Annotated in this window: 57 protein-coding genes and 1 tRNA gene (2 of these 58 running past the window's edge); 27 read left to right on the top strand and 31 right to left on the bottom strand. The window is 60.3% G+C overall.

Annotated features, from left to right (window positions below):
- Both guaD and FP026_RS11145 read left to right on the top strand, forming a co-directional pair.
- A protein-coding gene (gene guaD, locus FP026_RS11150; protein ID WP_149634679.1) for a guanine deaminase crosses the window boundary here: on the top strand, window positions 1-649 show its final stretch. 659 nt of this gene lie to the left of the window's left edge; 649 of the gene's 1,308 nt are visible here — the last part of the coding sequence; its start codon lies beyond the left edge, outside the window; it ends in the stop codon at window positions 647-649.
- Between the two features lie 46 nt (window positions 650-695).
- Complete coding sequence (locus FP026_RS11145; protein WP_149634678.1) at window positions 696-1,835, top strand: alpha-hydroxy acid oxidase; 1,140 nt, start codon at window positions 696-698, stop codon at window positions 1,833-1,835.
- On the opposite strand, the gene FP026_RS11140 is transcribed toward FP026_RS11145, so the two are convergent.
- From FP026_RS11140 to FP026_RS11105, 8 genes are all read right to left on the bottom strand, one after another.
- On the bottom strand, window positions 1,832-2,572 hold the full coding sequence (locus tag FP026_RS11140; protein ID WP_149634677.1) for a metallophosphoesterase family protein: 741 nt from the start codon (window positions 2,570-2,572) through the stop codon (window positions 1,832-1,834). The two genes, FP026_RS11145 and FP026_RS11140, sit on opposite strands and share 4 nt — an antisense overlap.
- A 3-nt stretch (window positions 2,573-2,575) precedes the next feature.
- A complete protein-coding gene (gene uraH / locus FP026_RS11135) occupies window positions 2,576-2,932 on the bottom strand; it encodes a hydroxyisourate hydrolase (protein WP_149634676.1) in 357 nt (118 codons plus the stop codon).
- Window positions 2,929-3,429, bottom strand: a complete 501-nt coding sequence (locus tag FP026_RS11130) for an ureidoglycolate lyase (RefSeq protein WP_149634675.1) — start codon at window positions 3,427-3,429, stop codon at window positions 2,929-2,931. Before FP026_RS11130 ends, uraH begins: the two co-directional genes overlap by 4 nt.
- 7 nt (window positions 3,430-3,436) lie before the next feature.
- The gene (locus tag FP026_RS11125; RefSeq protein WP_149634674.1) at window positions 3,437-3,799 is read right to left on the bottom strand and encodes a HepT-like ribonuclease domain-containing protein; all 363 of its coding nucleotides are present in this window, start codon (window positions 3,797-3,799) and stop codon (window positions 3,437-3,439) included.
- 60 nt (window positions 3,800-3,859) lie between these two features.
- Window positions 3,860-4,357: a 2-oxo-4-hydroxy-4-carboxy-5-ureidoimidazoline decarboxylase gene (uraD, locus tag FP026_RS11120; RefSeq protein ID WP_149634673.1), complete on the bottom strand. Its 498-nt coding sequence runs from the start codon at window positions 4,355-4,357 to the stop codon at window positions 3,860-3,862.
- Window position 4,358: 1 nt separating this feature from the next.
- Window positions 4,359-5,282 (bottom strand): allantoinase PuuE, encoded by a 924-nt coding sequence (puuE, locus tag FP026_RS11115; RefSeq protein ID WP_149634672.1) that lies wholly within the window; start codon window positions 5,280-5,282, stop codon window positions 4,359-4,361.
- Between the two features lie 105 nt (window positions 5,283-5,387).
- Window positions 5,388-6,095 carry a DUF1045 domain-containing protein gene (locus FP026_RS11110; protein ID WP_149634671.1) on the bottom strand — a complete coding sequence of 236 codons (708 nt, stop codon included), beginning with the start codon at window positions 6,093-6,095 and terminating at the stop codon, window positions 5,388-5,390.
- A gap of 103 nt (window positions 6,096-6,198) precedes the next feature.
- Entirely contained in the window at window positions 6,199-7,383 is a 1,185-nt protein-coding gene (locus FP026_RS11105) for an NAD(P)/FAD-dependent oxidoreductase (protein ID WP_149634670.1), read from the bottom strand.
- Here FP026_RS11105 and mnmD point away from each other — a divergent pair.
- Window positions 7,382-8,116, top strand: a complete 735-nt coding sequence (gene mnmD / locus FP026_RS11100; RefSeq protein ID WP_149634669.1) for a tRNA (5-methylaminomethyl-2-thiouridine)(34)-methyltransferase MnmD — start codon at window positions 7,382-7,384, stop codon at window positions 8,114-8,116. The two genes, FP026_RS11105 and mnmD, sit on opposite strands and share 2 nt — an antisense overlap.
- A gap of 44 nt (window positions 8,117-8,160) precedes the next feature.
- Here mnmD and FP026_RS11095 read toward each other — a convergent pair whose 3' ends face one another.
- On the bottom strand, window positions 8,161-9,096 hold the full coding sequence (locus tag FP026_RS11095) for an AraC family transcriptional regulator (RefSeq protein ID WP_149634668.1): 936 nt from the start codon (window positions 9,094-9,096) through the stop codon (window positions 8,161-8,163).
- A gap of 77 nt (window positions 9,097-9,173) precedes the next feature.
- Between FP026_RS11095 and FP026_RS11090 the strand changes: the two genes are divergently transcribed.
- Window positions 9,174-10,001 (top strand): oxidoreductase, encoded by an 828-nt coding sequence (locus tag FP026_RS11090; RefSeq protein WP_149634667.1) that lies wholly within the window; start codon window positions 9,174-9,176, stop codon window positions 9,999-10,001.
- Between the two features lie 53 nt (window positions 10,002-10,054).
- Here FP026_RS11090 and FP026_RS11085 read toward each other — a convergent pair whose 3' ends face one another.
- The gene (locus FP026_RS11085) at window positions 10,055-13,303 is read right to left on the bottom strand and encodes a response regulator (RefSeq protein WP_149634666.1); all 3,249 of its coding nucleotides are present in this window, start codon (window positions 13,301-13,303) and stop codon (window positions 10,055-10,057) included.
- 216 nt (window positions 13,304-13,519) lie between these two features.
- Between FP026_RS11085 and FP026_RS11080 the strand changes: the two genes are divergently transcribed.
- The 4 genes from FP026_RS11080 to FP026_RS11065 all read left to right on the top strand — a co-directional run bounded on the left by FP026_RS11080 (window position 13,520) and on the right by FP026_RS11065 (window position 18,755).
- Complete coding sequence (locus tag FP026_RS11080; RefSeq protein ID WP_149634665.1) at window positions 13,520-15,106, top strand: trimethylamine methyltransferase family protein; 1,587 nt, start codon at window positions 13,520-13,522, stop codon at window positions 15,104-15,106.
- Between the two features lie 147 nt (window positions 15,107-15,253).
- Window positions 15,254-15,568 (top strand): hypothetical protein, encoded by a 315-nt coding sequence (locus FP026_RS11075; RefSeq protein WP_149634664.1) that lies wholly within the window; start codon window positions 15,254-15,256, stop codon window positions 15,566-15,568.
- Between the two features lie 337 nt (window positions 15,569-15,905).
- A complete protein-coding gene (locus tag FP026_RS11070; protein WP_149634663.1) occupies window positions 15,906-17,597 on the top strand; it encodes a DEAD/DEAH box helicase in 1,692 nt (563 codons plus the stop codon).
- Window positions 17,598-17,846: 249 nt separating this feature from the next.
- Window positions 17,847-18,755, top strand: a complete 909-nt coding sequence (locus tag FP026_RS11065) for a DMT family transporter (RefSeq protein WP_149634662.1) — start codon at window positions 17,847-17,849, stop codon at window positions 18,753-18,755.
- 1 nt (window position 18,756) lies between these two features.
- Here the strand turns inward: FP026_RS11065 and FP026_RS11060 are convergent, their stop codons facing one another.
- Complete coding sequence (locus FP026_RS11060) at window positions 18,757-19,650, bottom strand: DMT family transporter (RefSeq protein ID WP_149634661.1); 894 nt, start codon at window positions 19,648-19,650, stop codon at window positions 18,757-18,759.
- A gap of 397 nt (window positions 19,651-20,047) precedes the next feature.
- Here FP026_RS11060 and FP026_RS11055 point away from each other — a divergent pair, with 397 nt between their 5' ends.
- The 3 genes from FP026_RS11055 to FP026_RS11045 are packed head-to-tail and all read left to right on the top strand — an operon-like array spanning window position 20,048 to window position 23,236.
- Complete coding sequence (locus FP026_RS11055; protein ID WP_149634660.1) at window positions 20,048-21,457, top strand: circularly permuted type 2 ATP-grasp protein; 1,410 nt, start codon at window positions 20,048-20,050, stop codon at window positions 21,455-21,457.
- 6 nt (window positions 21,458-21,463) lie between these two features.
- Window positions 21,464-22,405: an alpha-E domain-containing protein gene (locus FP026_RS11050; protein WP_149634659.1), complete on the top strand. Its 942-nt coding sequence runs from the start codon at window positions 21,464-21,466 to the stop codon at window positions 22,403-22,405.
- Between the two features lie 12 nt (window positions 22,406-22,417).
- Window positions 22,418-23,236 (top strand): transglutaminase family protein, encoded by an 819-nt coding sequence (locus FP026_RS11045; protein WP_149634658.1) that lies wholly within the window; start codon window positions 22,418-22,420, stop codon window positions 23,234-23,236.
- A gap of 10 nt (window positions 23,237-23,246) precedes the next feature.
- Here the strand turns inward: FP026_RS11045 and FP026_RS11040 are convergent, their stop codons facing one another.
- The 8 genes from FP026_RS11040 to chvE form a co-directional block, all read right to left on the bottom strand.
- Window positions 23,247-23,657 (bottom strand): type II toxin-antitoxin system VapC family toxin, encoded by a 411-nt coding sequence (locus FP026_RS11040; RefSeq protein WP_149634657.1) that lies wholly within the window; start codon window positions 23,655-23,657, stop codon window positions 23,247-23,249.
- Window positions 23,654-23,899, bottom strand: a complete 246-nt coding sequence (locus tag FP026_RS11035) for a type II toxin-antitoxin system Phd/YefM family antitoxin (protein WP_149634656.1) — start codon at window positions 23,897-23,899, stop codon at window positions 23,654-23,656. The genes FP026_RS11040 and FP026_RS11035 overlap by 4 nt, the downstream gene beginning before the upstream one ends.
- 134 nt (window positions 23,900-24,033) lie before the next feature.
- Entirely contained in the window at window positions 24,034-25,779 is a 1,746-nt protein-coding gene (araD, locus tag FP026_RS11030) for an L-arabinonate dehydratase (RefSeq protein WP_149634655.1), read from the bottom strand.
- Between the two features lie 62 nt (window positions 25,780-25,841).
- The gene (locus FP026_RS11025) at window positions 25,842-27,275 is read right to left on the bottom strand and encodes an aldehyde dehydrogenase family protein (RefSeq protein ID WP_149634654.1); all 1,434 of its coding nucleotides are present in this window, start codon (window positions 27,273-27,275) and stop codon (window positions 25,842-25,844) included.
- A 65-nt stretch (window positions 27,276-27,340) separates the two neighbouring features.
- Window positions 27,341-28,339 carry an AraD1 family protein gene (gene araD1 / locus FP026_RS11020; protein ID WP_149634653.1) on the bottom strand — a complete coding sequence of 333 codons (999 nt, stop codon included), beginning with the start codon at window positions 28,337-28,339 and terminating at the stop codon, window positions 27,341-27,343.
- Window positions 28,340-28,457: 118 nt separating this feature from the next.
- On the bottom strand, window positions 28,458-29,666 hold the full coding sequence (mmsB, locus tag FP026_RS11015; protein WP_149634652.1) for a multiple monosaccharide ABC transporter permease: 1,209 nt from the start codon (window positions 29,664-29,666) through the stop codon (window positions 28,458-28,460).
- On the bottom strand, window positions 29,663-31,201 hold the full coding sequence (mmsA, locus tag FP026_RS11010) for a multiple monosaccharide ABC transporter ATP-binding protein (RefSeq protein WP_149634651.1): 1,539 nt from the start codon (window positions 31,199-31,201) through the stop codon (window positions 29,663-29,665). Before mmsA ends, mmsB begins: the two co-directional genes overlap by 4 nt.
- A 105-nt stretch (window positions 31,202-31,306) precedes the next feature.
- Window positions 31,307-32,371, bottom strand: a complete 1,065-nt coding sequence (chvE, locus tag FP026_RS11005; RefSeq protein WP_149634650.1) for a multiple monosaccharide ABC transporter substrate-binding protein — start codon at window positions 32,369-32,371, stop codon at window positions 31,307-31,309.
- 273 nt (window positions 32,372-32,644) lie between these two features.
- On the opposite strand from chvE, the gene FP026_RS11000 reads away from it, so the two are divergent.
- Together FP026_RS11000 and FP026_RS10995 are read left to right on the top strand one after the other, a co-directional pair.
- On the top strand, window positions 32,645-33,652 hold the full coding sequence (locus FP026_RS11000) for a LysR family transcriptional regulator (protein WP_149634649.1): 1,008 nt from the start codon (window positions 32,645-32,647) through the stop codon (window positions 33,650-33,652).
- Between the two features lie 75 nt (window positions 33,653-33,727).
- Window positions 33,728-34,189, top strand: coding sequence for a hypothetical protein (locus tag FP026_RS10995; protein ID WP_149634648.1), 462 nt, complete (start codon window positions 33,728-33,730; stop codon window positions 34,187-34,189).
- On the opposite strand, the gene FP026_RS10990 is transcribed toward FP026_RS10995, so the two are convergent.
- Window positions 34,190-34,453, bottom strand: coding sequence for a hypothetical protein (locus tag FP026_RS10990; RefSeq protein WP_149634647.1), 264 nt, complete (start codon window positions 34,451-34,453; stop codon window positions 34,190-34,192).
- 232 nt (window positions 34,454-34,685) lie between these two features.
- On the opposite strand from FP026_RS10990, the gene iolG reads away from it, so the two are divergent.
- From iolG to FP026_RS10970, 4 genes are all read left to right on the top strand, one after another.
- Window positions 34,686-35,678 carry an inositol 2-dehydrogenase gene (gene iolG / locus FP026_RS10985; protein ID WP_149634646.1) on the top strand — a complete coding sequence of 331 codons (993 nt, stop codon included), beginning with the start codon at window positions 34,686-34,688 and terminating at the stop codon, window positions 35,676-35,678.
- 173 nt (window positions 35,679-35,851) lie between these two features.
- Window positions 35,852-36,166 (top strand): ArsR/SmtB family transcription factor, encoded by a 315-nt coding sequence (locus FP026_RS10980; protein WP_149634645.1) that lies wholly within the window; start codon window positions 35,852-35,854, stop codon window positions 36,164-36,166.
- Complete coding sequence (locus FP026_RS10975; protein ID WP_149634644.1) at window positions 36,163-36,522, top strand: SRPBCC family protein; 360 nt, start codon at window positions 36,163-36,165, stop codon at window positions 36,520-36,522. The genes FP026_RS10980 and FP026_RS10975 overlap by 4 nt, the downstream gene beginning before the upstream one ends.
- Before the next feature lie 44 nt (window positions 36,523-36,566).
- Window positions 36,567-37,190: an ATP-dependent Clp protease proteolytic subunit gene (locus tag FP026_RS10970; protein ID WP_149634643.1), complete on the top strand. Its 624-nt coding sequence runs from the start codon at window positions 36,567-36,569 to the stop codon at window positions 37,188-37,190.
- A 45-nt stretch (window positions 37,191-37,235) separates the two neighbouring features.
- On the opposite strand, the gene FP026_RS10965 is transcribed toward FP026_RS10970, so the two are convergent.
- Window positions 37,236-38,477 carry an ROK family transcriptional regulator gene (locus FP026_RS10965; protein ID WP_149634642.1) on the bottom strand — a complete coding sequence of 414 codons (1,242 nt, stop codon included), beginning with the start codon at window positions 38,475-38,477 and terminating at the stop codon, window positions 37,236-37,238.
- A 221-nt stretch (window positions 38,478-38,698) separates the two neighbouring features.
- Here FP026_RS10965 and xylF point away from each other — a divergent pair, with 221 nt between their 5' ends.
- The 4 genes from xylF (at window position 38,699) to FP026_RS10945 (ending at window position 42,393) form a co-directional block, all read left to right on the top strand.
- A complete protein-coding gene (gene xylF, locus FP026_RS10960; RefSeq protein ID WP_149634641.1) occupies window positions 38,699-39,739 on the top strand; it encodes a D-xylose ABC transporter substrate-binding protein in 1,041 nt (346 codons plus the stop codon).
- A 288-nt stretch (window positions 39,740-40,027) separates the two neighbouring features.
- Complete coding sequence (locus tag FP026_RS10955) at window positions 40,028-41,356, top strand: sugar ABC transporter permease (protein WP_149634640.1); 1,329 nt, start codon at window positions 40,028-40,030, stop codon at window positions 41,354-41,356.
- A 15-nt stretch (window positions 41,357-41,371) separates the two neighbouring features.
- Window positions 41,372-42,154, top strand: coding sequence for an ATP-binding cassette domain-containing protein (locus FP026_RS10950; RefSeq protein WP_149634639.1), 783 nt, complete (start codon window positions 41,372-41,374; stop codon window positions 42,152-42,154).
- A 162-nt stretch (window positions 42,155-42,316) separates the two neighbouring features.
- Window positions 42,317-42,393 (top strand) — tRNA-Arg (locus FP026_RS10945).
- A gap of 165 nt (window positions 42,394-42,558) precedes the next feature.
- Here FP026_RS10945 and FP026_RS10940 read toward each other — a convergent pair.
- Both FP026_RS10940 and FP026_RS10935 read right to left on the bottom strand, forming a co-directional pair.
- Entirely contained in the window at window positions 42,559-43,338 is a 780-nt protein-coding gene (locus FP026_RS10940) for an SDR family oxidoreductase (RefSeq protein ID WP_149634638.1), read from the bottom strand.
- A complete protein-coding gene (locus tag FP026_RS10935) occupies window positions 43,335-43,664 on the bottom strand; it encodes a nuclear transport factor 2 family protein (protein ID WP_149634637.1) in 330 nt (109 codons plus the stop codon). Before FP026_RS10935 ends, FP026_RS10940 begins: the two co-directional genes overlap by 4 nt.
- A gap of 142 nt (window positions 43,665-43,806) precedes the next feature.
- On the opposite strand from FP026_RS10935, the gene FP026_RS10930 reads away from it, so the two are divergent.
- Entirely contained in the window at window positions 43,807-44,709 is a 903-nt protein-coding gene (locus tag FP026_RS10930; RefSeq protein ID WP_149634636.1) for a LysR family transcriptional regulator, read from the top strand.
- Between the two features lie 111 nt (window positions 44,710-44,820).
- Here FP026_RS10930 and FP026_RS10925 read toward each other — a convergent pair whose 3' ends face one another.
- The 3 genes from FP026_RS10925 to FP026_RS10915 all read right to left on the bottom strand — a co-directional run bounded on the left by FP026_RS10925 (window position 44,821) and on the right by FP026_RS10915 (window position 47,679).
- Complete coding sequence (locus tag FP026_RS10925; protein ID WP_348642312.1) at window positions 44,821-45,687, bottom strand: GNAT family N-acetyltransferase; 867 nt, start codon at window positions 45,685-45,687, stop codon at window positions 44,821-44,823.
- A gap of 292 nt (window positions 45,688-45,979) precedes the next feature.
- Window positions 45,980-46,291, bottom strand: a complete 312-nt coding sequence (locus tag FP026_RS10920) for a hypothetical protein (protein WP_149634634.1) — start codon at window positions 46,289-46,291, stop codon at window positions 45,980-45,982.
- Window positions 46,292-46,578: 287 nt separating this feature from the next.
- Window positions 46,579-47,679 carry a porin gene (locus tag FP026_RS10915; RefSeq protein WP_149634633.1) on the bottom strand — a complete coding sequence of 367 codons (1,101 nt, stop codon included), beginning with the start codon at window positions 47,677-47,679 and terminating at the stop codon, window positions 46,579-46,581.
- Window positions 47,680-48,043: 364 nt separating this feature from the next.
- Between FP026_RS10915 and FP026_RS10910 the strand changes: the two genes are divergently transcribed.
- A complete protein-coding gene (locus FP026_RS10910) occupies window positions 48,044-48,505 on the top strand; it encodes a cupin domain-containing protein (protein WP_149634632.1) in 462 nt (153 codons plus the stop codon).
- A gap of 22 nt (window positions 48,506-48,527) precedes the next feature.
- Here the strand turns inward: FP026_RS10910 and FP026_RS10905 are convergent, their stop codons facing one another.
- Together FP026_RS10905 and FP026_RS10900 are read right to left on the bottom strand one after the other, a co-directional pair.
- Window positions 48,528-49,031, bottom strand: coding sequence for a GNAT family N-acetyltransferase (locus FP026_RS10905; RefSeq protein ID WP_149634631.1), 504 nt, complete (start codon window positions 49,029-49,031; stop codon window positions 48,528-48,530).
- 20 nt (window positions 49,032-49,051) lie between these two features.
- Window positions 49,052-50,047, bottom strand: coding sequence for a LysR family transcriptional regulator (locus FP026_RS10900; RefSeq protein ID WP_149634630.1), 996 nt, complete (start codon window positions 50,045-50,047; stop codon window positions 49,052-49,054).
- 120 nt (window positions 50,048-50,167) lie between these two features.
- Between FP026_RS10900 and FP026_RS10895 the strand changes: the two genes are divergently transcribed.
- Window positions 50,168-51,568, top strand: a complete 1,401-nt coding sequence (locus FP026_RS10895; protein ID WP_149634629.1) for an MFS transporter — start codon at window positions 50,168-50,170, stop codon at window positions 51,566-51,568.
- Between the two features lie 31 nt (window positions 51,569-51,599).
- On the opposite strand, the gene FP026_RS10890 is transcribed toward FP026_RS10895, so the two are convergent.
- Entirely contained in the window at window positions 51,600-52,871 is a 1,272-nt protein-coding gene (locus FP026_RS10890) for an RNA polymerase sigma factor (protein ID WP_149634965.1), read from the bottom strand.
- 31 nt (window positions 52,872-52,902) lie between these two features.
- The gene (locus FP026_RS10885) at window positions 52,903-53,295 is read right to left on the bottom strand and encodes a YciI family protein (protein WP_149634628.1); all 393 of its coding nucleotides are present in this window, start codon (window positions 53,293-53,295) and stop codon (window positions 52,903-52,905) included.
- A gap of 352 nt (window positions 53,296-53,647) precedes the next feature.
- Between FP026_RS10885 and FP026_RS10880 the strand changes: the two genes are divergently transcribed.
- Window positions 53,648-54,025 (top strand): VOC family protein, encoded by a 378-nt coding sequence (locus tag FP026_RS10880; protein WP_149634627.1) that lies wholly within the window; start codon window positions 53,648-53,650, stop codon window positions 54,023-54,025.
- 212 nt (window positions 54,026-54,237) lie between these two features.
- Window positions 54,238-55,005 carry a phosphatase PAP2 family protein gene (locus FP026_RS10875; protein WP_149634626.1) on the top strand — a complete coding sequence of 256 codons (768 nt, stop codon included), beginning with the start codon at window positions 54,238-54,240 and terminating at the stop codon, window positions 55,003-55,005.
- 12 nt (window positions 55,006-55,017) lie between these two features.
- Here the strand turns inward: FP026_RS10875 and FP026_RS10870 are convergent, their stop codons facing one another.
- On the bottom strand, window positions 55,018-55,404 hold the full coding sequence (locus FP026_RS10870; RefSeq protein ID WP_149634625.1) for a response regulator: 387 nt from the start codon (window positions 55,402-55,404) through the stop codon (window positions 55,018-55,020).
- Window positions 55,405-55,648: 244 nt separating this feature from the next.
- On the opposite strand from FP026_RS10870, the gene FP026_RS10865 reads away from it, so the two are divergent.
- Window positions 55,649-56,033, top strand: partial view of a phosphoethanolamine transferase gene (locus tag FP026_RS10865; protein WP_149634624.1) — the beginning only. 1,277 nt of this gene lie beyond the right edge of the window; the window shows 385 of its 1,662 coding nt (coding positions 1-385); it begins with the start codon at window positions 55,649-55,651; its stop codon lies off the right edge, out of view.

The following is a 56,033-nucleotide window of genomic DNA, read 5'->3' as shown; positions in this document are numbered from 1 at the left end:
CGAATTCCCGGATCTGCATATTCAGACGCATCTTTCCGAGAACCACGATGAGATCAAGTTCACCTGCGAACTCTATCCGGACGCGATCGACTATACCGATATCTACGCCCACTATGGGTTGCTCGGTCCCAAAAGCCTGTTCGGTCACGCGATCCACCTTTCCGAGCGCGAAGCCGATGCGATGAGCGAGGCAGGTGCGGTCGCCGTCCACTGCCCGACTTCGAACCTCTTTCTTGGTTCCGGGCTCTTCCCACTCAAAGCGCTGGCCCGCCGCGAAAAGCCCGTTCGCATCGGTGTCGCCACCGATATCGGCGGCGGTTCCAGCTATTCCATGCTGCGCACCATGGATGAGGCCTACAAGATCCAGCAGTTGCTCGGCGAACGGCTGAACCCGTTGGAAAGCTATTACTACATGACCCGCGGGAATGCCGAGTCCCTCTCTCTTGTCGACAAAATCGGCACGCTTGACACCGGCACAGAAGCCGACCTCATCGTCCTCAACGCTGCCGCGACGCCGGCCATGGCTTTGAAGATGGAGGTCACGAAGAGCCTCACCGAAGAGCTGTTCCTGCTGCAGACCATGGGCGACGACCGCGCCGTGGTCGAAACCTATGTCGCTGGAAAGCCGATGAAATCGACCCTTCAATAAGGCAACTCGAACCCGCCAGCACGTAACCATCCAGAAGGCAGAGACCATGGCCGCGCCGCTTACCATCGCCGAACTGAAGACGCTTGCGCAGCGGCGCGTGCCGAAAATGTTCTTCCAATATGCCGATTCCGGTTCATGGACGGAGTCGACCTATGAGGCGAATGAGGCGGATTTCGCGAGGATCAAGCTACGCCAGCGCGTCCTCGTCGACATATCCGACCGGTCGCTGGAAACCAGTATGGTCGGCCAGAAGGTGTCCATGCCGGTAGCGCTGGCGCCGACCGGCCTCACCGGCATGCAGCATGCCGATGGCGAAATGCTGGCGGCGCGCGCGGCCGAGGAATTCGGCATTCCCTTCACGCTCTCGACCATGAGCATCTGCTCGATCGAGGATGTCGCCGCGGTGACGAAACAGCCTTTCTGGTTCCAGCTCTACGTGATGAAGGATCGCGACTTCGTCCTCGACCTCATCCATCGCGCCAAGGCGGCGAGATGCTCGGCGCTGGTGCTGACCGCCGATCTGCAGATCCTCGGCCAGCGCCATAACGACATCCGCAACGGATTGTCGGCACCGCCCAAAATGACGGTGAAAAACCTCTGGCAGATGGCTACGCGGCCTGCCTGGTGCATGGAGATGCTGAAGACCAAGCGTCGTTCCTTCGGCAACATCATCGGCCATGCCAAGAATATTTCCGACATGACGACGCTGTCGCACTGGACGCACTCGCAGTTCGACCCCAAGCTTTCCTGGAGCGATGTCGGCTGGATCAAGGAGCAATGGGGCGGCCCGCTGATCATCAAGGGCATTCTTGACGTCGAGGATGCGAAAGCGGCCGCCGATACCGGCGCCGACGCCATCATCGTCTCCAACCATGGCGGCCGGCAGCTCGACGGCGCCCACTCCTCCATCAGCATGCTGCCGAGAATTGTCGACGCCGTCGGCGACAAGATCGAGGTGCATATGGATGGCGGCATCCGCTCCGGCCAGGACGTGCTCAAGGCCATAGCACTCGGCGCCAAGGGCACCTTCATCGGCCGCCCTTTCCTCTATGGTCTTGGCGCCATGGGCAAGGAAGGCGTGACGCTCGCGCTCGAGATCATCCGCAAGGAACTGGATATCTCGATGGCGCTCTGCGGCAAGCGGGATATTAAGGCCGTGGATCGATCGATCTTGGCTGATTTCTAACGCAGCCAGCCCGTTGCCAGACCGCTCGCCCATTCCGGACGGCCATTCTGCGCCGCCAGCTTCGCCATCGCCATGTGGTCGTAGGCGACCTGCCTGAAGACCGGCAGCCAGTTATCGCCGGCCTTTTCCAGAATGGCATAGGAGGCGAACGGGTTTCCGGCTTCCACCTTGTGATAATGAGGCAGGTCATCGTCATAGGCGGGGCAGCCGACGCTGCCGGGATTGACGATCAGGCGGCCATCGCGGAGCCGGACGACACGCGGAATATGAGTATGCCCGCACAGGATCAGCGGAAAATCGATATCGGCCGCCAGTGCCTCGATCTCCTCGATCGGTTTCAAATGGACGTGACCGTCCGCAGAGACGGATTCCTGCCAGTAGACATTATCGGATGCCGGCGTGGCGTGGCAGAGATAGACCTCATCCAGATAGATCGCGCTGGTGGGCAGGCCGCGCAGCCAATCGAGATGAGGCTTGGTGAGCTCAGAATAGGCAGCGCGGTCTGAGATATGCATCGTTTCCGGTACCTGTTCGATCAAATACCGGTCGTGATTGCCGCGCACCGTCAGCGCATTCAGCTCCAGCAGCATATCCGCCGTCTTGCCAGCCGTCAGCGGCCCGCTGAAGCAGTCGCCGAGATTGACGATCTCGGTGATGCCCTGCTTGCGGATATCTGCAAGCACTGCTTCGAGCGCCAGATGATTGCCGTGAATGTCCGCGATCGCAGCAAAACGCAAATCTCAGCTCCCGCGATAGGTGGAATAGCCGTAGGGCGAGATCAGCAACGGCACATGGTAATGCGCCGTCGTATCGGCGATGCCAAAACGGATCGGCACGAGATCGAGAAAAGCCGGCTCCGGCAGCTTGGCGCCGCTGGCACGCAGATAATCTCCGGCCCGAAACAGCAGTTCGTAGGTGCCCGCAACGAAGCTGTCGCCGATCAGGATGGGGCCGCCATCCACACGGCCGTCGGCATTGGTCGTGACCGTCTTCAGATGCGTGCGGAGATCGCCCTCGATCCTGAAAAGATCGATCACCAGGCCTTCGGCCGGTTTGCCGAGGGTGGTATCGAGTACATGCGTGGTCAGTCCGGTCATAGCGTCGGCGCTCCGATGATGTAGGGCGTTTCGAAGAAATATTCCTCCAGATTGTTTCCCGGCCCGTCGCGATCGACAACGAGGAAATCGCTCTGCTCTCCGAGCGCCATCAGGGGATAATGCCAGGCATTGATCCGATAGTTGACGCCTTGGTCGCCCCGCGCCAGGAAGACCTGCGGCTTGCCGGGCCTGCCGCCCTCATCCTGCGCAACGACCACGAGGAACGGCCGGCCATTCAGCGGCACGAAACACTGGTTGCCGAAAGGATGGCGCTCCATCATCTCGATCGTAAAAGGAAAGGCGCGCGGCTGGCCGCGAAACAGGTTCAGGATGACCCGCGCGCCGTCGCCGATGGCCTCGGCGCTGGACAACGCATGGAAGCGCTCCGTCGTACCGCCATTGATGAGCCGCATCGTTGCCGGATCGGCCTCGATCACATCGCCGAAATGTGCGAACGCGGCCTTCGTTAACGGGTGAATTTCAAGATGCTGTGTCATTCGATGATCATTCGCCTTCCGCTCGCCAATGGCGAATGGAATCCAGTTGGGAGAACAACTCAGGAAGAGATTTTTGCGCGATGTCCCACAGGGCCGTCACCTCGATGTCGAAATAGCCCTGCGCAATTCTGCTCCTGAAGTCGTGCATCTCATGCCAAGGCAGCTCCGGATGGTCAACGACAAACTCCGGATATTCCTCCGCAATGCGCGCGGCCGCCTCGCCGATCATCAGGAGAGTCATCCCGACGGCGCGCTGCTTCTCGACATTCTTGAAAAACGCGCTTTGATCAGTTCCGCGAAGGAACTGATCTGCCTCGGACACGGCCCGCTGCATGTAATCAAGGTGGGCGATTAGCCGATCCAGGCTCATATGACACAGCCCCAGTTTGTGAAATACCAAGTCATGAGCAGCTCGGGAGACAGCTCGCTATCAGCCCTCCGGAAGCATGGATTGCAGGCGCAGCAAAGCGATCTTTTCAACCTGGGCCGTTGCCGTTGCAAATTCCGTATCCCGGTCATTATCGATCCGCGTTTCGAAGGCAGCCAGGATATCCTCCTTGCCGAGCCCCTTGACCGCGATAATGAAGGGAAAGCCGAACTTGCTCACATAGGCTGCATTGAGTTCGGTGAACCGCGCATGTTCTGCAGGGCTCAGCCGATCGAGGCCCACGCCGGCCTGCTCCTTGCGGCTGTCTTCCGTCAACTCGCCAGCAATCGCCAACCGGCCCGCCAAATCCGGATGGGCCTGCAGCACGCCAAGTCGCTCCGCCTCGCTGGCGGCACGGAAGAACCGCACCAAAGCAGCATGCACCCCGCCCGAGGTCAGCGGCTCGGTAATAGCTCCAGCATCGTAAGCCCGCTCGGCAATGAAGGGAGAATGCTCGAAGACGCCGCCGAAGCGGCCGATAAAATCGGCCCGCGATATCATGTCAGCGCTCGCCCCCGGGCATATGATTCTCATACCAGTGGTTGGCGATCTCGATACGCTTCGGGATCCAGACCTTGTCGTGCTTCTGCACATATTCGATGAACCGTCGCAAAGCCGCAGCGCGGCCGGGGCGACCGACCAGGCGGCAATGCAAGCCCACCGACATCATCTTCGGGCTGCCATGCTTGCCCTCTTCATAGAGCGTGTCGAAGGCGTCCTTGAGATAGGTGAAGAACTGATCGCCCGAATTGAAGCCCTGCGGCGTGGCGAAGCGCATATCGTTGGTTTCGAGCGTATAGGGGATGATCAGGAACGGCTTGCCGTTCAGGCCATCGACCCAGAAGGGCAGATCGTCGGCATAGGAATCGGAGGAATAGAGGAAGCCGCCCTCCTCCATGACGAGCCGCAGCGTATTGTCCGACGGCTTGCCCTGATACATGCCGTAAGGCCGGTCGCCGGTGAGTTCGGTGTGCAGCCGGACAGCCTCGAGAATATGTTTGCGCTCCAGATCCTCCGAAAAATCCTTGTATTCCAGCCAGCGGTAGCCGTGGCTCGCAATCTCCCAGCCAGCTTCCTTCATCGCCGCAACCGCCTCCGGATTGCGTGCCATGGCGAGCGTCACGCCATAGACGGTCGCCTGCACCTTGAGCTCTGTGAACATGCGCCACAGCCGCCAGAAGCCGGCGCGTGCGCCGTATTCGTAGATCGATTCCATGTTGAGATTGCGCTGGTTCGGCCAGGGTGCCGCACCAACGATCTCGGAGAGCAGGTTTTCGGAAGCTGGATCGCCATCGAGAATGCAGCTTTCTCCGCCCTCTTCGTAGTTGATCACGAACTGCACCGCGATGCGGGCGTCACCGGGCCATTTTGGATCCGGCGTGTTGCGGCCGTAGCCGATGAGATTGCGGGAATAGTTTTCCGACATTGAAGCACCTTCTCTGATCAGAGGACGGTAGCATCCATGCCGGGAAAGTCGAGACGGAAAGTGGGAAAATCACTTTCTCTTCAATGGTAAGCCCGCCGCGCTATCCTACGCGATTTTCCGGGCGCTGATCTTTCCCATCGGATGCAGCGAATGCACGCGGAAGGGACCGCCGGAACCGTCTTCCATCATCAACGCGATATTGGATACGGGAACCGGTGCGGCAAGCGCCGGCTCGAAGAAGTCGCGCAATGCGCGCTCCATGCGCTGCAGATCAGCCGGGCCGACAGTGCCCGTCAGCATCATCTGGAATCGGAACTCGTCCATGACGTGCGGATGGCCCCAACGGTGCAGGTTGGCGAATTGCGTCGCCGAAAGGCCGTCCGGATCGATGCGCTCGATTTCCGCTTCGGTCAATGGCGCGCGATACTGGTCGAAGGCCTGAACCAGGGATGCCGCCAGGAAATGCATCTGCTGGCTGGGTGCAGACGGAACGAGGCCCAGCGCTCCGCCAAGCCGTGCGACCTCCAGCCGAGGGATTTCAAAAGGCGCGACCGAACCGGAAAACCGCATGAGATCGCGCAACATCGCCGCCTCGGACATATCTTCCGCCAGCCGGAAAGGCGCCTTCAGCAGGCCCATGAAACCATAGCGGCGGGGAACGGCCGTGTAGAAGGCAATTTCGTGTATGCCGAGCCCGCGAATGGCAGGCGGATCGACCATCTCGCCGGAATAGACATTGCGGCCGAGCCAATTTGCCGCCACAAGCGTCAGCGGATCGCTCGCGGACGGCGTGAAGCAAATGGCGTAACGCATAAAATTCCTCCAAGGCACGATAGACCGGCTGACCGGCAAGGGCTAACGGCCAAGGAGATAGGTGATTTGCGTGACAGATTGACGACCCGAAAGGGGCGCGAATTCACGTTTTATGTGATATGACTGAAATATGACTTACTAAAGTGAAACTCTGCGGCAATTTGAAACGACAAGCCATATCCGCCGCCTCCCGCACCGCGGCTTCGGCCAGCCGATGCGCCAGTCCGAAACTCACCTTGAAGCCACCGGTCAATGCAATCAAGGACGGATGGTCGGGATGCGCACCCACCATCGGATCGCGATCGACCGCCTTCGGCCGCAGGCCGGCCCAGCGCTCCACCACCTCCGCGCCGACCAGAACCGGCGCCATGGCGCGCGCTGCGGCCAGAAGATCGTCGAGCTGTCCATCAGTCGACAGCGGGTCGTCGAAACGATTCTCGCTCGTGCTGCCGACCGCGACCAATCCATTCTCATGCGGAACGATGTAAAGGCCATCGCGGAAGATCACCGGAAGACGGCCGTCGACATCCGCCTTCAGCATGGCCGCCTGTCCCTTCACCGGTTGGCCAAGCGAGGACTTGCGGCCTTCCGTCAACCCGTCGAGGATTGGAAACGACCGATGACCGGCAGCAAGCATGCAGCGTCCGAAGCGGATATCGCCCTCATTCGTACGCGCCAGCCCTCTATCCGGATCGATGCTTTCGACGGCAACGCCCTCGGCGAGCTGGACATGTGTTGCTCCGGTAAGACTTTGACGCAGTACGTTCAACAACGCACGCGGCGCAACGCGCGCCGCCAAAGTATCGAAGACAAATCCGCTTTCGGCAGCAGAAGGCTCAATCCAGCCTGGAACGGGCGCCGCATCGAGCACATGCCAGTGAAATTCATGTTTATCCAGCCGCCAATGCGTTTCCGCATCTCGGGAATGCCCAAGCGCAATCTGCCTTAGATGCGGCTTCGGCAGCGGGATCAGACGGCCGGCGCGACGGTAGCCCGCCGAAAGTCCCGTCTCTGCCTCCAATGCTGCGATTTCCTCTTCCAGAGACACCAGCGCATCGAACTGAAACTGCTTCTTGTCAGACCATTTGTCCGGCATATGCGGCATCAGCGCCCCGAGCAGGCCGCCGCTCGCCCCCTGCCCGAAATGGCCAGCTTCGACGAGCAAGGCTTGAATGCCGAGACGCTCGGCATGAACGGCCGCCCACAGGCCCATGATCCCGCCGCCAACGATCAACAGATCGACAGATGATTGACCGGCGGGTCGTGTGGGATTATCGGCTCTTTCCATGACAGATCCAGTTTCCGATCGGACTGAGGCGTCCGAAACCAATGCGGCAAGCCCGGAGCTCGAATGGCGCGACGGCGATATGCCCTATTCAGCGGCTTTTGGCGACCATTTTTATTGCCAGACCGACGGCCGGCTGGAATGCGGTCACGTCTTCCTGGCCGGCAACGGCCTGCCCACCCGCTGGCAGGGGCGGCAGGATTTCCTCATCGGTGAGCTCGGCTTCGGCACCGGCCTGAACTTCTGCGAGACCTGGCGCCAGTGGCGACAGCAGGCAGCACCGGGTTCGCAACTGCACTTCATGTCGTTCGAACTCTATCCCATGCATGCGAATGAGATCGACCGGGCTCTGTCGCACTGGCCGGAAATTGATCGCGAACGTCAGGCCCTTGTCGCTGCTTGGCCTGACGATCCGCAAGGCATCGTATCGCTGGCGCTCGATCAAAACACGCGCCTCAGCGTCGTCTGCGGCCCGGCGCTGAACGGCGTGAGCTTTGCTCAACCGGGCTTCGACGCCTGGTATCTCGACGGCTTCGCACCGTCACGCAATGCCGACATGTGGTCGCCCGAGCTGATGCAGGTACTCTGCGACAAGACCGTTCCCGGCGGCACCTTCGCCACCTACGCAGCCGCGGGCTTCGTGCGCCGAAACCTGCAGGCGGCTGGTTTTATCGTCGAGCGGCGCAAAGGCTTCGCCGGCAAGCGGGAAATGCTGTGCGGCGTCAAGCCGGCCTGAGGTCGGGGCTCATCGATCAAGCTAGAAACAATTGTCGCGAGCGTTCAGGCCAGCTCACCAAGATGCCGGCGAACCCAATTGGCCTCTTCCGATGCCGTACGCCGAAAGTGTCGCTTGAAGTCACGGCTGAACTGGGCGGGACTGGCGTAGCCAACCAATGTCGCGACCTCGGCGATTGTCTTGTCCTGGCGCGCGAGCATCAACCGCGCCTCGTGGAGCCGCATCGCCTTCAAGTACTGTATCGGACTGCTGCCCGTCAGGGCCTTGAAATGAACGTGATAGGAGGGAACGCTCATGCCTGCCTCATGCGCCAGCGCCGCGACCGAAATTTCGGAACCGTAGGTTTCGCGCAACCGGGCCAGGCTTCGCACGATCCTCCCGGACGTGCCCCGCTGCTGCAGGGCTGAGATCATCGCGCCGCCCTGCGGGCCGACGAGCACCCGGTAATGCAGCTCGCGTAGGATGCCTGCACCGAGAACCGCGAGCTCGACGGGATCACACAGCGCCCGCAGCAAACGCAGCACGACATCCTCGATAGCTGCCTCCATTCTGCTCGATACCAGACTTCGCACCTTGCCGGCTTTCGGCTCGGAACGTCTCATCCCCACTTCCGAGGCGATCTCCGCAGCCAGAAGCATGTCGAACTCGACGTAAACAGCAAGCAGGGGACGTTCTGCGCTGGCCGAGGATTCCATCCGAAACGGAACGGGTACCGATACGGCCAGATAGTGCTCCTCATCATAGAGATAAACCTCGCCGTCAAGCATGCCCTGCTTTCGGCCCTGCAACACGAATACCGCACCCGGCTTGTAGAGCACGGGAACATCGTGAAGGACCGTCTCGGTCCTGAGAAGGCGTACACCAGCGAGCGCGGTCGGATTGTATCCCTGGCGAGGAGCAAGAAGCCCCGCCAGTTCCACCAACGCCCCGCGCTTCGACACCCGACACTCCATCTTCATAGGATTTGGCAAGCTATTCATAGTTTTCACGATCGCTGGCAGCAGTTTCGAAGATTATCAGTCAGTGGCACTCACCAATCAAGAAGAGAACACCAATCATGTCACGAAAAACCTTCTTCATCACCGGCGCGAACTCCGGCTTCGGCTTCGCGATCGCAGCGGCCGCGAGCAGCCAAGGCCATAACGTTATCGGCACCGTCCGCTCGGAACAGTCGAGGACAGCCTTTGCGGAGCGCCTGCCGGCGGCGCGGTCCATCCTGTGCGATGTGACGGAGTTCGACCGGATAGCTGACATCGTTCGACAGGCCGAGGAGGATCATGGGCCGGTCGACGTGCTGATCAACAATGCCGGCTACGGCCACGAGGGAATCCTCGAAGAGTCGTCCATCGAGGAGATGCGGCGCCAGTTCGATGTGAACGTCTTTGGCGCCGTCGCTATTGCCAAAGCCTTCCTGCCGCGCTTCCGCGAAAGGCGGAGCGGCTTCATCGTCAACGTGACCTCGATGGGCGGCATGATCACCATGCCCGGCATCGCCTATTACTGCGGTAGCAAGTTCGCCCTTCAAGGCATTTCGGAAGTCATGCGTGCAGAAATGGCTCCGTTCGGCGTTCGCGTCACCGCCCTATGCCCTGGCTCCTTCCGGACAGACTGGGCGGGGCGCTCGATGATCCGGACCGAGCGCTCGATCGCGGACTACGACGCGTTGTTCGATCCGATCCGCCAGGCGCGGCAGGCCAAAAGCGGCAAGCAGCTCGGCGATCCAGACAAGCTCGCTGCCGCCGTATTGGATCTGATCGAATCCGACGCGCCTCCGCCGCAACTCCTACTCGGTAGCGACGCCCTTGGACTTGTGACTGATAGAATTGAGCGCCTCAAACAGGAGGTCGAAGCATGGAGATCTGTTACCGTTTCGACCGATGGCTGAGAATGCCGATCAGCGCGATGGCCGAAAGCCGCTATTCGGCCTTGCGCCCAACCCTAGCTGTTGGAACGATCCGCCTGGAAAACGGCTTCGCCGAGATAGCGCTGGATCTTCGCCTCGAGAAGTTCGGGGCTGATCGGTTTAGATAGGCAGTCGTCCATGCCAGCCTGCATGCATGCGATGCGATCGACGTCCAATGCCTGTGCCGTAACCCCGATGATGGGGACGTGCCATCCCTGCTCGATTTGCGCCTCGAATTGCCGGATCATGCGCGTCGCCTGATGGCCGTTCATGACCGGCATGGAAACGTCCATCAGGATTAGCGAGGGCCGCAATTGACGCCATGCGTCCACCGCCGCCTGGCCGTTCTCCACGACAAGAAAGCGAAGTCCGGTCGCCTGCAAGATCTGTGTGAAGACGATCTGGTTCACCTCGTTGTCCTCGGCCACGAGAACGTCGATGGTGTTGCCAGGTCTGACAGGTGCCATCCGGTCGGTGGCTTCGATCGCGGCTGCGGCCTCCGCCTCTATCGGCAACGGCTGGGAGGCAAAGCCAGACTGCTCGCCCGCGTTTTTCCGCCGCGACGCGCGCACGACATCGATGATCGTGTTGCGCAGCACATTGGCGCGCACGGGTTTCATGAGATGCGCCTGACCATTGACCGCGGTAAAATCCTTGTCGCGACCGGCGACGCCCATCGATGTCAGAAATACGATCGGCAGCGCTTCGAAGCGCGGGTCGGCGCGCACCGCACTCGCGATCTGATAGCCGCTCATGCCGGGCATACTATAGTCGACGATGATCGCGTCGACCGACACGCCCATATCGAACGCGGCATCCAGAATGGCAAGCGCGGTCTTACCGTCCTCGGCCGCGTGGCTGTCAAAACCCCATTGCGTCAATTGCTCAGTCAATATGCGCCGATGAATCTCATCATCTTCCACGATCAGGATCCCGGCACGCTTCACGTTGGCCGGCAGCTCCGGAACCTTGCCGCGTGCGGCGACCAGCGGCATGGGCAAATGGACCGTGAAAACCGATCCTTTGCCCCATTCGCTCTCGACCGAGAGTGAGCCACCGAAAAGATCGACGAGGCCTGCCGTAATGGCAAGGCCCAAACCTGATCCTTCGAGGCGCCGTGCAAAGGAAGAATCCGCCAGCGAAAATTTGTCGAAGATCGTATCGAGCTTCTCGGCGGGAATGCCGATCCCGGTATCTTCGATGCGGAGCACGAGCAATATGTTGTCGTCCGGCGCGGACTGGCTGTCCAGCTCCACCAGCACATGGCCGCGTTCGGTGAACTTGATCGCATTGCCGACGAGATTGGTCACGATCTGGCGGAAGCGGCCGGCGTCGCCAAGCATTGCCGCCGGCACGCCGGGAGCGATGCGCACCATCAGCTCGACATTCTTTTCCGATGCGGCGGCGGCCAGCAGCGTCGCTATGTCTTCGACAGCTTCGGCGGGGTCGAATGCCATCTTGCGCAGATGCATATCGCCGGTGTCGATGCGCGAAAAATCGAGAATGTCATTGATGATGGTCAGCAATGCATTGCCCGACTTGACGATGATATCGACAAAGGTCTTCTGCCGCGGATCGAGATCCGTTTTGCCGAGCAGCTCTGCCATGCCGAGCACGCCGTTCATCGGCGTACGGATTTCATGGCTCATATGGGTCAGGAATTCGGATTTCGCGCGATCCGCCGCATTGCTGCGCGCCAGCAGCAGCTGCAGATCCGCCTCGCGTTCCTTCATCTCGGTGACATCGGTGAACACCACGGTCCAGCGGCGATGCTCGCCGATCGCGGCGCCGAGCTGTATCCAGCGGTCGCCGACGACCTGGAATACGCAGGAGATCGGCTTGCCCGCCGCAACGCTCTGCGCCCATGATTCCCGCAGCCCCTCGGAACCATTGCCAAAGTCACCGCGTTCCGCGCAATAGTCGAACGCCGCGGACCAGTCCGTCCCCACCTCGGTGAGTTCGGCCGGCAGTTTCAGCATGTCCTTCAGCCGATCGTTGGCCAGCAGGATCGCGCCGTCCTGGACGATCAGCAGGCCTTGCGACATCGCCTGCATGGCATCAGCCATCAACTCGCCGAGATGCTCCAGCGCCAGTCGGGTCTCGGTGATCTCCCTGGATTGCTGCTTCACGGAAGAAATATCCGTGTAGGACATCAATGTCCGGCCATTGGAAATCTTGCGCGCATCGATGATGACGGATTTGCCGTCGGCAAAGTTCACTTCCGTCTGCAGATGCTCGCCGCCCTTGTGCAGCGTGGCCAGCCACCCCTGATATATGTCGTCGATGCTGCGGCCATCGGCGCCGAAGCGTGCCAGCTCGTAGTGCTTTGCGATGATATCGCGATAGGGGCGACCTCCAAAACGCTCGTCCTTCGAATATTTCCAAATGTCATAGAAGGCATCGTTGACGTATTCGACGATATGGTCGCCATTATGGATGAGGACGCCGATCGGCATCGAGCGGAGGATGTTGTCGAGATCCTGATGCAACGCTTCGGCGCGGGCCTGCGCCTCGATGAGCTGCATCTCACGCTGCTTCAGCGCCGAAGTATCGGTGACCGAACCCACAGCGTAATGCTTGCCCTCCGCCGTCGTCGCGCGGTTGAGGCAAATTTTCACCGGATGCGTCACCTGCTGTCGGTCGACGATTTCGCTTTCGAATTCATGCCTCTGTCCCTCGTGCAGCACGGCTTCGTTTTCCACGAAAAAGTCGTCGGCGCCGACGTCAAACATTTCATGCTCGGTCTTACCGAGCATTTCGTGGCGATCGAGCCCGGTAATTTCGGAATGGGCCGCATTGGCATAAATCAAGCGATGGCTGGAATCGCGCACGAAGGTGGCAACCGGCAGACCTTCCAGCACGCAGCGGAAAAAGTCAGGCTCATCGGCCTCCCTTTGCACCGCCTCGGCAGAGTAGGCGTCGCGCGCAACAGCCGGTACGGCGAAGAACACTCCGAATATGTAGACGCGGTCTTCCGACGGGGAAAAGCTCTCGATTTCCACGCGCGAACGCTGGCGGCCCGACGCATCGAAGCACAGTGCAACCTCCTCCGAACCGAAGACGAGGGCGCGGCGCTCCTTGTCCTCCCTGTCGGCGCTCTCGCCGGCATCGAGAAGATCCTGGCTGCGGTTGCCGATGAAATCGGAAATATCCCGGCCGAAAAAACGCGCATAGGCATCATTGACGGCGACGTACCGAAGCTCGCTGTTCTTGATGTAGGCGGGCCTGTCCAGATTGGCGATCCGGCGGCACACTATGTCAAGCAGTTCACCGTCCAGGGTCAAACGGAGCCCCTCTTCTCACCGCGCATGATAGTTCATGAAACAAGGCTCTAGCACATCCCGCTTTAACAAAGCCTTAACCATGTTTGATCGCTGCGGCAACGTCGCGTTCAGACTATGCACTATCCTATAACGGCCATCCCCTGGTCGCAAACGACAACGGCACGCCGAGGCAAACTCTGCCAAGAATCCGTCAACGGATCATTGGGAGCGAGCGATATGAGCGACGAAGCAAGCCTGACCTTGAACGAAGCGCAGGTCGCAGCAGCGACGGGCGAACGGCGGCGGCGGGCCGGCGGTCGCGGGGCCGAGCGCAGCCGCAAGCCGAGCGGCACCAAGTATCTCAATCTGGTCAACAATCTCGCTCGTACGGAACTCCTGTCGCCCGAGGCACTGGGCGATATTCACGAGGCATCGCTGACCATCCTCGAAGAAATCGGCATGGATATCATCTTGCCCGAAGCGCGTGAGCGCATGAAGGCCACCGGCGCCGATGTCACGCCGGGGAAGGAACGGGTCCGCTTCGACCGCAACATGATCATGGAGCTGATCGCCTCCGTTCCATCGACCTTCACTCTTCACGCCCGCAATCCGCTGAGAAATGTCCAAATCGGTGGGCGCAATCTCGTCTTCGCTCAGGTCGCCTCCGCCCCCTTCGTCGCGGACCGTGAAGGCGGCAGGAGAGCCGGAAATCAGGAGGATTTCCGCAAGCTCATCAAGCTCGCCCAGTCCTACGATATCATTCACATGACGGGCGGCTATCCGGTCGAGCCCATCGATATCCATCCCTCGGTGCGTCATCTCGACTGCCTCTCCGATATCGTGAAACTCACCGACAAGGCCTTCCACTGCTATTCGCTCGGCCAGCAGCGCAATCTCGACGCGATCGAGATTGCCCGCATCGGCCGCGGCGTCAGCATGGAACAGATGGAGCGCGAACCCTCGCTCTTCACCGTCATCAACTCCTCGTCGCCGCTGCGTCTCGACGGGCCGATGCTGCAGGGTATCATCGAAATGTCGTCGCGCGGTCAGGTGGTGGTGGTCACTCCGTTCACACTGGCAGGCGCCATGGCGCCGGTGACGATTGCCGGCGCGCTGGTGCAGCAGAATGCCGAGGCACTGTGCGGCATCGCCTTCACGCAGATGGTGCGGAAAGGCGCGCCGGTCATGTATGGCGGCTTTACCTCGAATGTCGACATGAAGACGGGTGCGCCCGCTTTCGGCACGCCGGAATATATGAAGGCCGTTATCTGCGGCGGCCAGCTTGCCCGCCGCTACGGCATCCCCTATCGCACCTCCAACACGAACGCGTCGAATACGCTGGATGCCCAAGCCGCCTACGAATCGGCACTGTCGCTATGGGCGCTGACCCAGGGCGGCGGCAATTTCGTGCTGCATGCGGCCGGCTGGAGCGAGGGCGGGCTTACCGCCTCCTTCGAGAAGTTCATCCTTGACGTCGACATGCTGCAGATGGTCGCCGAATTCCTGACGCCGCTCGATGTCAGCCCCGACGCGCTGGCGCTGGATGCCGTACGCGATGTCGGCCCAGGCGGCCACTATTTCGGCACGGCGCACACGCTCGCCCGCTATGAAACCGCATTCTATTCGCCGATCCTGTCGGACTGGCGAAACAATGAAACCTGGGCGGAAGCCGGGCGGCCCACAACTTACGATCACGCCAACCGCGTCTATAAGGAAACGCTGGCGCGCTACGAACAGCCGCCACTCGATCCGGCCATCGAGGAAGAGCTCGACGCCTTCGTCGCCAGGCGCAAGGCAGAGGGTGGCGTTCCCACCGATTTCTAGTTGAAAATCAAGGGCTTTTACGCCCCGTATCATGAACGAAATTTAATATAGCGGCCCATTTTCTGGCCGCGACTTCGCCCCCTTTCCCACGCAACTTCAAACCCGGCTTCGGCTGGGAGCCACGTGTTCTTTGGAAAGGGAATGTCAATGTCTGTGCTTCGCACATTAACGACAGCCGGTCTGATCGCGCTGACGCTTGGCAGCGCCTCCGCCGTGACCACCACCACTGCCAGCGCGTCGGATCGCGGCGCCTTCTTTGGCGGTCTTGCCGCGGGCGTCGTCGGCGGCGCCTTGGCGGCCGGAGCCATGCGGCCGGCCTATCCGGCTTATTATCCGGCCTATCCTGCCTACTACGACGGCCCGGTCTACGAACGGGTCTACGTGCGTCCCTATCCCCGCTGCTACTGGGCATGGCGTCACGACGGCTGGGGCCGGCCCTACCGCGTCGAAGTCTGCCGCTGACGCCTGACGTGCCGCAGGGCGCCTTTAAAGCTCCCTGCCAGTCGTCGCAGCTCTCGAATGCCGCCGGATTCCGGCGGCATTTTCGTCCGTCTGTTGAAAAGCTTTCGCTCACACCCCTTGACATTGGCGGGATTTAAGACCAAATGCGCCTCAGCTTTCACCTTCCGGCCGCCGCGTGAGCGTGCCCTGCGGGACAATCTGTACGCAAGAGAAGGACAAAAGCGCTTTTGATAATGAGGCCGCGCGGAGCGCTGGCCGAATGCGCTGGAAAGCTATTTCCAACTTACAAGTTCCCACTTCACGCGGGGTTCTTGACGCCAGAGACAGACCGGACCGCATGGTGCGACCCGGCCTATTTGCTTTGGCGCCCCCGAAAGGTATTGAATTGACCGATTTTCACTCGCTTGGTCTCTCCAAGCAGATCGTCGATACGCTGTCGCAGAACAACTTCGCTACGCCGACGCCGATCCAGGCACAGGCGATCCCGCTCGTCCTCCAGGGCCGCGATCTCATCGGCCTCGCCCAGACCGGCACCGGCAAGACGGCCGCTTTCGGCCTGCCGATCATCGAAATGCTGCTGAAGGAGGCCAAGCGCCCGGACAACCGCACCGTCCGCACACTGATCCTCGCTCCGACCCGCGAGCTGGTAAACCAGATCGCCGACAATCTCAGGCTCTTCATGCGCAAGACGCAGCTGCGGATCAACCTCGTGGTCGGCGGCGCGTCGATCAATAAGCAGCAGCTTCAGCTCGAGCGCGGCACCGACATTCTCGTCGCTACCCCTGGTCGTCTCCTCGACCTCATCAATCGCCGTGCCCTCTCGCTCGGCCATGTCACCCACCTCGTCCTCGACGAAGCCGACCAGATGCTCGATCTCGGCTTCATCCACGACCTGCGCAAGATCGCCAAGATGGTTCCGGCCAAGCGCCAGACCCTGCTATTTTCGGCCACCATGCCGAAGGCAATCGCCGATCTCGCCTCCGACTACCTGACCAACCCGGTCAAGGTCGAAGTCTCGCCTCCGGGCAAGGCAGCCGACAAGGTGGAACAGTATGTCCACTTCGTTGCCGGCCAGAACCACAAGACCGAAATCCTCAAGGAAACGATCTCGGCCAATCCGGACGGCCGCGCCATCGTCTTCCTGCGCACCAAGCATGGCGCCGAAAAGCTGATGAAGCATCTCGACCATGTCGGCTTCGCCGCTGCTTCCATCCACGGCAACAAGAGCCAGGGCCAGCGCGAGCGCGCCCTCAAGGGCTTCCGTGACGGCGACGTCCGCGTTCTCGTCGCAACCGACGTTGCGGCTCGTGGCATCGACATCCCCGGCGTTTCGCATGTCTATAATTACGACCTGCCGGAAGTTCCCGACGCCTATGTTCACCGCATCGGCCGCACAGCGCGCGCCGGCCGCGACGGCATCGCCATCGCCTTCTGCGCCCCGGATGAAATCCGCCTGTTGCGCGACATCGAGCGCCTGATGGGCATCGAGATTGCCGTTGCCAGCGGCGAGGCTCCGGCCGACCGCGGCCGTCCCGTTCGCGGCAAGGGCCGCAGCGGTCAAGGTCAGGGCCAAGGCCGTGGCGCAGGCCAGGGCCGCGCCGAAGGTCGCCCGGCTCGTCCTGCCCGTCGTCCCTTCTTCGACAAGGAAAATGGCGAAGCCCGTGGTCAGAACGGCGAGCGTCAGGAACGCCACCAACGCGACGATCGCCCGCAGCGCGACAACAATCGCAATGCCGATTTCCGCGGCCAGCGCCGCAACGAGCCAACGCCGCGTCCGGAAGCCGACAACGATCTCGTCTCCACCTCGGACTTCCGTCCCGCTCGCAAGCAGCACAACGGCCAGTCCAACGGCAATGGCGCCTCGCATGAGGGCGGCGCCCATCGCGGACAGCGCCACGCCCACGGCCGTCCTACGGGCCGCCACAACGAAGAACGCGGCGCCCAGGGCGAACAGCAGCGCAATGGCGGCAACGGCCGCATGAAGCGCCGTGGTCCCGGCAACGGTGGCCAGCGCCGCGAACGCGCCTGATAGAGTTCAAGGGGGCCGATTGGGGCCCCCTTTTGCTATCGACAGCTCCGTAGTCAACAAGCCTGTACGCATGACTGCCGACGCGGTCATGAGAGTAAATTCGAAACTTCCTCGCCGCCTGACATTTCGATTTCGCTTAGCGAGCAATGTTTGGACGACTGTTTCCTCCAACCAGGCTCTTCCCGGCATAGGTTAAAGCATGCTTGGAGGTTGAGGGGACGAACGTTGCAGACGAAGGCGACACAGCCGATGACCGTAAGCGACTGGGGCCAGCTCTTGCTTCTCGGCGCGCTGTGGGGCGGATCATTCTTCTTTGCGCGCATAGCGGTGGCGGAAATTCCGCCGCTGGCGCTGGTCCTCTATCGAGTTTCGATTGCCGCGCTGGTTCTGCATCTCTGGTTGCGCCTGCGTCATATTTCCTTTGCCCCCGCCATAGCCAGATCAGCCTCGTTTCTGACTCTCGCACTGCTCAACAATGTTATCCCGTTTTCTTTGATATTCAGCGGCCAAACGAAGATCGGAGCGGGCCTTGCTTCGGTCCTTTACGCGACGACGCCCCTCTGGACGGTCCTGGTCGCAAATCTGCTGACGGCAGATGAAAAGCTTTCCACCAGCAAGCTTATGGGCGTGGCTCTCGGGATTGGCGGTGCTGCCGCCATGATTGGCCCTGGCTTCTTCTCCAATTTCGGTGGACCGACATGGGCGAAACTTGCTGTCATCGGAGCGGCGGTTTCCTATGCTTTCGCAGCCGTCTTTGCCAAACGATTTCGGGATATGAAGCCGGTCGTTGTTGCCACCGGCCAGCTGACCGCATCTACCATCCTGATGACGCCGATCGTCTTTCTTCTCTACGATTCGAGCGACATCCTAAGCGCGAATATCTCGATCTGGCTGGCCATTGGCTCTCTCGCAATCGTGACGACTGCCTTCGCCTTCATTCTCTATTTCAATCTCATCGCCTCTGCCGGGGCGACAAATGCGTCGCTGGTGACGCTGCTCGTGCCGGCGAGCGCAATCATCTTGAGTACCGCATTCCTTGGAGAGCGTCTGGAACCTTACGAATTCCTCGGATTGGCCTTGATCGCTTCCAGCCTGGTGGTTGTCGATGGCAGACTTCTGCGATGGCGGCGACGGATCGACATCGGCAAGAGAACATAGCCTATTCCGGCACTACATCCGCCGCGCGCCGGTTGGTGAGGTAAACACCGATCACCACAATCACCGTGCCGATGATGATCGGCAGCGTCAGTGGTTCGCCAAAGGCGATTGCCGCTTCGATGGCGACGGCTGGCGGCATCAAGTAGATCAGCGATGCTGCCCGCGACACTTGCCCGCGGCGAATGAGATAGAGCAGCAGGCCGACGGCGCCCATCGACAGGCCGAAGACCGACCATAGCATCGCGAGAATGGCTTCATGCGTGCCGTCGAAACGCAAACCTTCGAACAGGAAGGCAAGTGGCACGGTGACGATCAGCGCGCCGACATATTGCAAGGTCGCAATGGTTCTGAGGTCGCCGGTCTGCAGGTGCCGCTTCTGGTAGAGCGTGCCGTAGGTCACCGAGACCATACCCAACAGATTGACGACAAGCGGAACGGCAGATTGCCAGAGATTGGCCGTGTCCGTCGCCAAGAGTTTCGGCGAGATCGCGATGGCGATGCCGAGAAAGCCGAGCAGCAGTCCGGCCTTCTGGATCGGCTGCAGCCGTTCGCCGACGAGAAACGGCGCGGCCATAGCGGTCATCAGCGGCTGCAGCGCCGCGATGATGCCGGAGATACCGGCCGGCACGCCTTCGGCGATCGCCCACCAGAGGCCGCCCAGGTAGATGCCGTGCAGGAAAATGCCGGAATAGATGGCCCGGAACACGCTCGACCAATCGCGCGGCCACCGGGCGCCGACGATCGAACAGAGCAGCACGAAGGCGAGCGCCGACAGGCTGTAGCGGATCATCAGAAAGGTGAAAGGACCGGCATGCTGCGAGGCATATTTGGCGACGATCCAGCCGGTAGACCAGAGAAAGACGAAAATCGCCGGCGCGAGTTTATCGAGGGACATAGAAATCGGACCGATATGTTTGGCGCTTCGGAGCCGGAATCCTGGTCGAACTCGGGTTTCGCGCGGAGAGGTTGAAGGCTGATAGCCGATGACAGCGGAGTGGTCAAAATCGATCTGCTGAAAACAGCAATCAATTTTTCTTCACGCCCGGCGAGCCATCGCTCTGGTTTCAGGAATTTCCGTCACTACCCAAGCGTTCAGTCCGCAAAAGAAGCAAATGCTCAAATTTTGATCCGAGTATTGCGGCGAAACTCGGCAGGTGACGATCAGATTATTCTTAAATGCCTGTAAATCCGGCATTTTTCGATGTTGCGAAATTCGCAACGGCAACTGCGCATAGTTCTTGCATTGTAAAAACCGTTGTATTCAAATGGGTAAAAACACGGGGACCGCACCTTTGGCATTTGATGAAATGATAACTGCGGATGAAAGTCCGCGCGCGCCTTACGAGAAATACTTCGAGTGGTACTCGGGACAGGACAGGGGCCACCTCATTGCCAAATCCCGCGATGCGGAAACCATCTTCCGGAAGACGGGCATTACCTTCGCGGTCTACGGACACGCAGACTCCTCCGAAAAGCTCATCCCCTTCGACATCATCCCCCGCATCATATCAGGCCGCGAATGGCGCAAGCTCGCCCAGGGCATCGAGCAGCGGGTCATTGCCCTCAACGCTTTCCTTGACGACATCTACCATAAGCAGGAAATCATTCGCGCCGGCCGCATTCCGCGCGAGCTGATCGAGAAGAACGACGCCTTCCTGCCCGAGATGATCGGCTTCCGTCCGCCGGGCGGCGTCTACACCCACATCGTCGGCACCGACATCGTCCGCACCGGCGAAGACCAGTTCTACGTGCTCGAGGACAATGCCCGGACGCCGTCCGGCGTCAGCTACATGCTGGAAAACCGCGAAACGATGATGCAGATGTTCCCCGAGCTGTTTCATCAGAACAAGGTGCAGCGGGTCGAGGACTATCCACTGCTGCTGCGCCAGAGCCTTGCCTCGCTCGCGCCTCCCGGTTGCAGCAGCAAGCCGCGCGTCGCCGTGCTGACGCCGGGCATCTACAACTCTGCCTATTACGAGCATTCTTTCCTCGCCGACATGATGGGCGTGGAGCTGGTGGAGGGCTCGGATCTGCGCGTCATCGACGGCAAGGTGAAGATGCGCACGACGCGCGGCTATGAGGCCATCGACGTGCTCTATCGCCGCGTCGACGACGATTTCCTCGATCCCCTCACCTTCCGCCCGGATTCCGCGCTCGGTATTCCCGGCATCATGGACGTCTACCGCGCCGGCAATATCACCATCGCCAATGCGCCCGGCACCGGCATTTCCGACGATAAGGCGATCTATTCCTACATGCCTGAAATCGTCGAATTCTACACCGGCCGCAAGCCGATCCTCGAGAACGTGCCGACCTGGCGCTGTTCGGAGCCCGACAGCTTGCAATATGTGCTCGATAACCTCGCCGATCTCGTCGTCAAGGAAGTCCATGGCTCCGGTGGCTACGGCATGCTTGTCGGACCAACGGCGACGAAGAAGGAGCGGACGGCCTTTGCCGAGAAGCTCAAGAGCAAGCCGAACAACTATATCGCGCAGCCAACCCTTTCGCTGTCGACCGTGCCGATCCTGGTCAACAAGGGCATTGCGCCGCGGCATGTCGATCTGCGGCCCTACGTCCTCGTCTCCGACAAGGTGCGGATCATCCCCGGCGGGTTGACCCGCGTGGCGCTGAAGGAAGGCTCGCTGGTGGTCAACTCCAGCCAGGGCGGCGGCACCAAAGACACCTGGGTTCTGGAGGACTGAACGGACATGCTGGGAAGAACCGCGAATGGCCTCTACTGGATGTTCCGTTACATCGAGCGCGCCGAAAACATAGCCCGCCTGGTCGACGCCGGCCAGCGTATGTCGCTGACCCGCAGCGACGCCGTCGATGACGATTGGGACGGCGTCCTGCAAAGCGCCGGTGTGCGCGAAGCCTATAACGAAGTGCATGGCAAGCTGACCGGAACCGATGCGATTGATTATCTGATGCGCGACCGCTCCAATCCGTCGAGTGTCATGTCCTGCATCGAATACGGCCGCAACAATGCCCGTATGGTGCGCACGGCATTGACCCGCGACACCTGGGAAGCGACCAACGAATGCTGGATCGAGCTGAAGTCGATGCTCGGCCGGCGGCTGAAGACGGCGGAACTGCCCGAGATGATCGACGTCATCAAGCAGCGCGCCGGCTTGATCCGCGGTGCCTTCCACGGCTCGATGCTGCGCAACGAGCTCTATAATTTCGCCCGCATCGGCACCTTCATCGAGCGTGCCGATAATACCGCCCGCATCCTCGACGTGAAATACTACGTCCTGCTGCCATCCGTCTCGCATGTCGGCTCATCGCTCGACAACGCGCAATGGGAATCGATCCTGCGATCCGTTTCGGCGCACCGGGCCTATAAATGGGCCTATGACCCCGAATACAAGCCGGCCAACATTGCCGACTTCCTGATCCTGAACGGCCAGATGCCGCGTTCGCTCGCCTATTGCTATGACAAGATCGTCAGCAATATCGGCTATCTCAGCGCCGAACATGAAAAACGGCTGCCGGCGCACGATACCGCGGAAGCCATCCGCCAATCGCTGCAACGGCTTTCGGTCAAGAATATTATGGACCAGGGCCTGCATGAGTTCCTCGAGGATTTCGTCGCCCACAACAACAAGCTGGGCGCCGAGATCTCCGACGGCTACCGGTTCTACGAATAGGCGGGCGATATCATGAGACTGACGATCAGCCATATCACGGAATATCGCTACGACGAGCCGGCGCAGTTTTCCCTGCAACGGCTTCACCTGACGCCGCTGACGGGCGTGGGACAGACGGTTATCGACTGGAAGCTTTCGGTCGAAGGCGCCAAGCCGGAAGTGGAATATGACGACCAGTTCGGCAATCGCGCCACACTGGTTTCCCTCGACGGCCAACAGGATTCCACCAGGATCATTGCGTCGGGCGAAGTCGAGACAAAGGATCTGAACGGCGTGATCGGCCCACACGTGGGGTTCAGCCCGCTCTGGCTCTTCCTGCGGGATTCGCCGCGCACCAAGGCGGGCAGGCTGACGAAGGAGCTGTTGCGCGGCGTTTTAGGCGACAACGAGCTCGGCAAGATGCACGCGCTGATGAAGGCAATCCACGAGACCGTGGAATACAAGCCGGGCACCAGTGACACCGAGACAACGGCGGAACAGTCACTGGAGGCAAAGAGCGGCGTCTGCCAGGACCATGCGCACATCTTTCTAGCCGGCGCCCGTGCATTGCAGATCCCTGCCCGTTACGTCTCCGGCTACCTGATGATGGAAGGCAAGAACGAGCAGGCTGCTACCCATGCCTGGGCAGAGGCGCATATTGCCGGCCTCGGCTGGGTCGGCTTCGATCCGGCTAACGACGTCTGCCCCGACGCCCGCTACGTCCGCATCGCGACCGGCCTCTGCTATCGCGACGCCGCTCCCGTCTCCGGCATGCGCATCGGCACGCCGGGCGAAACCCTTATGGTCAAGGTATCGGTGGCAAGCCAGGGGCAGAGTCAGAGCCAGAGCTGATAGGCATAATTCATCCTGCCGGGACAACCTCGACATGACCTTTGTCGCCATAGCTGAGGATTGCGTTATCGGCTGTCAGTAGCGGGATACGGTGGAAGCGTGCCGTCGCCACAATAATCCGGTCAGCCGGATCGTCATGGAACTCTCCCGGCAGGCGCACGCTATCCACCACAATCTGTGGCTCTATGGGAGCAAGCTGCAAACCAGGTAAGGCGAGTGCCGTGTCGAGCCAACGACCAACGTCGTAACCAAGTGCGATGCGTCCCTTCTGTGCGAGCATAGCGATTTCCCAGGGCGTGATCGCCGAGATCAGAATGCGACTGCGCGCCGTAGTTTCATCGATAAGCTGCCGAGCCCCTGCGCTCAGCCGCGGATCGTCATGCATGGCCCAGATGAGAATATGCGTATCGATGACGATCAACGCATCGCATCCCATTCTTCCACATCGATAACAGGCAGGAACGGATGGTCATATTGGAGAACAGTACCCTTCATCGCGCCAATGATACTGGAGCGATCTGATTTCTCCGGCGCGGGTGTCAGCAGAGCAACAGGCTTTCCGCGCTTCGTAATGATAATTGGCTCGCCGTCGTCGCCCATTTGATCGATCAGATGAAGGCATTTTGCCTTGAATTCGGCTGCACCGACAGATTTGATAGACATGACCACTATTCCCGTACAGATGTACATAAAATATGGTCACCTAACGCGAGTTAGTCAATGGCCGCCTCAAAGTGCCAGCAATGAAAAGGGCGGAGCTTTCGCTCCGCCCTTTTCCAATTCCAGGCGCACCAATTTTAATGGCTGTCGCGATTATTCGGGATTTCCGACCCACGCGGACCGACGAGGAAGTCGAGGTCGGCACCAGTGTCGGCCTGCATGACCGACTTCACGTAAAGACCGCCGTAGCCGCCGGTGAGCGGCTTGACCGGGGAAACCCAGGCGGCGCGGCGCTTTGCCAGTTCCTCATCCGACACTTCGAGCTGGATGGTGCGGGCGGGAACGTCGACGGCGATGATGTCGCCGTTCTGAACCAGCGCCAGCGGTCCGCCATCGGCGGCTTCCGGAGCGGTGTGCAGGATGACGGTGCCGTAGGCGGTGCCGGACATGCGCGCATCGGAGATACGGATCATGTCGGTGATGCCCTTCTTCAGCACCTTGGGCGGCAGGCCCATGTTGCCGACTTCTGCCATGCCCGGATAACCCTTCGGGCCGCAATATTTCAGCACCATGACGCAGTTCTCGTCGATGTCGAGATCGTCGCGGTTGATGCGGGCGTGATAGTCCTCGATGCTTTCGAAGACCACGGCGCGGCCCTTGTGCTGCATCAGGTGCGGCGAAGCGGCTGACGGCTTGAGGACCGCGCCCTTCGGCGCGAGGTTGCCGCGCAGAACGGCGATGCCGCCCGACTGCGTCAGTGCCTTTTCGCGCGGGACGATGACGTCGTCATTGTAGTTGACCACATCCTTGACGCCGGCCCAGATCGTATCGCCGGTGACGGTGATTGCATCCTTGTGCAGCAGGCCCATGTCGCCGACCGCCTTGATGACGACGGGCAGGCCGCCGGCATAGTAGAACTCTTCCATCAGGTGCTTGCCCGACGGCTGCAGGTTGACGATGGTCGGCACTTCGCGGCCGAGACGATCCCAATCGTCCAGCGACAGGTCGACACCGATGCGGCCGGCGAGCGCCAAAAGGTGCAGAACGGCATTGGTCGAACCACCGACGGCACCGTTGACGCGAATCGCATTCTCAAACGCTTCCTTGGTCAGGATATCGGAAGGCTTCAGGTCTTCCTTGACCATATCAACGATGCGGCGGCCGGAAAGCTGCGAGATGACGCGGCGGCGCGCATCGACAGCCGGGATGGCGGCATTGCCGGGCAAGGTCATGCCGAGCGCTTCGGCCATCGACGCCATGGTCGAGGCCGTGCCCATGGTCATACAGCTACCGGCCGAGCGGGCCATGCCCTGCTCCGCATCCATGAATTCATCCAGCGACATCTCGCCGGACTTCACCATTTCCGAGAACTGCCAGATCGCCGTGCCGGAACCGACATCCTTGCCGCGCCACTTGCCGTTCAGCATCGGGCCGCCGGAAACGAGGATGACCGGGATGTCGACTGAAGCAGCGCCCATCAGCAGGCTCGGCGTGGTCTTGTCGCAGCCGCCGAGCAACACGACACCATCGACCGGATTGCCGCGGATCGCTTCTTCCACATCCATGGCCGCCAGGTTGCGGAACATCATCGCCGTCGGACGCAGTGTGCTTTCGCCGACGGAAAAGACCGGGAATTCGACCGGGAAACCGCCGGCCTCGTAGACGCCGCGCTTCACGCGCTCCGCGAGATCGCGCAGATGCGCGTTGCAGGGCGTCAGCTCCGACCAGGTGTTACAGATGCCGATGATCGGACGGCCATCGAACGTATCGGCCGGCAGACCCTGGTTCTTCATCCAGGAGCGATGCATGATCGCGTTCTTGCCGGTGCCGCCGAACCAGTCGTAGGAGCGCAGCTTGCGCGGCCATTCAGCTTTCTTTTTCATGTCTCAGTACCCTTTGCATCGCCCAGGCCGCCTCGTTCGCGCCTGGGCTTTGAAATCAATGATCAGGCGAGCGTGTAAGCCGTCTTGACGGTGGTGAAGAATTCGGCGGCATATTTGCCCTGCTCGCGCGAACCGAAGGACGAGCCCTTGCGGCCGCCGAACGGCACGTGGAAGTCGACGCCCGCGGTCGGCAGGTTGACCATCACCATGCCGGCTTCCGCATTGCGCTTGAAATGCGTCGCATGCTTCAGGCTCGTCGTGGCAATGCCCGAGGACAGGCCGAACGGCGTATCGTTGGCCGTTGCCAGCGCTTCCTCGTAATCCTTGACGCGGATAACGGAAGCAACCGGTCCGAAGATCTCCTCGCGGCTGATGCGCATCTGGTTCGTCGCCTCGGTAAACAGCGTCGGCTGCAGGTAGAAGCCGGGTGTGTCGCGATTGACGAGCTCGCCGCCGAAGGCAAGCTTGGCCCCCTCCTGCTTGCCGATCTCGATATAGTCGGTATCCGTCTTCAGCTGCTTGGCATCGACGACCGGGCCGATATGCGTGCCTGATTTCATGGCATTGTCGATGTTCAGCGTCTTCAGCTTCTCCGTCAGCGCCGCCACGAACCGGTCATGGATGCCCTCGGTGACGATGAGACGCGACGAGGCCGTGCAGCGCTGGCCGGTCGAGAAGAAGGCGGAATTGGCGGCCGCTTCGACCGCAACCGTCAGATCGGCATCGTCAAGCACGACCATCGGGTTCTTGCCGCCCATTTCCAGCTGGTACTTGCGGCCATGCTCGACCGAGGAAAGCGCCACGCGCTTGCCGGTGCCGACCGAGCCGGTGAAGGTGACACCCGAAAGAACCGGGCTGTCGAGCATCGCCTGGCCGACGACCGAGCCCTTGCCCATCACGAGGTTCAACACGCCCTTGGGCAGGCCGGCGCGGTTCAGGATATCGACGATCGCCCAAGAACAGCCGGGCACGAGATCGGCCGGCTTGAAGACGACGGTGTTGCCGTAGCAAAGCGCCGGCGCGATCTTCCAGGCGGGAATGGCGATCGGGAAGTTCCAGGGCGTGATGACGCCGATGACACCAAGCGGCTCTCGGGTGATCTCGACGCCGATGTTCGGGCGCACGGAAGGCACCACCTCGCCTGAAAGGCGCAGCGCCTCGCCGGCGAAGAATTCAAAGATCTGAGCGGCACGGATCGTCTCGCCAATGGCTTCCGGCAACGTCTTGCCTTCCTCGCGCGCAAGCAGCGCGCCGAGCTCGTCCTTACGAGCCAGGATCTCTTCGCCGGCCTTCTTCAGGATCGTATGACGCTCCAGAATGCCGGAGCGCGACCATGCCGGAAAGGCCGCCTTGGCCGCCGCGATCGCGTCAGTGACATCCTGCGTGCTGGCGCTCGCATAGAGGCCGACGACCTCGTTCGTATCCGACGGGTTGATGTTCTCGGTGCCGTTCGTCCCGGTCCACTCGCCGGCGATCAAGTTCTGATGAATGGTCATGGCGTCATGCCTTCCTGGATCGTATTGAAAATGCCCGGCCGACCCTTGCGGCCGGGCTCGACGAATTACAGCTGACGAACAGCCACATTTTCCTCTGCGTCAACCGCCAGCGGATTGCGCAGCGGCAGGCCGAATTCGGCAACTTCGATCTCAAAGACGTCACCTGCTTCCGGCTTAATGCCTTCCGCGAACGAAAGTGTCGCCGTGCCGAACATGTGCACGTGCACATCGCCCGCAACACGGAAGAGGCCGTACTTGAAGTGATGATATTCAAGGTTGGCGAAAGTGTGCGACATGTTCGCCTCCCCGGAAAGGAACGGCTTTTCGAAGATCACCTTGTCGCCGCGCTTGATGCGGGACGTGCCACGGATATCCTCGGGCGCCGCACCGATACGGATTTCCGGGCCAAAGCTTGCCGGGCGCAGCTTGGAATGGGCAAGATAGAGATAGTTGATCCGCTCGGTGACGTGATCGGAAAATTCGTTCGAGAGCGCGAAGCCGATGCGGAACGGCGTGCCGTCCTTGGCGATGACGTAGATGCCGGCCATCTCCGGCTCCTCGCCGCCGTCGAGCGCGAAGGAAGGCGACACGAGTGCTGCACCGGGGGCCGCGGCGCCGTAGCCGTTGCCCTTGTAGAACCATTCCGGTTGAACGCCCTTCTCGCCGGCTTTCGGCTTACCGCCCTCGATACCCATCTTGAACATCTTCATGGAGTCGGTCAGCGTCTCTTCAGCCGCTTCCGTTGTCTTCTTGTGCATGGAATCGCGCGTGGCGGCCGAGCCGAGATGCGTCAGGCCCGTACCGGTCAGATGCAGGTGGGCGGCATCCGGATGGGTGATCGGCGGAAGGAAACGACCTTCGGCATAGACCTTTTCAAGGTCGACCGTTTCGCCGAGCCCATGTGCCTCGATGACCGATGCCAGCGATTTGCCGCTGTCGGCCGCTTCCATCGCAAGCTTATAGACGCTGCCGGCATTGACGACAGCCTTGGCAACTTCGCCAGGCCCGTTGCGCACGGCAACGACGATATCGCCGTTCGAGCCCTTGATCTGCGAGATGAGCATGTCTTTCATCCTTTCCTAACAGACAGAGATCGGATGCAGTTTACCGTTCCGGCTCTCAGCGAGAGCCGGACTCTGTCATGGATTTGGTTTTTAAAGTCTCGGCTGGCCGCTTAAGCGATCAGCCCTTGTTCTTGTTGTAGACGTCGATGAACACGGCAGCGAGCAGGACCGCACCCTTGATCATCTTCTGCGAGTCCGTCTGATACCCGAGGATCGACATGCCCTGGTTCAGCACGCCCATGATCAAGGCGCCGATAACCGCGCCCGTCACTTTGCCGACGCCGCCGGAGGCCGAAGCGCCGCCGATGAAGCAGGCCGCGATCACGTCAAGCTCGAGACCGTCGCCGCCCTTGGCCGTTGCCGAATTCAGGCGCGTGGCGATGATGATGCCGGCGATGCTGGCAAGAATGCCCATGTTGATGAAGGTGTAGAAGGTCAGCCGGCGGGTATCGATACCCGAAAGCTTCGTCGCCTTCTCATTGCCGCCCATGGCATAGATGCGGCGGCCGATCGTGGTGCGCTGGGTGGCGAAACCGTAGAGGGCGATCAACAGCAGCATGAGAACCAGAACGTTCGGCAATCCTCTGTACGAGGAGATCTGGTAGCCGATGAAGATGGTCGCGGCGGCGATTACCAGGTTCTGGCCGATAAAGAAACTGAAAGGCTCGACATCGATGCCATGCTTCTCGTTCACGCTGCGACCGCGCCACGCGAGGAGGAACATCACAATCGGGATGGCAATGGTCAGGAAGATCGATGTCGAATGGATGCCGCCCATGTCGACGAAATCGGGAATGAAGCCAGTGGCGACGATCTGGAACGCCGGCGGGAACGGACCGATGCTGCTGCCGTTGCCGGTCGTGTTGATGATCGTATAGGTCAAGCCGCGGAAGACGAGCATGCCGGAAAGCGTGACGATGAACGACGGAATGCGGTGGTAGGCGATGAAATATCCATGCCAGGCACCGACCGCGGCCCCCATCAGAAGACAAATGACCGTCGCAAGCGCCAGGTTCATATGCATCTGCACGACCAGCACGCCTGCAACTGCGCCGACGAAACCGACCACGGAACCGACCGACAGGTCGATATGGCCGGCCACGATGACCAGCAGCATGCCAAGCGCCATGATGACGATGAACGAGTTCTGCAGCACGATGTTGGTCAGGTTCTGCGGCCTGAACAGAACGCCGTTGGTGAGGTACTGGAACAACAGCATGATGACGACGAGCGCAATCAGCATGCCGTATTCGCGGATGTTGTTGCGGATGTGGTCGCCGATCGAAACGACGTGGCTGCTTTCCGTGGCTGGGTTGGCCGAACTCATTGATGCTTCTCCCCTGAGCGCATGATAGCGCGCATGATACTCTCCTGGCTTGCCTCTGCCTTCGGCAGCTCGGCAACGATTCGACCCTCATTCATGACGTAGATGCGGTCGCAGGTACCGAGAAGCTCAGGCATTTCCGATGAGATCATCAGAACGCCCTTTCCGTCGGCGGCAAGCTGGTTGATGATGGAATAAATTTCGTATTTGGCGCCGACATCGATGCCGCGCGTCGGCTCGTCGAGGATCAGGACATCCGGATCCGAGAACAGCCACTTCGACAGCACCACCTTCTGCTGGTTGCCGCCGGACAGGTTGCCTGCTTCCTGGAAAACACCGGACGAACGGATGCGCAGCTTGGAGCGATAGTTCGTCGCCACCTGCAGCTCGCGTACGTCGTCGATGACCGTTCCCTTGGAGACGCCCATCAGATTGGCAAGCGTCGTATTGTGCAGGATATTGTTCGTCAGAACGAGGCCGAGCTGCTTGCGGTCTTCCGTCACATAGGCGAGACCGGCGTCGATCGCCCTGCGAACGGTGCTGGTATCGACGTGCTTGCCGTCGACCAAAACTTCGCCGCTGATCTTGTGGCCGTAGGACTTGCCGAAGACACTCATGGCAAATTCGGTACGTCCCGCACCCATCAGGCCGGCAATGCCGACCACTTCGCCTTTGCGCACATTGATGTTGATATCGTGCAGAACCTGGCGGTCTCGGTGCTGTTGATGGAACGCATTCCAGTTCTTGACTTCGAAGATGGTCTCGCCGATCGGCACCGAGCGAGGCGGATAGCGGTCGGCGAGCTCGCGTCCGACCATGTTGCGAATGATGATGTCTTCGCTGATCTCTTCCTCGTGACAGTTCAGTGCCTTTACCGTCATGCCATCGCGCAAAACCGTGATCTGATCGGCCACCTTGCGCACTTCGTTGAGCTTGTGCGTGATGATGATCGAGGTGATGCCCTGGTTGCGGAACTCCATGAGGAGATTGAGGAGAGCATCGGAATCGCTTTCGTTGAGCGATGCCGTCGGCTCGTCGAGAATGAGAAGCTTGACGCTCTTCGACAAGGCCTTGGCGATCTCGACGAGCTGCTGCTTGCCGACGCCGATGTCGGTCACGAGCGTATTCGGAGATTCCCTGAGGCCGACCTTGGCAAGGAGCTGCTTGGTGCGGGTGAAGGTTTCCTGCCAATTGATCACGCCATTGGCGACGACTTCGTTGCCCAGGAAGATATTTTCGGCGATCGACAGAAGCGGAACGAGCGCCAGCTCCTGATGGATGATGATGATGCCGATTTCTTCGGAGTCCTTGATGGTCCTGAACTGGCGAACCGCGCCATCATAATAGATGTCGCCGTCATAAGTGCCGGCCGGGTAAACGCCCGAGAGCACCTTCATGAGAGTGGATTTGCCGGCTCCATTTTCGCCGACCAAAGCATGTATCTCGCCCTGACGGACCTTCAGATTGACATTTTCCAGGGCGTTCACACCGGGGAACGACTTGGTAATGCTCCGCATTTCGAGGATGGTATTGTCCATTGTCCGTATCCAACGCCGCGATCGAACATAGCAGACCGCGCGATCGTCTTAAATATCAAAGCCAGGGCCCGCATTTCGGCGAGCCCTGACCGCTATGTCGGAAAATTACTTCAGCTGATCAGCCTTGTAGTAACCGCCTTCGACGAGGATCTTTTCGTAGTTGGTCTTGTCGACTGCGACCGGGGTCAGCAGGTAGGACGGAACAACCTTGACACCGTTGTCGTAGGTCTTGGTGTCGTTGACTTCAGGCGTCTTGCCTTCCATCAGAGCGTTGACCATTCCGACGGTAACCTTGGCGAGGTCACGGGTGTCCTTGAAGATCGTGGAGTGCTGCTCGCCGGCGATGATCGACTTGACCGACGGAATTTCGGAGTCCTGGCCGGTAACGATCGGGAGCTTCACGCCGCCGGAACCGTAACCAACGCCCTTGAGCGAGGAGAGGATACCGATCGACAGGCCGTCATACGGAGACAGAACGGCATCGACGTGGCTGTCGGTGTAATAAGCCGACAGCAGGTTATCCATGCGGGCCTGGGCCGTTGCCGGGTCCCAACGCAGCGTACCGACCTTGTCCATGCCCATCTGGCCGGACTTCACGACCAGCTTGCCGCTGTCGATGTAGGGTTTCAGGACCGACATTGCGCCGTCATAGAAGAAGAAGGCGTTGTTGTCGTCAGGCGAACCGCCGAACAGCTCGATGTTGAACGGACCCTTGCCATCCTTGAGGCCGAGGGCGTCGACGATCGAGCCGGCCTGGAGGACGCCGACCTTGAAGTTGTCGAACGTCGCATAATAGTCGACGTTGCCGCTGTTGCGGATCAGGCGGTCATAAGCGATGACCTTGATGCCGGCATCGTGCGCCTTCTGCAGAACGTCGGACAGCGTGGTGCCGTCGATCGAAGCGATAACGAGAACCTTGTCGCCCTTGGTGACCATGTTTTCGATCTGCGAGAGCTGGTTCGGAATGTCGTCGTCGCCATACTGCAGGTCGGTGCCGTAACCGGCAGCCTGGAGCTGCTTGACGATGTTGTTGCCGTCATCGATCCAGCGGGCCGAAGCCTTGGTCGGCATGGCGATGCCTACCGTGCCCTTATCCGCCGCGAAGGCAGGTACCACCAGCGTAGCGACGCCGAACGCAGCGCCGGCCATCAATGAGATAATGGATTTCATTACTCTCTCCCTTGTTGTTAATGTGGCGGACAAAAAATGCCCGCCCGAAACTGCGGCAGGTTCCGTAGAAGGAATGGTTTACTTCTAATTGTGAGAAACGAAGTAGGTCTCCTCCACGCTCTCACGGTTTATGAGCTGCAACCAGCGCACGATCGGCAAACTCGTACGATTTCGTATAACTGTCAAATAGAATAACTGGTAAAACATATACCAAGTTTGATATAATGTTAAAAAATAGTACTTTTTTGCCGACGAATGGGAAATTTGGCCGCCATGGAGAAAATATATAACGACTATTTGAGCGAAGGCATTGAGATTCATTCCGACAATTTTCGCGACGACACGTTGCTGAAGGCCGGTTTGAAGCTCAATCACCTGCGGATGATCGTCACGATCGAGGACCACGGACAGATTTCGGCCGCCGCTGAGTCCATGAACATGTCACAACCTGCGGCTTCACGGATGCTCTCCGAAATGGAGTCGATCGTTAAAAGTCCGCTCTACGAGCGCGTCGCCCGCGGTGTAGTGCTAACCCCATTCGGCCTTGCGCTCGCGAAACGGGCGCGCAAGATCCTGCTCGAGCTGCGCGAGGCCGGTCGCGAGCTCGGCGCGCTGCGGACCGGCAGGGGCGGTTCCGTCTTTCTGGGCGCCGTGACCGCGCCGGCGATCAGCCTCGTGGTGCCGGCAATCCAGCGTGTAACGCGTACCTATCCGGGCATCGAGATCAACATCGAGGTGGAGAACAGCAATGTGCTCGCGCGCGAGCTGCTGACCGCCCGCCACGACTTCATCATCAGCCGCATTCCCGACGACCTCGATCCGCGCCTCTTCACCGCCCATGAAATCGGCGTCGAGAAAGCCTGTCTCGTGGTCCGCAACGGGCATCCACTGCTTGAAAAGCAAGTGGCCAGCCTGCCGGATCTCGCCGGCTACGACTGGGTCTTCCAGCCACCCGGCACATTGCTGCGGCGCAAGGTGGAGGACATCTTCCTTGCGGCAGGCGTGCCTTTGCCGGAAAATGTCATCAACACCTCATCCCTGCTGCTGACGCTTGCGGTGGTCTGCAAGACGGACGCGATCGCCCCCATCGCGCTGGACATGGCGCAATTCATCTGTGGGCAGACATCGCAGGCCGGCGAATCCAGCATCCTTGCGATCGACTTCGACATTGACGTCAGACCGTACAGCCTGATTACAGCGCGCGAACGCGCCATGCCGCCAAGCGCCCGGCTGCTGCATGATATGATCCTGGAAGAGAGCAGGAATCTTTCGCTGACATAACGTTACGTTCTAAGCCCCGCGCCCATAAGCTCCACGCCAACTTCCGCCCCTATGAAACGTGGCGTGGAGGCCCGCATGTTGTTCAGGCAATCATTATTTCAATCCGTGCTCGACCGCCTCGATACCGAGGAGGACACATCGGAACAGGAAGAGGCGGCGCATCGCATCCGTGGCCTCAACGTCAGTTTTGCCGCGGCGGTGCCCGGCGGCGAGACGCCTGAAACGCACCGGCCCGACGAAGCCTATCGCGACAATCTTGGCGACCCGATCATCCCGCCCGAACCCGAACCAGCGCCGCAAGAGCCGGAGCCGCCAACCATGCCGGAACACCTGAGCCGGACATCACGGGAAGAGATCGCGGCGGAGCTCGCAATTACCGCCGAACACACGCGCGAGATCCTGCAGGAGAAGCGCCGCGGCTTTGCCAAGGCCAATCATCCCGACAGCGTCGCCGCCCTGTTCCGTGAACAGGCGACGACCCGCATGACGCTCGCCAATCAGCTGATCGACGAAGCCATACGCCGTCTCAGGCGATGATCATTTCTTGTCCTCAGAGGGCGGCTCATCATCTTCGGCAGCATCGTCCTGCGCAGGCGCATCGCTGGTTGCCGCAGGCGGTTGCGGCTTGAAATTCAGAAGCAGCATCCAGGCCGAATAGGCGCCGAGCGCACCCGACAGCATGGCCCAGAACGGCTGCGAGCCGAAAGTTTCGACGGCTGCCCAGCCAAAACAGACGGCCACGATGAGAATGCGCACCCAAAGCGGCTTGTAGATGGGATGGCTGGGATCGATCAGTTGCATGGGTCTCTTTTGCCTGTTCAAGAAGACTTGTCTTTAGCGCATCATCGGGAAAATTGTGAAGCGGCCTGGATAAAATAAGGTGCCAAGGGCAAATTCCGAATATGCCGGCATTGGCATTATGATTTTCGGAATTGTGAAGTCAGGGCGGCTTGACGCCGCCATGGGAAAATGGAATGAAAATTCCATAGAGATTGATATTCGGTTCATTTGTTCCGAATCCAGGGAGGTAAGAATGACTGTCAGATTTGGTCTGCTCGGCGCCGGACGCATCGGCAAAGTGCATGCGAAGGCCGTCAGCGGCGATGCCAACGCTAAGCTCGTCGCCGTCGCGGATGCCTTTCCGGCGGCTGCGGAAGCAATTTCGGCTGCCTATGGCTGCGAAGTGCGTACCATCGAGGCCATCGAAGCGGCAAAGGATATCGATGCCGTCGTCATCTGCACGCCGACCGATACCCATGCCGATCTGATCGAACGCTTCTCCCGCGCCGGCAAGGCCGTTTTCTGCGAGAAGCCGGTCGATCTCGACGTCGCCCGTGTCGAGGCCTGCATCAAGGTCGTCAAAGAAACCAAGGGCAAGCTGATGGTCGGTTTCAACCGCCGCTTCGACCCGCATTTCATGGCCGTCAAGAAGGCTATCGACGAAGGCCGCATCGGCATCGTGGAGATGGTGACGATCACCTCGCGCGATCCGGGCGCCCCGCCCGTCGATTACATCAAGCGCTCCGGCGGTATTTTCCGCGACATGACCATCCATGATTTCGACATGGCCCGCTTCCTGCTCGGCGAAGAGCCGGTGGCCGTGACCGCGACCGCCGCCGTGCTGGTCGATAAGGCGATCGGCGAAGCCGGCGATTACGACAGCGTATCCGTCATCCTTCAGACGGCATCAGGCAAGCAGGCGATCATCTCCAACTCGCGCCGGGCCACCTACGGCTACGATCAGCGCATCGAAATTCACGGCTCGAAGGGAATGGTCGCGGCCGAAAATCAGCGCCCCTTCTCGATCGAAGTCGCCAATGGCGACGGCTATACCCGGCCGCCGCTGCATGATTTCTTCATGACCCGCTATACGGAAGCCTATGCCAACGAGATCGCGAGCTTCATCGCCGCAATCGAAAAGGACGCCACCATCACCCCGTCGGGCACCGATGGCCTTGCCGCGTTGAAGCTGGCGGATGCCGCCCTGCAGTCGGTCAAGGAAGGCCGCCTGGTAAAGGTCGACTAAACAGCCTCGATTCCTGCAAGGAATATGATCCTCCCCAAAGTCCGCCGCGAATCACTTCGCGGCGGACTTTTTCTTTGGCCGGAACGCCCGGGTCATTCTCGCCTTTCGAGGCTATGACCCTCCGTTACCGAAATCTCTTGCGAATCACATAAGTACGTGCTTATCTGTCATTCATGATGGAGAATGAGATATTCCGGGCCTTGGCGGATCCGACCCGCCGCGCCATTTTTGAAAAGCTGGCTGCAGGCGGCATGAACGCCAGCGCCCTGCGCGAAGGCATTGATATCAGTCAACCGGCGATGTCCCAGCATCTCGCCGTTCTGCGGGGCGCTGGGCTCGTCAGGGAAGAACGGCAGGGGCGGTTCGTGAATTACGAAGTCGATCCGGAAGGGCTTGCCCTCATCGCGCAATGGCTGGCGAAATACCGCGCCTACTGGCCCGCCCGCATCGAAGCTCTCAAGGTCTTGCTGAAGGATATGGACCAATGAACGACCTGAAGACAGCTCTACGAAAACCCGGCATCGAACTTGAGTACGATTTCGATGAGCCGCCTCAGAAGGTCTGGCGCGCGGTCAGCACCCCCGAGCTTCGCGAAAACTGGCTGCCGAAGGAAGCCCTGGCAGATCCCCGGGCCATATCCGTCACGCCGGGTAAAGAGGTGCGCTACCGCCTGCGTGACGACGCGCCGCCATTCCTCGAAAGCACCGTAACCTTCAGGATAACCCCGAACGCAAATGGCGGCACGAACCTGCGGATCATCCACGAACTTGATGATGCACGGCTTCGCAAGGCTGAGAAGGCTGCGGCAAACAATAACAGCCTGACCGTCATGCGCGCCGCCTGACGCTCTGAATAGATCAACAATTTCAAGAACATTGGAGTTCGCAGATGCGCGAAGCGATGCAACTCGTCCCTATGGTCGTGGAACAATCCAGCAGAGGAGAGCGGTCTTTCGACATCTATTCCCGCTTGCTGCGCGAGAGAATCATCTTCTTGAACGGCGAGGTGAACGATGACGTCTCGGCGCTTGTCTGCGCGCAACTGCTGTTTCTCGAGGCCGAAAATCCCAAGAGACCGATCCATCTCTACATCAATTCGCCCGGTGGCGTGGTGACCAGTGGTCTCGCGATGTATGACACCATGCGTTACGTTCGTGCGCCGGTGCATACGCTTTGCATGGGAACCGCCCGTTCGATGGGCTCGTTCCTCTTGATGTCCGGCCAGCCGGGTGAGCGCACCGCACTTCCAAATGCCAGCATCCATATTCACCAGCCATTGGGCGGTTTCCAGGGACAGGCATCGGACATCTTTATCCACGCCGAGGAAATGAGACGAACGAAGCATCGCATGACGCGGCTTTACGCCGAGCATTGCGGCCGCTCCTATGAAGAATTCGAACGCGCCATGGATCGCGACCACTTTATGACGGCAGAAGAAGCGCTGGAATGGGGATTGATCGACCGAATCCTGCACATTCGCGAGGAAGAACAGCCCTTGCGCCTGACGGATTGATCCAGCAGCGGCTAGCCGCAGCGCGGCCCCTTGCCGTCTTGGTTCTCAACCGGCCCGGTCGCGCAACTCCACGACGGAAGCTCCCCTTCTCACGATGTCATTGTCGATGATCGAAAAGGCGCGGTTCAGATGCCCTTCGAAGACGAGGGTCGGCTCGTCGACGATGACGCGCAGCTCCGGCATGCCCTCCATACGCACGACATGCGATTCCGCCAGTCCGTCGGTTATGCCCTCGATCAGCAGATCGTAGTAACGCACACCCGGACCGGTGATGACGATCGGCATCCGCTCATGCAGGCTCAAGACGCGCGAAAGGCCATTGCCGAGCGCCAGGCCGGCTTGGCGAAAGGCCAACACATTGCGGCGTCCGCCATGCCGCGCTCCCGCTGCGATCTTGTCGAGTTCGGCAATCGGAACGAACTTCGCCGGGATCGTGTCGAGCGGCACGTCGAAAGCCGTGCGCAGCATGGCGTAGAAGCCGGCATAAGCCTCGATGCATCCACGCGCGCCGCAGCGGCAAAGGCCGCCGCCAGGCACATGCATCATGTGCCCGAAATTCGGCGCCGATATATGATGATTGCCTTCATGATCCCGGCGCACGATGCCAAGCCCGATGCTGTGGCCAAGCGACAGGGCCGCCATTGCGCGGAAATCGCCGCGCATATTGATTTCTTCCTGCCGCCCGAGGGCTGCGGCCACCAGCAGGGTTTCGTTGCCGAGAATAACCTGCGCCGACCATTCGTCGCGAAGCACGGCGGCGAAATCGATTTCCTCACGCCCGAAGATCGGTGACCAGCGCAGCACCGGCTCCGAGGCATCGACGAGCCCCTTGCTGCTGATCGAGATCATCAGCACCTTGTCGCGCGGCAATTGCGAGCGGGTGACGATCCGGCTCAACGCATCCCGCAGGCCGGCCACGAAGCGATCGACACCGACGACGTTCTGCTGCCTGTCCTCGATAAAACGGTCGATCAGCCGCCCGGTATAATCGACAAGCGAATATTGCACGGCATCCGACGAGATGACGACGACGATGAGGTAGCCGCAATCGCGGCGCTGCGAAAACAAGACACGCGGCCGCCCGCGGCCGCTGGCAGCCTGCTGCTCCGCCTTTTCGATGATTTGCGCCCGCTCCAGATCCGCCGTAATGACGGATACTGTCGCGGAGGAAAGCTTCGTGAAATCAGAGAGCTCGGTATGGGCGAGCGGGCCGTGCCGGCGCAGCGCCGACAAGACCAGGGCGCTGTTCTTTTGACGGACCAATTCGGTGCTCGATTTGGCCAGCATCGGCAAACTCCCTGCTCATTCAACCCTCCCCTCCGCAGCCGCAGATAGCTCTTTCGGACGACCGATGAAACCGGGCAGTGCGGGTGTTGACAGCTGAAAAAATCTCTGACACTAAATTTCTCGACTGTCGAGAAAAAAGTCCAAGGCTTTTCTCGTCAGCATTTCGCCGCGGCCGACGGGAGTTCAGGATACGTGCGGTCGCATTCACTCGGGAGGATCACATGAAAGCTTTCATCAAGCTGGCCGCGGGCGCGGCCATCGTTTTGACCATGCAGACGGCTGCCTTCGCCAAGGATCTCGTCGTTGGCGTTTCCTGGTCGAATTTCCAGGAAGAGCGTTGGAAGACCGATGAAGCCGCCATCAAGAAGGCACTCGCAGCGGCCGGCGCCAAGTACATTTCCGCCGACGCCCAGTCGTCCGCTTCCAAGCAGCTGACCGACGTCGAATCGCTGATTTCGCAGGGCGCCAACGCCCTCATCATCCTCGCGCAGGATTCAGACGCCATCGGCCCGGCCGTCGAAAAGGCTGCCGACGAAGGCATTCCGGTTGTCGGCTACGACCGCCTGATCGAAAATCCGGCCGCCTTCTACATCACCTTCGACAACAAGGAAGTGGGCCGCATGCAGGCTCGCGAAGTGCTGAAGGCAAAGCCGGAAGGCAACTACGTCTTCATCAAGGGGTCGTCGTCCGACCCGAACGCCGACTTCCTCTTCTCCGGCCAGATCGAAGTGCTGAAGTCCGCCATCGACGCCGGCAAGATCAAGAACGTCGGCGAAGCCTATACGGACGGCTGGCTGCCGCAGAACGCACAGCGCAACATGGAGCAGTTCCTGACCGCCAACAACAACAAGGTTGACGCGGTCGTCGCCTCCAACGACGGCACCGCCGGCGGCGCAGTTGCTGCCCTCGACGCCCAGGGCCTCGCAGGCTCCGTGCCGGTTTCCGGTCAGGATGCCGACAAGGCCGCTCTGAACCGCATCGCGCTCGGCACGCAGACCGTTTCCATCTGGAAGGACTCGCGTGAACTCGGCAAGCGCGCCGCCGAAATCGCTCTGTCCCTTGCCGGCGGCAAGACGATGGATCAGATCGCCGGCGTCCAGACCTTCAACGGCGGTCCGAAGCACGTCCCGATGAAGTCGGTCTTCCTGACCCCGGTCGCCATCACCAAGGACAATCTGAACGTCGTCATCGACGCCGGCTGGATCTCCAAGGCTGAAGCTTGCCAGGGCGTCAAGGCCGGCGCCGTCGCGGCCTGCAAATAAACGTCTTTAGAACGAACTGACCTATCAAAACACCGACGCCGCAGCGGCACACCGTTGCGGCGTCGAATGCGGATTGGAAGCCAACAACCCTCCCTTGCGGCGGGAGACAGAACTTCCCCGCAGCGTCGTGTGCCGCCGCATCCCCCTGGCCTGCCGGATGGCGGTCATCGGGACCGGATAAATGCCGGTTGGACAGGCGATGGCAAACATTTTTGAGATTGGCGCGATTGCCAGCGATAGCCAGAACGCGTCGCCGGCCGCGCCCGACAGAGGGAGAACGGCAAAGCGATGGCCGACATGACACAGTCCACCACATCGAGCGGGCCTCGGAACGCAGATGCCGGCGCGATCACCCGCTTTCTGCGCGCCACAGAAATCGATACCCGCCTGCTCGGCATGATCGGAGCGCTGCTGATCATCTGGATCGGCTTCGATCTCTACCTCAGGGTCTTCGACGGTCGGGAATTCCTGACGGCCAGAAATCTTTGGAACCTTTCGGTGCAGACCTGTGAAATCGCGGTTCTCGCCACAGGCATGGTGCTGGTCATCGTCACGCGCAACATCGACCTGTCGGTGGGCTCGGTGCTCGGTTTCGTCGCCATGATCATGGGCGTCATGCAGGCAAAATGGCTGCCGCAATATCTTGGCTTCGACAGTTCCTGGACCTGGATCATTACCCTCCTCTGCGGTCTGGCGATCGGCACGGCCATCGGCACCTTCCAGGGCGCGATCATCGCCTTCATGAACGTCCCTTCCTTCATCGTGACCCTTGGCGGCCTCCTCGTCTGGCGCGGCCTCGCCTGGTATGTCACCAGCGGTCAGACCGTGGCACCGATGGATTCCACCTTCGTCATCATGGGCGGCAGCGGCGCCACCGGCTCGATCGGCTCCACGTGGAGCTGGGTAGTGGGTGTGATCTCTTGCCTGCTGATCATCGTCGGCATCGTCGGCTCGCGCCGGCAAAGAAAGCGCTTTCACTTTCCGCGCCGTCCACTTTGGGCGGAATATTTCCTCGCCGGCCTCGGTTCCCTACTCGTCCTCGGCACCGTCTATCTCTTCAACAGCTATGACTGGCCGGTCGGCATCGCCAAGCGCTATGCCACGGAGCACAATATTCCCTGGCCCGAGACCGGCCTTGATATCCCCTACGGCATCGCGGTTCCGGTCCTCGTCGCCGTTCTCATCGGCATCGTGATGACTTTCATCGCGACCCGCCTGCGCTTCGGCCGCTACGTCTTCGCGATCGGCGGCAATCCGGAAGCGGCCGAGCTTGCCGGCATCAAGACCCGCTGGGTCATCGTGAAGATCTTCGCGCTGATGGGCCTGCTCGCCGCCGTCGCCGCAGCGATTTCGACCGCCCGCCTCAATTCGGCGGTGAACTCACAGGGCACCACCTACGAACTCTTCACCATCGCTGCTGCCGTCATCGGCGGCACGTCGCTCGCCGGCGGCAGCGGCACGGTCGCCGGCGCCATGCTTGGCGCCCTGGTCATGCAGTCGCTGCAATCGGGCATGGGGCTCGCCAATGTCGACACCCCCATTCAAAACGTCGTCGTCGGCGTCGTCCTGGTGGTCGCCGTCTGGCTCGACATCGTCTACCGCTCGCGTGCCAAGTAAAAGGAATTCTGAACCATGACGGATCAAACCACTCCGCTTGTGGAAATGAAGAACATTTCCATTTCCTTCGGCGGCATTCACGCTGTCGACAACGCCTCGGTCAACCTTTATCCCGGCGAAGTCGTCGCACTTCTCGGCCACAACGGCGCCGGCAAATCGACGCTGATCAAGATTCTCTCCGGCGCCTACAAGCGCGACAGCGGCGATATCCTGATCAACGGCGAACCCGCCGATATCCGCACCCCGCGCGATGCCAAGAAATACGGCATCGAGACGATCTACCAGACGCTCGCCGTCGCCGACAATGTCGACGCCGCCGCCAATCTCTATCTCGGCCGCGAGCTGCAGACCCGCTGGGGCACGCTCGACGACGTCGCGATGGAGGCCAAGGCCCGCGAGGTCATGGGGCGCCTCAACCCCAACTTCAAACGCTTCAAGGAGCCGGTGAAGGCTCTTTCCGGCGGCCAGCGCCAGTCGGTCGCGATCGCCCGCGCCATCCTCTTCGATGCCCGCATCCTGATCATGGACGAGCCGACCGCGGCACTCGGCCCCCAGGAGACGGCGCAGGTCGGCGAGCTGATCAAGCAGTTGAAGAAGGAAGGCATCGGCATCTTCCTCATCAGCCACGACATTCACGACGTCTTCGACCTCGCCGACCGCGTCTCGGTCATGAAAAACGGCCAGGTCGTCGGCCACGCCCGCACCGAAGACGTCACCAAGGACGAAGTCCTCGGCATGATCATCCTCGGCAAGGTCCCTCCGAAGGCCACCCCCGGCCCCGGCGCGATGAAAGAATAAGCCGATACGGCCACCGAAACCGAGGCCGCGCGCCAAAAGCCCGCGGCCTCATCCCACCAAAACGTCCGATCTCACGCTTTCCTGAATTTTCCGCATTGAAGCCAAGCGCTTCCTAGGCTAAGAACCAGCCATCGGACAGGCGATTCAACCCGCCTAAGGCATGCACCCGTAGCTCAGCTGGATAGAGTGTTGGATTCCGATTCCAAAGGTCACAGGTTCGAATCCTGTCGGGTGCGCCAAAACCGATATGTCCACTCCAGAACAAAACTGGGTACCGAAGAACGGGAGCTTCGCGCCCAAAGCTGTCAATCCTGTTGATCGGGTTCACAGGTTATTTCCTAGATCTTCGTGATGCCGAAGTGGATGGCCGAGGATCCGATGCACACCGTGGTGCGCACCGCTGTTCACGCGATGGGAATAGTGCCGCCGTCGATCACATGCTCGGTCCCGGTAATTGACGTCGCTCGGTCCGATGCAAGGAACGCGATCAAGTCAGCAACTTCTTCCGGCGCGGCCGGTCGTCCGAGCGGTATGCCGCCGAGCGAATTCATGATCACCTGCACCGCGGCGTCGTAGTCAATGCCAGCTTCCTCGGCTATGCGCAGGGCCAGGCCATTGGAACCGGGAGCGGCGATCCAGCCGGGAGAAACCCGCACCACCCGTACACCCTTCGGGGAAACCTCCTTGGAGATGCTTTTACTGTAGGTGTTGAGGGCCCCCTTGGCCGATGCGTAGCCAGTCGTCGCTTCCGGCAGCGGCAGGCGGTTCTGGATCGAGGTGACGTGGATGACGACGCCACTTCCCTGAGCGACCATGCCGGGGATCAGTGCGCGATCCAGCCTGACTGCCGGAAAGAAGTTCAGGTTGAACTCTTTTTCCCATTCCTCATCGGTGAGTGCAGCAAAGCCGCCTGAAGGGGCTGAAGAGCCACCCAGCATGTTCACGAGAATATCGAGCCCGCCGAGCTCCCTATGCACCGCATCGACGACGGCTTGAACCCCCGTCTTTGTGGTCAGGTCGGCTTCGACGAAGGCTGCACCAGAGAAGCCCACCGGCTTGGTGCGCGCCGTTGTCAGCACGCGAGCGCCTAGCTCCTTGAACAGTGCCACGGTTGCGGCGCCGGCACCCAAAGTACCTCCGGTAATTAGGGCTCGGCGGCCCTGCAATGTGAGGAAGGGCGTCATACGGTGATCTCCAGTTCTGCGATCTTGTCGTCCGCAAGCACGAAGAAGAACCGCAGATCAATCGGGCTGCCGGGGAAGGTTCCGACAGCATGGGTCGTCACCTGGGTCTTTCCGTTTTCGGTGGCGATGAAGAAGGGCTCGACCGTATAGCTGTATTCCTGGGCGGCCTCAGCCATCCACTTGCGAATGGCATCGCGGCCCCTGTGGGTCTTGCCTTTATCCTTCACCACACCGTCTTCGGTGAAAGCAGCAGCGACAGCATCGGGGCCGCCATCGCGGTCGGCGTCGAAATAGGCTTCGATGCTCTCAGGTAGTTTTATGCTCATTCTGATCCTCCAATCATGTTTTCAACCCTCTTTAGGCTGCGGGGCATCGGCCCTTCGGAGGTCGACAGGGGTTAATTTAAGTCAAAGCGATTGACGCGATAAGCGAGATAAAGCAGGATGAGTAATTGCGAAAAGAGGGATAATGACTCGATCTGTGATTGCCGATCTAGATGCTGTTCTCAGCATCGCCCGCCAAGGTTCCTTTCGGGCTGCGGCACTAGAACTTGGCATGTCCACAACAGCATTGAGCAACTCCATCGCGAAGCTTGAGCAGCGCCTAGGCATTCGCCTGTTCAACCGTACAACGCGAAGCGTCTCGCTCACCGATGCAGGGCAGACGTTCGTCGAGCGGGTTGGACCAGCAATGGCCGATATCCATTACGCCATGCTCGCGGCTCAATCGCTTCAGGCGACACCGACCGGCACGTTACGCATCAATGCATTTGCGTCAGCAGCCCGAGAAGTGATCGCACCGCTCATCCTCTCGTTCCTGAGGCGCTATCCGCAGGTGCATATCGATCTGGTTACGGAAGGACGATTGGTCGACATCGTTGCTGCCGGCTTCGACCTTGGCCTCAGGCAGACCGACTTGGTACCGAGCGACATGATCGCTGTGCCGCTCGGCCTGAAGCGCAGCAATGCCGTCGTCGCATCACCGGACTACCTGCGCATTCACGGCACGCCAACCGTTCCCGCTGACCTATACCGATTTCGCTGTATCCGAGCCCGCCTCCCCAACAACGCGCTGCTCCGGTGGCCCTTCGAGAAAGACGGGAACGCCGTGAAGATCGATGTGCAGGGCTCGATCACGCTCGACGAGCCAAGCCTCGTGAGGATTGCGGCACAGAATGGGATCGGGCTCGGATATGTCATGGAGGCGGATGTGCGCGATGACATTGCTGCCGGGCGGCTGGTACGCGTTCTTGAGGATTGGACGCCACCTTTGGCCCAACTGGCGCTGTATTACCCTAGCAGGAGGTATCCGCCGGCTGCCTTTAGTGCGTTTATTCAGGCCGCGAGGGAGTTCGCAGCCGCCAACGGCTAGCCGCTCCTGCGCCCGACACGTACTGGATCAATCGCAGGCGTTTGCCATCGTACAAACAATGACATAGCGGTGCCCAGTTTCATCTCGTCCGGCGCGCCATTTCCTGACTTATTACATAAACCCCGGATTTCGCGGCAGATACTGCGTCCAGTCTCCGTAGCCGGGCGATGCCATCAGCAGCATTGGGAAGGTGATCCGCATGCCTTGATCGATCGCAAGGCTCAAGGCGCTGTCGCATGTACCTGGCAGGAAGGCCGATATCTTCTCAGCAGAGCCGTCAGCCGCGAGCTTCAGCATGGTCGCAAAGGCATTGCGGAGAAGGTCAGGACGCGGGACCGCGAGGGGGCCGATGTGCCCGTTGGAGCCGATATAGCCGTAGCCGGCGATATCATCGCCGGCGTAGAGCAAAACCCCTTTGGTCGCCGGGTCGTCGAGCAGATAGCGGTGATGCTTCTCCCGTGAAGCGCCGATGGCGCGGGAATCGATCCCGGCGAGATTTTCCATGGTCGCAGCGCCGCCGTCGATCGCGGTGGCGCGCAATGGCGGTTGCGGCAAGGTCTGCCTTATCCGTTCGCGCTCGACGTTGAAAAAGTAAATCGGCATCTTGGGAAAGAGGCGGTGCCGCATGTAAAGGCCCTGCGAGACACGATTGAAGGTGAAGGTAATCAGTGCCTTGTGAGCCGCTCCCGATTTCCGGGCGTGATCCATCGTCCGTTTCAAGAGTTCATTGCCGATGCCCTCGCCCTGTCGGGCGGGATCGACGAACAGCTGGGCGAGGAACCAGACATCGCCGCAAACCCAACTCCAGGCAAAACCGAGAATTTCCTCGCCGTCCTCTGCGACCCATAATCCATCGGGATCGTCCTCCAGCGAAAACAGCTGAAAGCTGGGAGGGCTTGCCGTCGCCATCGGGCCGAAGCCATGCCGGACCGTGAGATCGTTGATGCAGGCAACCACCAAAGCATCAGTCGCGGCCAAATCGTCCGCGCGAGCAGGTCTGTAAACAAGCGGCATTGGATAACCCCGCAAATGTTTCCGCGAAAGAGCGCGAGCCGCAGCACTGATCGTATCAGCCATTCATGGGTGCGATAATAGCACACGCGTTCTCACTTTCATCCTGCCGAATGTGCGGTGAAATGCTCTTTGGCGGCCGGTTTCGGCCTGAAGCATAATGAGAACATCAGACGGCAGGAGCTTTCCTGCCGTCTGATATTGCGATCCGAGAAGGTCCGGCGGCTGATCCTTAATGACAATCAGCCCTGCTTTCGGCTCAGTGATTCTTGTTCGGACCCTTGCCCGTAGAGAAGCTGCACGTCTTGATCTTGCACTTCGGATCGTCGCTCGTGGGCACGCTGGCGCTGGCCATCGCGCCCTGTCCGAGGCAGGACATCGAATTCGAGACGGTGCGATGGTACATCATCAGGCCCGGATGGTGCGAGGGATATCTCAGCACGATCGACCCTTCCTGGGCCATCTTTTCATGCACGGTCGCGCAGGTCATCGACTTGGAGTTATAGGCCGACATGGCCATCGCGTTCGTGGAGAACATTCCAATTGCGGCAAGTATGATGATCGTCTTCATGGGGCTTCCTTTGGTCGCGCTGAAGAGCGCTATCGAAAATGAGATAGTCGTTGATTAGCATTGGATTTATGACAGTGAGCCGACTTCCCTTTATCGGCTGTTTGATCACTGCCAGGGGTGACCCGGCGCCCGTTTGGGTACGATTGCGCTAGAGGTCAGCATGCACCGCATGGTGCCTATGGGCAGATGCGGGCCGAGCGGAGATTCTAGAAATCATCCGGCAAGAGATGAGGCCCGATATGAATACCGGGCCTATTCAAGATGAAGGTCATATCAGACCGAAAGCGTCAGAACGTCCGTTCAAAGCGAAGGATACCTGAGAAGGTATCGTCACCCGGCAGGTCGTAGTGAACATAGGTCACTTCCGGCTCGATGAGCAGGTTCTTGACCGGATTAAACTTGACGTTGGTGGTGGCTTCGAAAATCTTCGAGTCGGTATAGGCGAGCTGCAGGTTCCACTTCAGCTTGTCGTTAACCGGAACGCCGACACCGCCCCAGACAGCCCAGTCACCCCAGCCGCAGTCCGCGCCGTGAACAACGCCGTCGGAGGTCGTGCAGGCCGAGACGTTCTGGTTCGAGCCGGCATACTGGTTGAGCTTGTCGCCGTCGGTGTTCCAGCCGCCCATCAGGAAGGCCGAGAAAACGCCGAAGTCGGCATCGATACGGGCCTTGATGGCGCCTTCCTCGACGATCGAGTCATAGCCGCCGACGACACGGAACTGCCATGCCCCGGCCTTGTAGCCGAGGCCGGCGACGACGTTCGGCGCGTAATGATCGGCCTCGGACAGCTGCCAGCTGCCGCCATAGGCGCTGGTGGTGGATCCGGAATTGCTGTCTTCGAGCGAGATGACGCCGGTGAAGCCGGTGCCGCTATCGTAGTTGTAGGTGATCTGGTTCAGTTCGTACGGGCCGTCATAGATCACATCGTCCTGGATCACGTCGCCGGCGTAACCGGTGAACTGGTTATACTGCGAGTCCGTCTTACCCACGGTGAAGCCGCCGAGCGTGATATAGGCCCACAGCAGATTAGTAGACGTTGCGTTGCCGTCGTTCCAGTCCCAGCGCACGATGGTTTCGGTCTTCAACGGACCATATTCGGTATCGGTCGCGGTATTGAGGTTGAGTTCGGCGCGGGTGTGCCACTTGGTGCCGAAGCTGCTGGCGCGATTATAGGGATCCTTCCACTGGCCCTCGGTGCGGACCTTGCCGCCAACCCGCAAGCAGGTCTCGGTGCCGGGAATGAAGAAGTAGCCAGCGCCGAACGCATCGCAGATGCGGACATATTCCAGCGGCTCCGGCTCTGCGGCAACAATGGCATCGGCCGCATGCGCGCCGGATACGGCACAGAGGGCAGCAGCGGAACCGATAAGCAAACTCTTGATGTTCATGGTAACTCCATCCGTCAAATGAACTCGCGCGATGGACGAACCTGGGGGACCGCTCGACATCAAGTTCCAGTGCCAAACTCGAAGCACAAGGCTTCACTTTCGGTTAGTAAGCTGCATTTACTATTTTGCTTTTACAAGGGTCTACGCAGGGCCTAAACATATGTGACAGCATGTACATATGATGTGTTGCTCAAACGCCGCATGTGTGTACGAACGATGACAACCAGGTGACAACAAAGGCAATTCACCAGCACTTCCCACGCGCTTTACCGAGATACATTGCTGGACTGGCAGTGATGAGTTTTGGTAGACTTGACCACACAGACAGCGCATCCATCCATGGCAAATCGCAGGCAGGATCATCATGCCGAAGATCGATATTGCAGCCATACCCGAAGTCAAAGGCACGCGTTATCCAGCCCCCTTCAATGACCCCTGCGCCGAGCGCATACGCCAGCGGCTGGGCAATGCCGGCGGCCTCACGGATTTCGGCGTCAACCTGATGCGGCTGCCGCCGGGCAATTGGTCGAGCCAGCGGCACTGGCATTCGGAGGAGGATGAGTTCGTCTATATATTAGAAGGCGAACTCACGCTGATCGAGGATGATGGTGAAACCATCTTACGCGCCGGCGATTGCGCCGCCTTCCCGAAAGGTTCGGGCAACGGCCATCACATGATCAACAAATCGAACACGACGGCTGTTTATCTCGAGGCAGGCACGCGCTCGCCCACGGACCTCATTACCTGTTCTGATGTCGACATGATGAGCTCCAGCACGGACGGACGCTTCGTGCACAAGGACGGCATGCCCTATCCGGACGGCTAAACTAGCCACGCGTCCAATCCCGTCAATCGACACCCGCCATCCTATGGGACAGGAGATGAGTTGGCGCTCCATGCAGCATGACTTCGCGTTCGAAATCAAATCCGCACTTCTCCAGTACTCGCCGCGAGGCAATATTGATCGGCCGAACGAGCCCGACAACCCGCTTCGCCTTCAGATCATTGCGGGCGAAGGCCAGGGCTTCCCTCACCAGCTCCGTCGCATAACCGCTTCCCCAGTAATCGGGATGCAGATGATAGGAGAGATTGAGCCCTTCGAATTCCGTTGAGACGGTAACGCCCCCAAAACCGATCAGCCGCCGTTCCGTTTCGATCGCCCAGCGCCCGAACCCGTGCAGGCGCCAGTGTGCCCGGTCACGGGCCAACCGCCGAGCGCTTTCTTCTGAAGAATCCGGTCTCGGATCGGGCCGATGGGCGACCAGTTCCGGCCGCGAAAACAGGGCCGTAAGAAAGTCGATATCCCGCTCTTCCGGCATCCGCAGGAAAAGGCGCGACGTATGTCGGATCATGGCCCCTCCCCCTCGAAGGGTCATACCGCCTCGGCGAGTACAGGCGGATCGTAGCAGCAGGCATCCGTGGATACGCCCATGCGGCACCCGCTCGCCTCAAGCGCTGCCGTCACCACCTCCACGAACAGGCGGCGAAACCACACCGAGCGGCCGTCGGCCTGATCGATGCGGCGATAGAGCATCGTTACCGGATCGGCCGGCAGTTCGAACGGCGGCTCCGAAATCGTGAGATCATGCAGTTGTGCCATGCAGCGGGCAATCGCTTCAGGAACCGTCGCAATGGCCGGGATGGCCTGCAGCGTCGTCGGCAGGGCGGAAAAGCGGGGAACCGTCGCCACCACCTGCCGGCGATGGCCGAGGCGCGCGAGAGCGACGTCGACACTGGTGGATATGGAGCCTTCAAGCGAAACGGTCACATGCGGCGCGCTGGCGAAATGCTTCAGGCTCAGCGGCGTCGCGCATTTGAGATGCCGGGCATCGTAGATGCAGAGCGAAGCCTGTTCGAACAGCGGCGCGCGAACATGCCAAGAGGCGGGCTCATCATGCACCGAGATGCTGAAGTCAAAGGCGCCCTCATCCAGCAGCCGCACGGCGTCACGCCGGTCGAAGGCGACGCTGGTCAGCCGGGCATTCGGCGCCAGCTGGCGCAACCGCGCCGCCAGCGGCCCGAAGAAGGATGATTCGAGATTGTCGCAAAGCCCGATGCGGAATTCCCCCTGCCAGCTTCCCGGATCGAAGGCTGCCGGCGGGCGGATGGCACGCTCGATGCCGGAGAGAGCATCCTCGATCGCCGGCGCGATGGACAGCGCGCGCGGTGTGGGCTGCAAGCCGCGCCCGACACGGACGAACAATTCGTCATCCAGCGTCTCGCGCAGCCGGCGAAGCGCGGCAGAAAGACCCGGCTGGCCAAGCAGCAGGCGCTCGGCCGCACGGCTCACATTCCGCTCCTGCATCAGCACGGAGAAGGCGAGCAGCAGGTTGAGATCGATTTTTCGCAGGGTCGCATCATTCATCATCGCCGGTAATACCTGACATGGTTACTATCAATTTGCAATAGGGTTTGAAGATGTACATTTTCTCGTTCCCTGCCGCTTTCAACCTCCCAAAAGGCGGCAACCTAGAAAGGAACGATCCCGATGACTTCTTCACAAACCCGAAGCGGGGCGGGATTGGCGTTGCTGCTGCTATGCGCCGCCAATTTCCTCGACGCCATGGACGTCTCCACCATTGGCGTGGCCCTGCCCGCGATCCAGAAAGAGCTCGGCATGCAGGCGACCTCCCTGCAATGGGCCGTCAGCGCCTATGTGCTCGGCTATGGCGGCTTCCTGCTGCTCGGCGGCCGTGTCGCCGATCTTTTCGGCCACCGCCGCGTCTTCCTCTGGTCGCTCGCCGTCTTTGCCGCCGCCAGCATTGCCGGCGGCTTCGTCGATAGCGCCCCAACCCTGATCGCCGCTCGCCTGATCAAGGGCATCGCCGCCGCTTTCACCGCACCGGCGGCACTTGCCCTCCTTCTCTCCGTCTTCGGAGAAGGCAATGCCCGCGCCAAAGCGCTTGGCGTCTTCTCCTCCACCGGTGCTGCCGGCTTCGTGCTCGGCATGGTGCTGGGCGGCGCGGCAACCCTCGTCAGCTGGCGCGCGACCCTCGTCATGGGTGCTCCCGTCGCCATCCTGGCGCTGATCATCGCTCCACTGGTCCTGCCGGCTGACCAAAAGCGCAGCGGCCCGGGAGCTCGTTTCGATTGGGCCGGTGCCCTGACGATCACGCCCGGACTGCTGCTCTTCGTCTTCGGCGTCACCAATGCCGCCGCCGATGGCTGGCAAGCCTTTGCGACCTGGGGTTCGCTCCTCGCCGCATTGATCCTGATCGTCCTGTTCCTGATCGTGGAATCGCGCCATCATGATCCGATGGTGCCACTTGCCATGTTCCGCCGCACCAAGCTCAGCCATGCCAATGCCATCGCCGCTCTGTATCAGGGAGCCTATGTCGGCTTCCAGTTCATCGCGACGCTCTATTACCAGACCGTCGTCGGCTGGTCGGCCTTTGCAACCGGCTTCGCCTTCGCCATCGGCGGCACCTGCGTCATGTTCCTGGCACCACGCTTCGCGACGATCGGCCAGAATCGCGGCACGACCCTGCTGATGACCTTCGGCGTGGGATTGCAGGCCATCAGCTATCTTTTCTGGGTACTGTCGGCCGGACATATCGATACGATAGTGCTCGTCGCCATCTCGCAGCTCCTGCTCGGTGTCGGCTATGCCATGACCTACCCATCGATCCAGGTCGCCGCCCTCTCCGACGTTGGCGACGATGAATCCGGCCTGGCTTCGGGCATGCTGTTTGCCTCCTTCCAGATCGGCGGCGGCATCATCCTGGCGGCGGCATCAGCAGTCTTCAGCGCGGCTCCGAACTTCGGCTGGGACCCCTATGTTGCCGGCATCGGTTTCGTGACGATCCTCGCTGCCGCCATCACGCTGCTCGCAGCCCTCGGCCCGCGTTCGTCCGCCGCCAGAGCCGCGAATTATCAGGCTGCGGAATAGCCCGAAGCAAGTTGGCCCGCCGATGGGCGGGTCACTCCTTCTCCGCGCCGGCAGCTTCGGCGGCGCGGCGCAGCAGGAGATCACGCTCCCTCTGATTTTCAGCGATCGCGGCTGCCGCTTCGAAGGCCAGCCGCGCTTCGCCGTATCGACCAAGTTTATAAAGAAGATCTCCGCGAACGCTCGACAAAAGATGATAGCCCTTCAGCGCCGGCTCGTCGCGAAGACCTTCAATGATCTCCAATGCCGCTTCGGGACCGTCGACCATGCCGATGGCGACCGCACGATTGAGTTCGACAATCGGCGAACGCATAAGTTCGGCAAGCTCGGCATAAAGATCGGCGATCTGCCGCCAGTCGGTTTCATCGGCCGTCCTCGCCCGCGCGTGACATGCGACGATCGCGGCTTGCAAGGCATAGATCCCGCTGGCGCCCCCGAGCTCCTCTACCCGCCTCAGGGCCTTCAAACCGCGCTGAATCTGCAATCGATCCCAGCGGCCGCGATTCTGCTCGAGCAGGAGGATCGGGTTGCCGTCGGCACCAGTCCGGGCAGCCGCGCGGGACGCGTTCAGCTCCATCAGGGCCAGCAGCGCATGCGCCTCCGGCTCCAGCGGGGCAACGGAGGTCAACACTCTGCCCAGCCGCAGCGCCTCATTGCATAGTTGCAGCCGAAGCCAGTTCTCGCCGCGCGCGGCGGTATAACCCTCGTTGAAGATCAGGTAGACGACTTCCAGCACCGAAGCCAGGCGCTCTGACAATTCCTCGCCATGCGGCGTTTCATAGGCAAGCCCCGATTCCGACAACGTCTTCTTGGCGCGGACGATGCGTTGGGCGATCGTCGCTTCCGACAGGAGAAACGCTCTGGCGATTTCCTCGGTCGTCAGGCCGCAGATCATCCGCAAGGCAAGCGCCACGCGTGCCTCGCGCGCAATCAGCGGATGGCACGCCGTGAAGATCAGGCGCAGCATTTCGTCGCCGATATCGTCATCGAGAGGAGTGTCCAGGTCTGGCATGATCCGTTCGTCCTCTTCCATTTCCCGAACGATCATCTCGTGCTTCTGGTCGAGCATCCGGCGACGGCGCAGATGGTCGAGCGCCCGGCGCTTGGCAGTGGTCATCAGCCATGCGCCTGGGCGCTCGGGGATGCCCGTTTCCGGCCATCGCTCCAGGGCGACCACAAGCGCTTCCTGTGTCAGATCCTCGGCCAGCGGCACGTCGCGCAGCAATCGCGCCAGGCTGGTGATGAGCCGTGGCTGTTCGATCCGCCAGACGGCCAGAATCGCCCGATGGGTGCCGGCGGCCGTCACGGCCGCCCGCCCCGATGATAGGCCGAAAGCATCATGCCCTTGCTTCGGCAAGAGGATCGCATATCCCCTCCGCACCGGGCTCGAAATAAGCACGCACTTCACATGTGCCTTCCCAGCCGGGCATGAAATCCTTGTGCAGCTGCATGAACTCCACTGCCAGGGCCACGGCCTCTTCCTTGCTTTGCAGCTCGAAGATCGCATAGCCGCCGATGACCTCCTTGGCCTCCACGAACGGACCGTCGACGATGCTCAACTTGCGATCCTTGATCGTGACGCGAGCGCCGGTCGCAAGCGGCAGCAGCCCCGCGGTGTCAAGCATGCGGCCGGCCTTGATCTCCCGATCGGCAAGCTTGCCCATGGCTTCGGCAAGCTCCGGCGTCGGAGCCATGTGATGGGCAGAGGTGACGATAGACATGAAACGCATGGAAATTCCTCCGGAAGCGAGACGCTGGCACCATTGCCGCTGAACAAGCCCGCTCATATTGACAACGAAGCAGTCATTCGCAAATCGACAGTTGCCTCCAAAAAAATTGTATCACAGCCAAGCATCGACAATCCCACGTCCGGCCGGCACGGCTCATCAAGGTCGGCAGCGTCCAACCGATTTCACGACCGGAAATTTGAAACGAACGATCCGGCAACCCGTCGCTTCGCTTTGTTGACTTCCCATAACCATTGCAAGATTGTGAGGCCGAATTGAACCTGCGGGCTTCGAAAGCTGTCGTCTTCTACGGGCGGCTTCGCAATACTCCGCGGACAACACGGAGCTTGTTTTCATGTTCGACCATATCTCGATCGGCGTCAAAGATCTGCCGCGGGCACAGGCGTTTTACGACGCTGCGTTGGCACCGCTTGGCTATGAGCGCGTGACCAATTTCGACGGCACGGTCGGATATGGCGCGGAGCGCGCCCAGTTCTGGGTTAGCGAGGTGGAGCGCCCCGTGCCCGCCGATCGCGGCTCCGGCCTACATTTCTGTTTCATCGCCCCAAGCCAGGCTGCCGTCGACGCCTTCTATGCCGCCGGCATCGCCAATGGCGGCGAAGACAACGGCAAGCCGGGCATCCGGCCGGACTACAGCCAGTTCTACTATGCCGCCTTTGTCATCGATCCCGACGGCTATCGGCTGGAAGCCTATTTCCAGACCGGCGAATAGAGCGTAACCAAGGCAACATCGAGACCCATTGGACCGGTCAGGATCGGCCTGACCGGGATTGCTCTTGTCGTCTGATTTTCTTAAGCATTTGATCTTTCAGGCTGCTGTCAGATTTCTGTCGTACGGGACACTCGATAGTGGCCGTCTCGGCGTTTTGCAAAACCCAGACGGGCGCTCTTTTGAACTTGTTCAGACCGTGGCCGACGTTCCCGATGTTCGACAATTCCATTGCCTATACAAAACGGACGACCCCAGTAAGCAGATCCTTCGTCGCGTTTCTGGCGCTCTTCACGCTCTGGTGGGCGCTGCTGTTTGTCTTCTATCGTTTCCCCGGGATCGATCTCCTCATCGCTAAGAACGTCTTCACTGCTACACCCTGCGCGTCGGCCACCCTTCCCGGTAAAGTGTGCGGCGTCTTTGCTCTTGCCAAGAATCCTCTTTTCAAGACCGTGCGGGCCGTGACGCTTGCCCTACCCTACATCGCCGGGGTCACCCTTATCGCGAGCTTGATTTCGTCCTGGCGCAAACATGGCGCCGACTGGCGCACGCCGAAAACGGATCGATATGTCGCCGCCTTGATATCGCTGATAATCGGCTGCGGCCTCATCGTGAACACTTTGCTCAAAAGTTATTCCGGCAGGCCGCGGCCGCGCAGCACCGATCTCTTCGGCGGTTCGCTCGACTTCGTCCAGGCAGGGTCATTTGCCGGTAGGTGCCTTGGAAACTGCTCCTTCGTTTCCGGAGAAGCGTCGTCGGGCGGCTGGCTGCTCTGTCTCATACTGTTGCTGCCGCCACAGCTGCGCCTCCGGCTCGGTATTCCGCTCGCCATCGTCTCGATCGTGATGCCGGTCATGCGCGTTATGACGGGCGCGCATTACCTGTCGGATGCCGTCCTGGGCTGGCTCCTGCCCCTTGTCGTCTTTGCTGCTGCCATGGCCGTGATCGATTTCCTGCGGCCGGCTGTATCGACTCAATCCTAAAAAGGCGCTCGCTCAGCTGACATTGCGCGTGCGCATCAGGCTGCCGCGCGAGGCTGCCTTCCGCACACGGACCGCCATCTCGGCAAGCGCAAAGGGCTTCACCAGATAATCCACGGCGCCGATGCTCATGGCGGTCATCTGGTCCGATAACTGATCATAGGCAGACATGACGACGACCGGTGTCGTGTCGCCACGGGCTTCCATAAGCTTCAGCACGTCGAGACCGCTTCCATCCGGCAATCGAAGGTCGAGAAGAACCACATCATGCGTTTTCACCGCAACTGCGGCCGTTGCGGATTCGAGATTGATCGACCAGTCGACCGACCAGCCGTCCGCATGCAGATGATCCTGCACGGCATTGCCTATAGCCGGATTGTCTTCGATCAATAAGAGCCGCACGATTGCTCCCCGTTGCCATCGGGCAGCTATGATGCCTATTTCTGACGGCGACCTGAACTCAGAGCGGGAGGTCAACAAAAAGCGGAGATAATCCGAACAGCGCTTGAAGCAGCTCTGCACAACAGCTCGCCATTCAGGTAGATGTCAGGATTGATGACCATGGTGGCCGGCTTTGGCAGCCAAAACGCATCCTGCGGTAGTGGCATTTCCGCCCCGACCGGCAGCAGATGCGCGGAGAAGATTATTGACCAACAAAAACGCCACGCCCGGCCGGCAAAAATTCAGGCCAGCCATCGGTAGCGTCACACTTTGCCTCATAGCCGCTTTATATGTACTTCTTGTGACAAATCGGATGTTTTGGACCAAGGCATACGGCTATTTTATCGCTGAACCCGCCGCCTTCGCCGCCTTCGTGCTTGGTGTCTCCGCGGTGGTCATGGCGCTCTTCACGTTCTTCTCGGCTAAATACGTCATGAAGCCGGTCCTGATTTTCTTCGTGCTGGTCGCATCCGTGTCGTCCTGGTTCAACGATCAGTTCGGCGTCATCATCGACAAGGAAATGATCCGCAATGCCGCAGTGTCGACCGGGGCGGAAAGCGCGCACCTGATCACGGCGCGCTTCGTGACCT

Origin of the sequence: Martinezella tropici (assembly GCF_008370325.1) — a bacterium.
GTDB lineage: Bacteria > Pseudomonadota > Alphaproteobacteria > Rhizobiales > Rhizobiaceae > Rhizobium > Rhizobium tropici_B.
Note: the sequence above shows the minus strand (reverse complement) of the source record. Positions and strands in the feature narration are given on the sequence as shown.

What these genes read in the sequence shown, in the direction of transcription:
- FP026_RS11145 (WP_149634678.1), top strand. Translation starts at nt 696, where the DNA reads ATGGCCGCGCCGCTTACCATCGCCGAACTGAAGACGCTTGCGCAGCGG.
- uraH (WP_149634676.1), bottom strand. Translation starts at nt 2,932, where the DNA reads ATGACCGGACTGACCACGCATGTACTCGATACCACCCTCGGCAAACCG.
- FP026_RS11130 (WP_149634675.1), bottom strand. Translation starts at nt 3,429, where the DNA reads ATGACACAGCATCTTGAAATTCACCCGTTAACGAAGGCCGCGTTCGCA.
- FP026_RS11125 (WP_149634674.1), bottom strand. Translation starts at nt 3,799, where the DNA reads ATGAGCCTGGATCGGCTAATCGCCCACCTTGATTACATGCAGCGGGCC.
- uraD (WP_149634673.1), bottom strand. Translation starts at nt 4,357, where the DNA reads ATGATATCGCGGGCCGATTTTATCGGCCGCTTCGGCGGCGTCTTCGAG.
- puuE (WP_149634672.1), bottom strand. Translation starts at nt 5,282, where the DNA reads ATGTCGGAAAACTATTCCCGCAATCTCATCGGCTACGGCCGCAACACG.
- FP026_RS11110 (WP_149634671.1), bottom strand. Translation starts at nt 6,095, where the DNA reads ATGCGTTACGCCATTTGCTTCACGCCGTCCGCGAGCGATCCGCTGACG.
- mnmD (WP_149634669.1), top strand. Translation starts at nt 7,382, where the DNA reads ATGACAGATCCAGTTTCCGATCGGACTGAGGCGTCCGAAACCAATGCG.
- FP026_RS11105 (WP_149634670.1), bottom strand. Translation starts at nt 7,383, where the DNA reads ATGGAAAGAGCCGATAATCCCACACGACCCGCCGGTCAATCATCTGTC.
- FP026_RS11095 (WP_149634668.1), bottom strand. Translation starts at nt 9,096, where the DNA reads ATGAATAGCTTGCCAAATCCTATGAAGATGGAGTGTCGGGTGTCGAAG.
- FP026_RS11090 (WP_149634667.1), top strand. Translation starts at nt 9,174, where the DNA reads ATGTCACGAAAAACCTTCTTCATCACCGGCGCGAACTCCGGCTTCGGC.
- FP026_RS11080 (WP_149634665.1), top strand. Translation starts at nt 13,520, where the DNA reads ATGAGCGACGAAGCAAGCCTGACCTTGAACGAAGCGCAGGTCGCAGCA.
- FP026_RS11075 (WP_149634664.1), top strand. Translation starts at nt 15,254, where the DNA reads ATGTCTGTGCTTCGCACATTAACGACAGCCGGTCTGATCGCGCTGACG.
- FP026_RS11070 (WP_149634663.1), top strand. Translation starts at nt 15,906, where the DNA reads ATGGTGCGACCCGGCCTATTTGCTTTGGCGCCCCCGAAAGGTATTGAA.
- FP026_RS11065 (WP_149634662.1), top strand. Translation starts at nt 17,847, where the DNA reads ATGACCGTAAGCGACTGGGGCCAGCTCTTGCTTCTCGGCGCGCTGTGG.
- FP026_RS11060 (WP_149634661.1), bottom strand. Translation starts at nt 19,650, where the DNA reads ATGTCCCTCGATAAACTCGCGCCGGCGATTTTCGTCTTTCTCTGGTCT.
- FP026_RS11050 (WP_149634659.1), top strand. Translation starts at nt 21,464, where the DNA reads ATGCTGGGAAGAACCGCGAATGGCCTCTACTGGATGTTCCGTTACATC.
- FP026_RS11045 (WP_149634658.1), top strand. Translation starts at nt 22,418, where the DNA reads ATGAGACTGACGATCAGCCATATCACGGAATATCGCTACGACGAGCCG.
- FP026_RS11035 (WP_149634656.1), bottom strand. Translation starts at nt 23,899, where the DNA reads ATGTCTATCAAATCTGTCGGTGCAGCCGAATTCAAGGCAAAATGCCTT.
- araD (WP_149634655.1), bottom strand. Translation starts at nt 25,779, where the DNA reads ATGAAAAAGAAAGCTGAATGGCCGCGCAAGCTGCGCTCCTACGACTGG.
- FP026_RS11025 (WP_149634654.1), bottom strand. Translation starts at nt 27,275, where the DNA reads ATGACCATTCATCAGAACTTGATCGCCGGCGAGTGGACCGGGACGAAC.
- araD1 (WP_149634653.1), bottom strand. Translation starts at nt 28,339, where the DNA reads ATGCTCATCTCGCAGATCAAGGGCTCGAACGGCGATATCGTCGTTGCC.
- mmsB (WP_149634652.1), bottom strand. Translation starts at nt 29,666, where the DNA reads ATGAGTTCGGCCAACCCAGCCACGGAAAGCAGCCACGTCGTTTCGATC.
- mmsA (WP_149634651.1), bottom strand. Translation starts at nt 31,201, where the DNA reads ATGGACAATACCATCCTCGAAATGCGGAGCATTACCAAGTCGTTCCCC.
- chvE (WP_149634650.1), bottom strand. Translation starts at nt 32,371, where the DNA reads ATGAAATCCATTATCTCATTGATGGCCGGCGCTGCGTTCGGCGTCGCT.
- FP026_RS11000 (WP_149634649.1), top strand. Translation starts at nt 32,645, where the DNA reads ATGGAGAAAATATATAACGACTATTTGAGCGAAGGCATTGAGATTCAT.
- FP026_RS10995 (WP_149634648.1), top strand. Translation starts at nt 33,728, where the DNA reads ATGTTGTTCAGGCAATCATTATTTCAATCCGTGCTCGACCGCCTCGAT.
- FP026_RS10990 (WP_149634647.1), bottom strand. Translation starts at nt 34,453, where the DNA reads ATGCAACTGATCGATCCCAGCCATCCCATCTACAAGCCGCTTTGGGTG.
- iolG (WP_149634646.1), top strand. Translation starts at nt 34,686, where the DNA reads ATGACTGTCAGATTTGGTCTGCTCGGCGCCGGACGCATCGGCAAAGTG.
- FP026_RS10980 (WP_149634645.1), top strand. Translation starts at nt 35,852, where the DNA reads ATGATGGAGAATGAGATATTCCGGGCCTTGGCGGATCCGACCCGCCGC.
- FP026_RS10975 (WP_149634644.1), top strand. Translation starts at nt 36,163, where the DNA reads ATGAACGACCTGAAGACAGCTCTACGAAAACCCGGCATCGAACTTGAG.
- FP026_RS10970 (WP_149634643.1), top strand. Translation starts at nt 36,567, where the DNA reads ATGCGCGAAGCGATGCAACTCGTCCCTATGGTCGTGGAACAATCCAGC.
- FP026_RS10965 (WP_149634642.1), bottom strand. Translation starts at nt 38,477, where the DNA reads ATGCTGGCCAAATCGAGCACCGAATTGGTCCGTCAAAAGAACAGCGCC.
- xylF (WP_149634641.1), top strand. Translation starts at nt 38,699, where the DNA reads ATGAAAGCTTTCATCAAGCTGGCCGCGGGCGCGGCCATCGTTTTGACC.
- FP026_RS10955 (WP_149634640.1), top strand. Translation starts at nt 40,028, where the DNA reads ATGGCCGACATGACACAGTCCACCACATCGAGCGGGCCTCGGAACGCA.
- FP026_RS10950 (WP_149634639.1), top strand. Translation starts at nt 41,372, where the DNA reads ATGACGGATCAAACCACTCCGCTTGTGGAAATGAAGAACATTTCCATT.
- FP026_RS10940 (WP_149634638.1), bottom strand. Translation starts at nt 43,338, where the DNA reads ATGACGCCCTTCCTCACATTGCAGGGCCGCCGAGCCCTAATTACCGGA.
- FP026_RS10935 (WP_149634637.1), bottom strand. Translation starts at nt 43,664, where the DNA reads ATGAGCATAAAACTACCTGAGAGCATCGAAGCCTATTTCGACGCCGAC.
- FP026_RS10930 (WP_149634636.1), top strand. Translation starts at nt 43,807, where the DNA reads ATGACTCGATCTGTGATTGCCGATCTAGATGCTGTTCTCAGCATCGCC.
- FP026_RS10920 (WP_149634634.1), bottom strand. Translation starts at nt 46,291, where the DNA reads ATGAAGACGATCATCATACTTGCCGCAATTGGAATGTTCTCCACGAAC.
- FP026_RS10915 (WP_149634633.1), bottom strand. Translation starts at nt 47,679, where the DNA reads ATGAACATCAAGAGTTTGCTTATCGGTTCCGCTGCTGCCCTCTGTGCC.
- FP026_RS10910 (WP_149634632.1), top strand. Translation starts at nt 48,044, where the DNA reads ATGCCGAAGATCGATATTGCAGCCATACCCGAAGTCAAAGGCACGCGT.
- FP026_RS10905 (WP_149634631.1), bottom strand. Translation starts at nt 49,031, where the DNA reads ATGATCCGACATACGTCGCGCCTTTTCCTGCGGATGCCGGAAGAGCGG.
- FP026_RS10900 (WP_149634630.1), bottom strand. Translation starts at nt 50,047, where the DNA reads ATGATGAATGATGCGACCCTGCGAAAAATCGATCTCAACCTGCTGCTC.
- FP026_RS10895 (WP_149634629.1), top strand. Translation starts at nt 50,168, where the DNA reads ATGACTTCTTCACAAACCCGAAGCGGGGCGGGATTGGCGTTGCTGCTG.
- FP026_RS10885 (WP_149634628.1), bottom strand. Translation starts at nt 53,295, where the DNA reads ATGCGTTTCATGTCTATCGTCACCTCTGCCCATCACATGGCTCCGACG.
- FP026_RS10880 (WP_149634627.1), top strand. Translation starts at nt 53,648, where the DNA reads ATGTTCGACCATATCTCGATCGGCGTCAAAGATCTGCCGCGGGCACAG.
- FP026_RS10875 (WP_149634626.1), top strand. Translation starts at nt 54,238, where the DNA reads ATGTTCGACAATTCCATTGCCTATACAAAACGGACGACCCCAGTAAGC.